The sequence below is a fragment of the Streptomyces sp. NBRC 110611 genome (assembly GCF_001590865.1).
GTDB lineage: Bacteria > Actinomycetota > Actinomycetes > Streptomycetales > Streptomycetaceae > Streptomyces.
Window position 1 is genome coordinate 1 of the sequence record NZ_BBUY01000009.1, and the last position, 56,881, is coordinate 56,881.

Here is a 56,881-nt window from a genome sequence, read left to right on the forward strand (position 1 = left end):
CAAGGCTTCTTTGCGTTGAGGTCTACACACGACATACGGTGCGAGGATGCGCGTCCACAAGGAGAGGCTGCGTGGCTGGAGACGTAGGGTCGCCGCATGCGATATGACCTGATCATCTTCGACAACGACGGCGTGCTCGTCGACAGCGAGCGTATCTCCAACACCATCCTGGCCCGCTATCTCACGGAGCTTGGGCACCCCACGTCGTACGAGGACTCGATACGCGACTACATGGGGTCGGCGATGCACCGTATCCATGACCTCGTCCTGCAACGCACGGGCCGGCGCCTGCCGGAGGACTTCGATGAGACTTTCCACGGCCGGGTGTTCGCGGCGTTCGAGCGCGAACTGCAGCCGGTTTCCGGGGCGATGGAACTGGTGGAGAAGCTGGCCGCGGACGACGTCGCGTACTGTGTCGGATCCTCCGGAAGCCATGAGCGGATCAGGGTGGGGCACCGGAAGACGGGTCTGGACCGTTGGTTCACCGCGGAGCGTGTCTTCAGCTCGCAGGATGTGGGGCGCGGGAAGCCGGCGCCGGATCTCTTTCTGCACGCGGCACGGGAGATGGGCGTGGCTCCGGAGCGGTGCGCCGTGATCGAGGACAGCCCGCTGGGGGTGCAGGCGGCGGTGGCCGCGGGGATGGACGTATTCGGGTTCACGGCGATGACGCCGCGGGAGAAGCTGGCAGAGGCCGGGGCCACGGCGCTGTTCGGCCACATGACGGAATTGCCGGAGCTGTTGCGGTAGGACGCGAACTTCGGGGCCGTGCGCAGAAGGAGTTACGGTGCCGGGTGCCTGCCGCAGAGCTGCGCGGTGACGGAGTGAGGAGCGTAGGAGAACCCACGCGCATATACGGCCGCTCCTTCGGGGGCCGGAGTCCCTATACGGTGACGGGCATGAGCGGCCGCGCACAGTTGATGTGGGATGAGGCAGTAACGGGGTACGACTTCGGGGCCGGGCATCCGATGGACCCGGTCCGGCTCGCACTGACCATGCGTCTGGTGGAGGCGTTCGAACTCGACCGGGGGCCGCTGAAGGTCGTCGCGGCCAAGCCGGCCGGGGACTCGACACTGCGGCTGGTGCATCGCCAGGACTACGTCGAGGCGGTCCGGCGGGCCTCCGCCGACCCCGCGTCCGCGGATAGGTCGTACGGGCTGGGGACGGCGGACGATCCGGCGTTCGTGGGGATGCACGAGGCGGCCGCGCTGATTGCCGGGCAATCAGTCGGTGCGGCGGAGGCGGTGTGGCGCGGTGAGGTGACGCATGCGGTGAACTTCACCGGCGGGCTGCACCATGCGATGCCCGGCGGCGCGTCCGGCTTCTGTATCTACAACGACGCGGCGCTGGCGATTGCCCGGCTGCTGGAGCTGGGCGCCGAGCGGGTCGCGTATGTGGATGTGGACGTGCACCATGGCGACGGGGTGCAGGCGGCCTTCTGGGAGGACCCGCGAGTTCTGACGATTTCGCTGCACGAGCATCCGCGGACGCTCTTCCCGCAGACCGGGTGGCCTGAGGAGACGGGTGGGGAAGGCGCGGTGGGCACCGCGGCGAATGTGGCGCTGCCGGCCGGGACCGGGGACGAGGGCTGGCTGCGCGCGTTCCACGCGGTGGTGCCGGAACTGCTCGGCGCCTTCCGGCCACAGGTGATCGTCAGTCAGCACGGCGCGGACACCCACTTCGAGGACCCGCTGGCGCACCTCGCGGTCAGCCTGGACGCGCAGCGTGTGGTGGCCGAGGCCTGTCATTCGCTGGCGCATGAGCTGGCGGAGGGGCGGTGGGTGGCGCTTGGCGGTGGCGGCTATGCGGTGGTCGACGTGGTGCCGAGGAGCTGGACGCATCTGGCGGCGATCGCGGCGGGACGGCCGATCGACCCGGGCGCGATGGTACCGGAGTCCTGGCGGCGGGAAGTGTTTCGCCGTACGCGTCAGCTGGCGCCGCAGCGGATGACGGACGGCCGCACACCGCAGTGGCGGCAGTTCGTCGACCACGGCTACGACCCGGCCGACCGCCTGGACCAGGCGGTGCTGGTCACCCGCCGGGCGGTGTTTCCGGCGCATGGGCTGATGTCTTAGGGGCGGTGGCCCCTAGGGGGTGGTCGAACAGATCCCCTAGGGGATGTGAGCGCCCCCTCGGGGCCACAACAAGGCGGGGTGGGGGTGCTATTCCCGTGGCGTGGGAGTCGCATGAGCGGTGCGTGGTACGGCTGCGACGGCAGCTGCGGGGTTCTGCGGCGGCAACAGCGGGGTTCTGCGATGGCATACGTCGACCGGGACGCTCAGGCGGCAACCGGGGGCGCTCAGGCGGCAGCTGGGGCCTCGTGGGGGTGGGCGGGGCCGAGGCTGGGCTGTTCGGGAGTGGCGGGGCGTGGTGGGGATCTGTGGGGGTTCTGGTTCTGGTTCCAGTTGTTGTTCTGGTTCTGTTGTTGGGGGTGGTGGGGGTGTGATCCGGACGAGGTCTGCGGACGAGGTCTGGCGGCTCGTCGTGGGGTGTGGGGGGTGTGGGCGGGGGCTCAGGGGGGTCCGGTGGTGCGCGGGTCTCAGGCGGCGGGCGGACTGGGGAGCGAGCCGTTGAGCAGCGGCGATCAGGGGGCGGGAATTGATGATCAGTACGACTGATAGATCATCGGGGCGTGGTCAGTTAATTGCGGGCATTCCTTCGTCCGGGCGAATTTCGTTCGGCGTCGGCCTTTTGATCTTCCCGGCTACCGGCGAATTCCCTTTGACGCGCCCTGTTTTGATCAACGGCGGCTCCCTACAATCCCGTCCACATCTAGCTCAGGACGCCTGAGCGTGCTTCCGCGCGCCCATGTGCCAAACGTCAAGGAGGACGAATGGCGGGGCCTCACACCCCTCAGATGCTTGACACCCCCTCTTTTTTTCTGGCCGGGCCCTCGCTGACGGCGGGCAACCGCGGCATCGTGCTGGTGATCGCCGTGGTCGCCCTGGCAGCACTGGCTGTCGCGGCGGTGCTGGTCCGCCAAGTGCTCTCGGCCGGCGAGGGAACCGACAGTATGAAGAAGATCGCGGCGGCTGTGCAGGAAGGCGCGAATGCCTACCTGGCCCGGCAGTTGCGGACCCTCGGGGTATTCGCCGTCGTGGTGTTCTTCCTGCTCATGCTGCTGCCCGCGGAAAATTGGACGCAGCGCGCCGGACGCAGCGCCTTCTTCCTGGTCGGCGCCGGATTCTCGGCGGCCACCGGCTATATCGGCATGTGGCTCGCGGTGCGCAGCAATGTGCGGGTCGCGGCGGCCGCCCGGGAGGCCACACCGAGTGAGGGGGACAACCGGGAAAGGGATCTTACGGCGGTCGCGCACAAAGCGATGAAGATCGCATTCCGCACCGGCGGTGTGGTCGGCATGTTCACCGTCGGCCTCGGCCTGCTCGGCGCGTCGTGCGTGGTGCTGGTGTACGCGGTCGACGCCCCCAAGGTGCTGGAGGGCTTCGGGCTCGGCGCCGCGCTGATCGCGATGTTCATGAGGGTCGGCGGCGGCATCTTCACCAAGGCCGCGGACGTCGGCGCCGACCTCGTCGGCAAGGTCGAGCAGGGCATTCCCGAGGACGACCCGCGCAACGCCGCGACCATCGCGGACAACGTGGGCGACAACGTCGGCGACTGCGCCGGTATGGCGGCCGACCTGTTCGAGTCGTACGCGGTGACCCTGGTCGCCGCCCTCATCCTGGGCACCGCCGCGTTCGGCGACGCCGGGCTCGCCTTCCCGCTGCTGGTGCCGGCCATCGGCGTGCTCACCGCGATGATCGGCATCTTCGTCGTGGCACCCCGGCGCCGCGACCGCAGCGGCATGACGGCCATCAACCGCGGCTTCTTCATCTCCGCGGCCATCTCGCTGGCCCTGGTGGCCGCTGCCGTCTACGCCTACCTGCCGTCCAGCTACCGCGATCTGACCGGCGTCACCGACCCCGCCCTCCTGGGCCACAGCGGCGACCCGCGGATGCTGGCGCTGGTGGCGGTCGCGATCGGCATCGTGCTCGCCGCCCTGATCCAGCAGCTGACCGGCTACTTCACCGAGACCAACCGGCGGCCCGTACGGGACATCGGGAAGACCTCGCTGACCGGACCGGCCACCGTCGTCCTCTCCGGTATCTCGGTCGGCCTGGAGTCGGCCGTCTACTCGGCGGTGCTGATCGGCCTCGGGGTCTACGGGGCGTTCCTGCTGGGCGGCACCTCCATCACGCTGGCGCTGTTCGCGGTGGCACTGGCCGGCACCGGCCTGCTGACCACCGTCGGCGTGATCGTGGCGATGGACACGTTCGGTCCGGTCTCCGACAACGCGCAGGGCATCGCGGAGATGTCGGGTGACGTCACGGGTGACGGCGCGAAGGTGCTGACCGACCTGGACGCCGTCGGCAACACCACCAAGGCCATCACCAAGGGCATCGCCATCGCCACCGCCGTGCTGGCCGCGTCCGCGCTCTTCGGCTCGTACCGGGACGCGATCGCCACCGCCGTACGGGAAGTCGGCAGCGCCGCGAGCGGGATGGGGCTCAGCCTGGACATCTCGCAGCCGAACAACCTGGTCGGACTGGTCCTTGGCGCCTCGGTCGTCTTCCTGTTCTCCGGGCTGGCGATCAACGCGGTGTCGCGGTCGGCCGGTTCGGTGGTCTTCGAGGTGCGACGGCAGTTCCGCGACAGGCCCGGAATCATGGACTACACCGAGAAGCCGGAGTACGGGCGGGTCGTCGACATCTGCACCAAGGACGCGCTGCGCGAACTGGCCACCCCCGGGTTGCTGGCGGTGCTCACCCCGATCGCGGTGGGCTTCCTGCTCGGTGTGGGCGCGCTCGGCTCGTTCCTGGCCGGTGCGATCGGCACCGGCACGCTGATGGCCGTCTTCCTCGCCAACTCCGGTGGCGCCTGGGACAACGCCAAGAAGCTGGTCGAGGACGGTCACCACGGCGGCAAGGGCAGCGAGGCACACGCCGCGACCGTCATCGGTGACACCGTCGGCGACCCGTTCAAGGACACCGCGGGCCCCGCTATCAACCCGCTGCTGAAGGTCATGAACCTGGTGGCGCTGCTGATCGCCCCCGCTGTGGTCAAGTTCTCGTACGGCGAGGACAAGAGCCTCGGCGTACGGATCGGGGTCGCGGTGCTGGCTCTCGCCGTCATCGTCGGCGCGGTGTACGCGTCCAAGCGGCGCGGTATCGCCGTGGGTGACGAAGGCAACTCCGACGAGAAGGAGAACCTCGCCAAGTCGGCCGAGACCGCGGTGGCGTCCTGACCGGACCGGATGGCCGACGGGGGGCGCGGAACGCTCAACTGGGCGGGTGGACGGCGTCGTTCATGGCGGAACCATGGACGCCGGTCACCCGCCCTCCGTGTGCCCGCGGGGCCGTACGGCGCCGGGCCCGCCCTTGATGCAAATGGCTGCAATGAGGCGCGGAGGGGATGCCCGACCCCGGAGCCGGGCCCTTCGAACGTGTATGTTCCGGGGCCGAGAGCCATGGAAGGGACCAATCCGGTGAACAAGAAGCTTCCGGTGAACAAGAAGCTTGTGGCTGCACTGTCCGGCGGTGCCGCACTGTTGCTCGCGCTGACCGGCTGCGGCGAGGACGAGGGCAAGAAGCTCGACGACTGGGCGAAGTCGTTCTGCGACCCCGCGCAGACGCAGTTCAAGAAGATCCAGGACGCCAACGCCGCCATGCAGACGGCGGACAGCGGCAACACGGACTCCAAGAAGGTCCAGGAGACGGACTCGGCGGCCTTCCAGAAGATCTCCGACGCCTACGCCGCGCTCGCCAAGGACCTGGACAAGGCCGGGGGACCGCCCACCGAGAACGGCGAGCAGGCCCAGAAGGACGCGGTCAAGGAGCTCAACTCGCTGTCCAAGGGCTACGCGGACCTCAAGAAGCAGGTCAGCGGCCTTGACGTCAAGGACAAGCTCAAGTTCGCGGACGGCCTGCGGAATCTGTCCAAAGGCATCAACAAGCTCAACAAGCAGAGCGAGGCGGCCTTCAAGAAGCTGGAGGCCGGGGACGTCGGCGTGGCGATGGCCAAGCAGAAGGGCTGTCAGAGCCAGGGCGCCTCCGGTGCGCCGAAGGCCACGCCCAAGAAGTCGTAGCAGTCGTAGGAAGCGGTAGGACGCCGTAAGAAGTCGCAGGAAGTCGCAGGAAGTCGCAGGGAGTCTTGGGCGGCCCGAGGTCCGGGAGTACGCACCGGCGACGGTTGCTCGGGACGGCCCGGCGACGGCTGTTCAGGACGGCCCGGCGACGCGCCCGGGATGAGGCGTGGCGCCGGGCCGTCGCCGATTGTCAGTGGCAGGACCGACAATGGGGGATGTGAGTACGCACCTCCCCACCGCAGATGCCCAGGACCCCGAGAGCCACGACCGAACCGCCCGGCTGCGTGCGGCGTTGCTGGCCGCCGCCTTCACCGCCGACGGGCTGCTGGACCTGCTCGGCGCGTCGGCGTACGCCGCGCTGGCCCGCAGCGAGACCGTCCCCGCGCTGCGGGCGACCCGCGGCGACAGCCCGTTGGAGACACTGGTGCGGCTGTTCCTGCTGCAGCGTCCGGTGGAGCTGCGGCGGGCGCGGGCGGCCCTGCCGGTCGCGGAGTGCCTCGCCGACGGCTGGCTGGTGCAGGACGGGGACGAGGTCCGCGCCACGGTGGACGTACGCCCGTACGGCGGGCCCGAGGGGCAGGACTGGTGGATCGTCTCCGACCTGGGCTGCGCGGTCGGCGGCGCGGGCGGTATCCGGGGCGTCGGGGACGTGGACCGCTCGCAGCTGGTCCTCGGTGTCGGCGGCGCGTCCACGACGCTCGCCGGGATCACGGTGCGCCGGCCGGTCGCCAAGGCCCTCGACCTCGGTACGGGCTCCGGCATCCAGGCGCTGCACGCCGCCCAGCACGCGAGCCGGGTCACCGGCACGGACCTCAACCCCCGGGCGCTGCGGATCGCCGCGCTGACGCTGGCGCTCTCCGGGGCGGGCGCCGCGGATCTGCGGGAGGGCTCGCTGTTCGAGCCGGTCGCGGGCGAGACCTACGACCTCATCGTGTCCAACCCGCCGTTCGTGATCTCGCCCCGGCCGGCCGACGGGGCCCGGCTCACCTACCGCGACGGCGGCATGGGCGGTGACGACCTGTGCCGGACGCTGGTCCAGCAGTCGGCGGCGCATCTCAACGACGGCGGCTACTGCCAGCTGCTGGCCAACTGGCAGCACGTCGCGGGCGAGGAGTGGCACGAACGGCTGCGCTCCTGGGTGCCGCGCGGCTGCGACGCCTGGATCGTGCAGCGCGAGGTGCAGGACGTCGCCCAGTACGCCGAGCTGTGGCTGCGGGACGCCGGCGCCCACCGGGCCGGCCCGGAGACGTACGCCGCGCAGTACGACGCCTGGCTCGACGAGTTCGAGGCGCGGAAGACCAGGGCCGTCGGCTTCGGCTGGATCACCCTGCGCAAGTCCGGGTCCGCCAGCCCGTCCGTCACCGTCGAGGAGTGGCCGCATCCGGTCGAACAGCCGCTGGGGGAGGCGGTGGTGCGCCACTTCGAGCGGCAGGACTACCTGCGGGCCACGGACGATGCCGCGCTGCTGGCCGGTCACTTCCGGCTCGCCGACGAGGTGGTGCAGGAGCAGGTCGGGCTGCCCGGGGCGGAGGACCCCGAGCATGTGGTGCTGCGTCAGAACCGCGCTATGCGGCGGGCGACGAAGGTGGACACGGTCGGTGCGGGCTTCGCCGGGGTCTGCGACGGCTCGCTGTCGGCCGGCCGGATCCTGGACGCCATCGCCCAGCTCGTCGGCGAGGACCCGGTCCTGCTGCGGGACCGTACGCCGGCCTCGATCCGGACGCTGGTCGAGCAGGGGTTCCTGGAGCCGGTGGCGGCCGGTGGACCGGGGGTGCCCGGGGGCCCGGAGGCGGGGGTGGGGGCCTGATGGGGAGGCACTGACGGTGTGAGCCGCGCGTCGGTGTGCCCGGCCGGGCACGCCTGCGGGGCGTGCGGGAGCCTGCGGGGGCGTGCGGGAGTTCGTACGGGACGGGCGGAACGGCGGGACGGAAGGCGTTCATCCGGCGTTCGCCGGGGTGCCGTCCCGGGATGCCACGCTGCCCGGATGGAGAGAGGACCCGAGGTGTTCGCCGGGGTGGCGTTCGCGCTGTTCGGCGCCGTACTGCTGGTGTGGACGGGCGTCTGCGCACGGACCGGCGCACCGGTCGCCGACGGCGTCGCCCGGCCGGTCGCGACCGGGACGGCGCTGCTGGCCGGGGTGGTCTTCCTGGTCACGGGGTGCGCGCTGCTGGCGGAGCTGTAGCGCCTGCGAGAGCTCGCCTTCGGAAATCTCTGCGGGAGCCCGTTCGGGAACCTCTGCGGGAGTCACTTTCGGACGGTTCTGTAACAGCCGGCCGACAGTTGGCCGATATGCGGCGGTACGCGGAACGCGGGCGGGCTCCCGGCCATGTTCCTCGGTGAAGGTCACCAACGGCCCACACACCGTAAGTGAGGAACTCTCATGAACCGTGCACTTCGCTACGCCACCGTCGGCGTCATCGCCGTCTCCCTGCTCGCCGGTGGCTCGGCCGCCGCCTTCGCCGCACCGCAGGATCTCCACGCCGCCAAGCCGGCCGCGGCGGCTGCCAAGCCCGCCGCCGCCTCGCTGACCGCCAAGGCCAGCGCGACCACGGTCAAGGCCTGGCAGGAGTTCCGGATCTCCGGTGTGGCCAAGGGCATCAAGGCGGGCAGCAAGGTCGGCGTGCAGCAGAAGCAGGGCAAGAAGTGGGTGTCGCTGCCCGCGCAGGCGCCGGTCAACAAGAACGGTTCGTACTCGGTCCGCGTCAAGCTCGGCATCAAGGGCGTCAACGAGCTCCGGATAGCCTCCGGCAAGACGGTCTCGCCGGTGGTCAAGGTCACCGTCCGCTGATCATCGGCTGAGGCGGTCCGCGGCGGCGCCGACTGAACCGTCTGACCGCCCGACCGCCCGACCGTCTGCCCGCCTGGCCGTGTGATCCGCCGGCCGGTCGTCCACCCGACGGCCGGCCGGTCGTTCATCCGACGGCCGGCCGGTCGTCACCCGGCGAGATTGCGGGCGATCATCCATACCGCGGCGATGCCGAGCACCACGGCATTGCCGCGGGCCGTCAGGCCCGGCCGGTACCGGCGTCCACGGAGCCCGGAGACCAGCCAGCGCCCGGCGACGTACGCCACGGCCGGCACGCCCAGGGCGAGCAGCACGGCGTTGTCGTGGACGGCCGCCACGACATCGCCGTGCATCAGGTCGTACGCCATCCGCGTCCCGCCGCACACCGGACACAGCAGGCCGGTGGCCCATCTGAACGGACACGGGAGCAGCAGCTGACCGGGCTGGTGCGGATCGGTGTGCCACAGGTAGACGGCGGCGGCCGCGCCGATGCCGAGCGTGACCGACGCCTGGCGGATGGTGCGGTTCCGGACGGCCGTGCCGGCGGCGGTACCCGTGGCGGTGCTCATGGTGCGGTTCCCCCTCCGAGAGTCCGGCCGACGGCAGCGACGGACTGTTCCCCGTCTCCGCCGGCCGGAGACCATGATGCACAGGGAGGTACAAGGGATGCACAGCGCCCGCTCCCGGGCCGGTGGAAAGCGGCTGATGCGGTCCGGGCGGCATGAAGGCATGTAGTCGGGTTACCGTTCGAGTGGCGTTGCGGGGTTTTTCCGTTTGACACGGGGGCGGGAGGTACCGTCACACTCCGCAGCGTCAAGCGTCACCGCAGTGCCTCCCCGGCGTCCGGCCGGGGGCATTCCCAGCGTCGACCGGAGAGAAGAGCGAAGTTGTCCCCGACCAGCGAAGCCACAGAGGGCGGCGGCCGCCGACTCGTCATCGTCGAGTCGCCTGCCAAGGCGAAGACGATCAAGGGCTACCTCGGCCCCGGCTATGTGGTCGAGGCCAGCGTGGGGCACATCCGCGACCTCCCCAACGGCGCCGCGGAGGTCCCGGCGAAGTACAAGGGGGAGCCCTGGGCCCGGCTCGGGGTGAACGTCGACGCCGACTTCCAGCCGATCTACGTGGTCAACAGCGACAAGCGGGATCAGGTCAAGAAGCTCAAGGCGCTGCTGGCCGAGTCCGACGAGCTCTACCTCGCCACCGATGAGGACCGCGAGGGAGAGGCCATCGCCTGGCACCTCCAGGAGATCCTCAAGCCCAAGGTCCCGGTCAAGCGGATGGTCTTCCACGAGATCACCAAGGACGCGATCCGGGAGGCCGTCGCCCATCCGCGCAGCCTGAACCAGAAACTGGTCGACGCCCAGGAGACCCGCCGGATCCTCGACCGCCTCTATGGCTACGAGGTCTCCCCGGTCCTGTGGAAGAAGGTCATGCCCCGGCTGTCGGCCGGCCGGGTGCAGTCCGTCGCGACCCGTCTCGTCGTCGAGCGGGAGCGCGAGCGCATCGCCTTCCGCTCCGCCGAGTACTGGGACCTGACCGGCACCTTCTCCCCCACGCTCGGCTTCGCTCGCGCGGGGGGACCCCCATCCGGCCGCGCGGGCGACGCCAGTGACCCGTCGACGCTGACCGCCCGCCTGAACACCGTCGACGGCCGCCGCGTCGCCCAGGGCCGTGACTTCGGCCCGAACGGGCAGCTGAAGAGCGGCGCCGACATCCTCCACCTGGACGAGGCGAACGCCCGCGCACTCGCCGCCGCCCTGGAGAACACCGACTTCGCGGTCCGCTCGGTCGAGTCCAAGCCGTACCGCCGCTCGCCGTACGCCCCGTTCCGTACGACCACCCTCCAGCAGGAGGCCAGCCGTAAGCTCGGCTTCGGCGCCAAGGCGACCATGCAGGTGGCGCAGAAGCTGTACGAGAACGGCTTCATCACCTATATGCGTACGGACTCCACCACGCTCTCGGACACCGCGATCGCCGCGGCCCGGGCGCAGGTGACCCACCTGTACGGCGCGAACTACCTGCCGGACCGGCCGCGCACCTACGCCGGCAAGGTCAAGAACGCCCAGGAGGCGCACGAGGCGATCCGCCCCTCCGGCGACCGTTTCCGCACTCCGGCCGAGACCGGCCTGACCGGCGACCAGTTCCGGCTCTACGAGCTGATCTGGAAGCGGACCGTTGCCTCGCAGATGAAGGACGCGACCGGTAACTCCGTCACTGTCAAGATCGGCGGGCGGTCCGCCGACGGCCGGGACGCCGAGTTCACCGCGTCCGGCAAGACCATCACCTTCCACGGCTTCCTCAAGGCCTATGTGGAGGGCGCCGACGACCCCAACGCCGAGCTGGACGACCGCGAGCGCCGGCTGCCGCAGGTCGCCGAGGGCGACCCGCTGGCCGCGCGGGAGATCACCGCGGACGGGCACGCCACCAAGCCGCCCGCCCGCTACACCGAGGCCACACTGGTCAAGGAGCTGGAAGAGCGCGAGATCGGCCGCCCGTCGACGTACGCGTCGATCATCGGCACCATCCTCGACCGGGGCTATGTGTTCAAGAAGGGCACCGCCCTCGTCCCGTCGTTCCTCTCCTTCGCCGTGGTCAACCTCCTGGAGAAGCACTTCGGCCGGCTGGTCGACTACGGCTTCACCGCCAAGATGGAGGACGACCTCGACCGCATCGCCCGTGGTGAGGCGCAGGCCGTGCCGTGGCTGCGGCGCTTCTACTTCGGCGAGGGCGAGGGCTCCGGCGGCGCCGCGGAGGCCGGCAACGGCGACGGTGACCACCTCGGCGGGCTCAAGGAGCTGGTCGAGGACCTGGGCGCGATCGACGCCCGGGAGATCTCGTCCTTCCCGGTCGGCGACGACATCAAGCTGCGGGTCGGCCGCTACGGCCCGTACGTCGAGCGCGGCGAGAAGGGCGAGGAGGGCCACCAGCGGGCCGACGTGCCCCAGGACCTGGCGCCCGACGAGCTGACCGTGGAGTACGCGGAGGAACTGCTGGCCAAGCCCAGCGGCGACTTCGTGCTGGGCGTCGACCCGGACAGCGGCAACGAGATCGTCGCCAAGGACGGCCGCTACGGCCCGTACGTCACCGAGATCCTGCCCGAGGGCACCCCGAAGACCGGCAAGAACGCGGTGAAGCCGCGGACCGCCTCGCTCTTCAAGTCGATGTCCCTGGACACGGTGACCCTGGCGGACGCGCTCAAGCTGATGTCGCTGCCCCGGGTCGTGGGCGCGGACCCCGAGGGCGTGGAGATCACCGCGCAGAACGGGCGCTACGGCCCGTACCTCAAGAAGGGCACCGACTCGCGCTCCCTGGAGAGCGAGGAGCAGCTCTTCACCATCACGCTGGACGAGGCGCTGGCGATCTACGCACAGCCCAAGCAGCGCGGGCGGGCCGCCGCCAAGCCGCCGCTGAAGGAGCTGGGCACGGACCCGGTCAGCGGTAAGCCGGTGGTGGTCAAGGACGGCCGGTTCGGCCCGTACGTCACCGACGGCGAGACCAACGCGACGCTGCGCCGGGACGACGACGTCGAGACGATCACCGCCGAGCGCGGCTATGAGCTGCTGGCGGAGAAGCGCGCCAAGGGACCGGCGAAGAAGAAGACCGCCAAGAAGGCGCCGGCGAAGAAGACGGCGGCGAAGAAGACCGCCGCCAAGAAGACGACGACGGCCAAGAAGACCGCGGCGAAGAAGACGACTACGGCGAAGAAGACGACCGCCAAGAAGGCCACCGCCAAGAAGGCCACCGCGAAGACCGCGGCGGCCGAGAAGACGGCGTCTGCCGAGGACTAGGAGGACTGGGCGGTACGGCCTGGCCGATCAAGGCGGGCGGGCGCGGCGGACACGTTCCGTCGAGCCCGCCCGTTCGCCTGTGAACCCGCCTGTTTGTTCGGCCGGAGGCCCGGAGGCGCCCGACGTCCCGATAGGCTGGCGAGATGACGCGAGCCGAGCAGCCAACGGTCGTGACCCCCACATCAGGCGCCCTAGCGGCGGATTCCCGCGAGCGCGCGATGCGAGCTCTGCTGCGCTTCCCCCCACTGAAGCGACTGTGGAGCGCCCACGGTGTCGGGGCCATCGGCGATGCCCTGTCCATGCTCGTCCTGGTACTGCTCGCCCTCCAGGCGGCGCGGTACGTACCGCCGGGCGGCGAGGCCGTCCTCGGCGGTGGTTACCAGGGCGCGGCCTTCGCGGTCGCCGCGGTCTTCGCGGCCCGGATGCTGGCGACGCTGCTCTTCGGGGCGGTCCTGCTGGGCCCGGTGTCCGCGCTGATCTCTCCCGTCGTCCAGCGCGCGGGCGGAGCGGTGTCCTCCGGGCCGCTGGACCGGCGCTGGACGATGATCGGCGCCGATGTGCTGCGGCTCGCGCTGCTGGTCGTCGCCCCCCTCTGGATCGACTGGACGCCGGCCAACGCGCTGGTCTGGGTGCTGGTCACGGTCTTCGTCACCGGTGTCGCGGAGCGCTTCTGGACCGTCTGCCGGGACAGCGCGGCGCCCGCTCTGCTGCCCGCGCCTCCCCCCGAGGGCGCTGCCGTGCGGCCGCTGCCCGACAACCTGGACGCGCTGCGCCGCCTCTCCCTGCGCACCACCTTCGTGGCGCTGCCGGCCGCGGCCGCCGCCCTGGTGGTCGTCACGCTCGTCAGCAAGCTGCTGGGCACCGGCGTCGACTGGTTCGTCCGCCACGATGCCGCCCTGGGCTCCTATGTGGCCGCCGGTCTGTTCGCGGCCTCCGTGTCGCTCCTCTACTTCATCGAGTTCCCCGGTACCGCCACGCCGCGGCCGCGCTCTCCCCTGGAGGGACTGCGCCGGCCCAAGCCCCCGGCTGTGCCGACTGCCCCGGCCGCCGCCCCGGCCGCCGAGGGTTCTCACGGGTCTCAGGGGGCCCAGGGTTCTCAAGGCGCCCAGGGCTCCCGGGGAGGGCCCGGCAAGGGCCAGGGCCGTACGGGTGCGATCCCGCTGCTCGTGCTGGCCTGCGCGGCGGTCGCCGCCGGGGTCGCCACCGCCGTCGTCCTCGCCGTGCTGCGCGCCTCCGACCTGGGCGGCGGACCGGCCACCTTCGCCCTGCTGGTGCTTGCGCCGACCGGCGGCACCGTCGTCGGCATCCGCGGCGCCCGCCGGGTGCTGCCCGCGCTCTCCCGGCGCCGGCTGCTCGCCCTCGCGGTGGCCGCGACCGGTGTGTCGCTGCTGGCCATGGGCCTGGTCCCGGACACCACGACGGTCCTCCTGCTGGCCCTGCTGGCCGGTGTGAGCGCCGGTACCGCCGCCCATACGGGGCACGTCCTGCTGGACCAGGAGTCCGAGGAGTTCCGCACCGCCCGTACGACCGAGCATCTGCACGCCGTCGTACGGCTCACGGTTGCGCTGGCCGCCCTCGTCGCGCCGCTGCTGGCCGCCGTCATCGGCCCGCACCACCTCGGCGACGGGGCCTTCGCCGTCGCCTACGGGGGCGCGTCCTACACGCTGATGCTGGTCGGCGCGCTGCTGCTGCCGGTCGCCGCCTGGGTCCTGAGCAAGCTCGACGACCGGGCGGGCGTGCCGCTGCGGCGCGATCTGCGCGAGGCGCTGCACGGCGGCGGCGACCCGGACCAGGCGCCCGCCCCCACCGGCTTCTTCATCGCCCTGGAAGGCGGCGACGGGGCCGGCAAGTCCACCCAGGTCGAGGCGCTCGCCGAGTGGATCCGCGGCAAGGGGCACGAGGTCGTGGTGACCCGCGAACCGGGCGCCACCGCCATCGGCAAGCGGCTGCGCGCGATCATCCTGGACGTCGCGACGACCGGGCTCGCGGACCGTGCGGAGGCGCTGATGTTCGCCGCCGACCGTGCCGAGCACGTCAACAGCGTGATCCGGCCCGCCCTGGAGCGCGGCGCGGTCGTCATCACCGACCGCTACATCGACTCCTCGGTCGCCTACCAGGGCGCCGGCCGCGACCTCGCGCCCACGGAGATCGCCCGGATCAACCGCTGGGCGACGGGTGGCCTGGTCCCGCATCTGACCGTGCTGCTCGACATCTCGCCGGAGACCGCCCGCGAGCGTTTCACCGAGGCCCCCGACCGGATGGAGTCCGAGCCCGCCGAATTCCACCAGCGGGTACGGGCCGGGTTCCTGACCCTGGCCGCCGCCGACCCGGCGCGCTACCTCGTCGTCGACGCGGGGCAGGAGCCGGAGTCCGTCACCACCGTCGTACGGCACCGCCTCGACCAGGTGCTGCCGCTGTCCGAGGCCGAGCTCGAGGCGCAGGCCGAGGCCCGTAGGGCGGCCGAGGAAGAGGCCCGGCGCCGGGCCGAGGAGGAGGCCGCGCGCAAGGCCGAGGAGGAGCGCCTGGAGCGCGAGCGCCAGGAGCAGCTCGCCAAACTCCGCGCCGAGGAAGAGGAGCGCAAGCGGCAGGAGGCCGAGCAGGCCAAGGCGCTGGAGGCGGCCCGCCAGGCGGCCGAGGCCCGGCAGCGTGCCGAGGAGGCCCGGCAGGCGGCGGAGGCGGAGCGGCAGCGCCGTGAGGCCGAGGAACGCGCCCGCCAGGCCGAGCGGGAACGGCTGCGCAAGGAGCACGAGGAGCAGGCCCGGCTGCGCAAGGAGGCCGAGGAGCGCCGCCTGGAGAAGCAGCGCAAGGCGGAGGAGGCCCTGCTCCGTGCCGAACAGGCGCGGGTGGCGGCAGCCGAGGCGGCGGCCGCCCAGGAGGCCAGGGCGGCGGCTGAGGCGGAGGCCAGGGCGGCGGCAGAGGCGGCGAAGGCGGCTGAGGCCGCTGAGGCGCCGACGGCTGAGACGCCGGTGGCGGATCTGCGGAAGCGCTATGCGGGGGATGGCGGCGCGGAGACCGGCGGTGCGGCGGCCGACGGGCTGGAGGGCGACGGGCTGGAGGGCGGTGGCGCACCGGCCGGCGGTGTGGAGAACGGCGCCTCCGTGTCCGGTGCGGCGGACGAGACAGCTGTGCTGCCTCCGGTGCGGGATCCGCGCCAGGCCGCCCGGGGCTCCGACGCGGAGGAGACCGCGGTACTGCCGCCCGTACGGCCCGATGACCCCGCCGACCGGGTGCCGCCGTGGATGTTCCGTGAGGAGAACCCGAACGGCGCAGCGTCCGGGGCAGGGGCACCCTCCGCCGCCGATTCGGGCGTCGAGCGGACCCGCGAACTCCCGCAGATCGACCCGGCGACCGGCCGGCCCGTCGAGAGCCCGCAGCCGCCGCAGCGCGGCCGCCGCCGACCCGAATGGGCGGAGGAGACCCCGCTGGACGACCTGCCGACGCTCGCCGATGAGCTGCTCGGCCCGCATCCGGACGCGACGGCGGAGGACGGAGCCGGGGGGACCGGCGGCACCGCGGGTGGTGGCAGCGGTACCGGCGATGACGGCCGCCGCGACGGCCGCGGACGCCGCCGTTAGCTGTGAGCCGTCAGCGGACGGGCCGTCCCGTCCGGAGCCCCCTTCCCGCCCGCTTCCCGCCCCCGTCCGCCGTTTCCCCGACTCCGGATGGCCGCCCGCGAGTGGCCCGGGGCCCGGCTTCGGGATTCGTTTGTCAGTGGGTTGCACCACAATGGGGCAGGCGAGTCAGGACCAGTACGGAACAGACAGGAACGGCAGACGACGATGGCGGTATGGGACGACCTGGTCGGCCAGGACCGGGTGACGGCGCAGCTGGCCGCGGCCGCACGCGATGCGGACGCCATCGTCACCGCCGAGCACGCCGAGAGCGCTGGGAGTGCGGGGGCGGCGCAGGGCCCGTCGGCCGACCGCGTCAGCGCCTCCCAGATGACGCACGCCTGGCTGTTCACGGGCCCACCCGGTTCCGGCCGCTCCAGCGTGGCCCGCGCCTTCGCCGCCGCTCTCCAGTGCTCCCACCACGGCGCCGGCGTCCCTGGCTGCGGTTTCTGCGACGGATGCCATACGACCATGGTCGGCACCCATGCCGACGTCGAGATCGTCCGTACGGACCTGCTCTCCATCGGCGTCAAGGAGACCCGTGACCTGGTCCGCCGCTCCTCCCTCTCCCCGGCGGGCGGCCGCTGGCAGGTGATCGTCCTGGAGGACGCCGACCGTCTCACCGAGGGCGCCGGCAACGTTCTGCTCAAGGCGGTGGAGGAGCCTGCCCCCCGCACGGTCTGGCTCCTCTGCGCCCCCTCCATCGAGGATGTCCTCCCCACCATCCGCTCCCGCTGCCGCCACCTCAGCCTGCGCACCCCTCCCGTCGACGCGGTCGCCGATCTTCTCGTCCGCCGGGACGGCATCGAGCCGGAGGCCGCCGCCCGCGCCGCGCGCGCCAGCCAGGGCCACATCGGCCGGGCCCGTCGTCTCGCCACCGACGAGCGCGCCCGCGCCCGCCGCGCTGCGGTGCTGAAACTCCCGCTCCGTATCGACGACATCGGCGGCTGTCTCAAGGCCGCCCAAGAGCTCATCGACGCCGCCGGGGAGGACGCCAAGCAGGTCGCCGAGGAGGTCGACGCCAAGGAGACCGAGGAGCTGCGTGCTGCGCTCGGTGCCGCAGCCGGGACCGGCGGCCGGCTGCCCCGTGGCACGGCAGGCGTGATGAAGGAGCTCCAGGACAAGCAGAAGCGCCGCGCGACCCGTACCCAGCGCGACAGCCTCGACCTGGCCCTGGTCGACCTCACCGGCTTCTACCGGGATGTCCTCGCCCTCCAGATGGGCGCCCCGGTGCCCCTCGCCAACGACGAGGTCCGCGACAGCGTCCAGCGCGTCGCCGCGGGCTCGACTCCCGAGCGCACCCTGCGCCGCATAGAGGCCGTGATCGCCTGCCGCGAGGCCCTCGACCGCAACGTCGCCCCCCTCCTGGCGGTGGAGGCCATGACCGCATCCCTCCGCGCCGCCTGACCCCCGGCCCGCCACCGCCACCGCCGCCCCCCACTCACCTCCCGCCCCTACCCGCACGGCGCCACTCAAAGTCGCCGCCCCGCTACTCTCCGCCCAGACTTCGGCCTTGAACGACAGGATCAGATCACCGCACCAACAGGGATCGACACCAAGGGACCGCCCATGGCCACCAGCCGCCTGCTCCGCACCCCCGCCGCCGTCCTCGCGGCCACCGCTCTGCTGATCTCCGGCTGCTCCTCGGGACGGTCGACTCCCGACGCCGACGCGTCCCCGGGCCGTACGACCGAGGCCGGCGTCCAGCGCCCCGCCGAGGACGCCACCCTCCAGCCCCTTCCGGCCACCGTTCCGGCCAACCTCCGGCCGTACTACGACCAGAAGCTCAGCTGGCGTCCCTGCGGCGTCGCGGGTTTCGAGTGCACCACCATGAAGGCGCCCCTGGACTACGCCGAGCCCAGTGCGGGCACCGACCTCAAGCTCGCGGTGGCCCGCAAGAAGGCCACCGGCCCGGGTAGCCGGCTCGGCTCCCTCATGGTCAATCCGGGCGGCCCGGGCGGTTCGGCGATCGACTACCTCCAGCAGTACGCGCCCCAGCCCGCATCGGTCCGGGCCCGCTACGACATGGTGGCGATGGACCCACGCGGTGTGGCCCGTAGCGCACCGGTCAAGTGCCTCTCCGACCGGCAGATGGACCGCTACACCGAGACCGACCAGACCCCGGACACCCCGGCCGAGGTCGACAAGCTCACCGCCGCCTTCCGCTACTTCGCCGAGGGCTGCAAATCCCACTCCGGCAAGCTGCTCTCGCACGTTTCCACCATCGAGGCCGCCCGCGACATGGATGTCCTGCGCGCCGCCCTGGGCGACCAGAAGCTCACCTACGTAGGCGCCTCCTACGGCACCTTCCTCGGCGCCACCTATGCTGGTCTGTTCCCGACCCGGGTCGGCCGCCTGGTCCTCGACGGTGCCATGAACCCGGACCTCGACTCCCGCACGGTCAACCGGGACCAGACCGCCGGTTTCAACGTCGCCTTCACCGCGTTCGCCGAGGCCTGCGTCAAGCAGCGGAACTGCCCGCTCGGCCAGAAGAACGCCGAGGACGCCGGCCGGCAGCTCGCCGCCTTCTTCAAGAAACTGGACGCCCGGCCGGTCGCGACGGGCGAGGAGCGCAAGCTCACCGAATCCCTCGCCATGACGGGCGTGATCGCCGCGATGTACGACCAGCGTGCCTGGCCCATGCTGCGTGAGTACCTCGCCCAGGCCAAGGCCGGCAACGGCCGCGGGCTGCTCGCCCTCTCGGACAGCTACTACGAGCGCGAACCGGACGGCCACTACGCCAACCAGATGTACGCGAACCCCGCCGTCAACTGCCTCGACCTCGCGCCCGCCTTCGCCACTCCCGATCAGGTCCGTGCCGCCCTGCCCGGCTTCCGCGAGGCCTCACCGGTCTTCGGCGAAAACTTCGCCTGGGCCGCTCTGAACTGCGCGTACTGGCCGGTCAAGGCCTCCGGAACGGCCCATCGCATCGAGGCCAAGGGCGCCGACCCGATCGTCGTCGTCGGCACCACCCGCGACCCGGCCACCCCGTACACCTGGGCCAAGGCCCTCGCCCAGCAGCTCTCCCGGGCCACCCTCCTCACCTACGAGGGCGACGGTCACACCGCCTACGGCCGCGGCAGCGACTGCATCGACACCGAGATCAACACCTACCTCCTCGAAGGCACCGCCCCACCCAAGAACAAACGCTGCACGTGACCTGTCCCACATCCGCCCCGCCCTCGCACCCCCAGCGCCCCGCGCCCCCGAGGCCGGTGCACCATGGTCGACAAATGGTCAACAAAACGAAGAAACCCCAGGTCATGTACCTGACCTGGGGTTTCCTCTCGGAGCCGCCTTCGGGATTCGAACCCGAGACCTACGCATTACGAGTGCGTTGCTCTGGCCAACTGAGCTAAGGCGGCGTGGTGCGCGGCCCAGTCTACACACCGTTGAGGGGTGCTCCGTACTCGGTCGAGGGGCTGGTCAGAGGGGGCGGCCGGGGAGTGCCGCCGGCTCGGTGAGTGCCGCCCGCCTGGTTTCGGCTCGGTCGGCCGCTGGGTGTCGATCTTCGTCGTCGGTTGTGCCGGGAAGTGTTGGCTGCGGTGGGAATGCCGTGGGGCTGCCGTGGGAATGCCGTGGGGCCGCTGTGGGGCTGTCGTGGGGTTGTCGGGTGTGGGGCAACGGCCGCTTTAGAGTGAGTTGTTGGGTGGGCGGGAGTGGGAAGGAGCTGGGAGGGGTTGCAGATGAGGGTGGAACTTCCGCCGGAGCCGGTGCACTTCGTCAATCGGCACGACGAACGGCAGCGGGCTCTTCGGGCGGTGGAGGGGTGGCGGGGCCGTTCCCGGCCGCTGGTGCTGTCGCTGAGCGGGCCGGCCGGGCTGGGCAAGACGGAGTTGGCCCGGCTGATCGCCCGGACCGTGCTCGATCGTTTCCCGGATGGTGTGCTCTCGGTCGACCTCGACGATTTTCGGCTGGACGGCGTTCTGGACCCCGGCGACGTGGTGGCGCAGCTGCTGGGGTCCCTCGGGGTGGAGCCGCATCTCGTGGAGGCCCAGTTCAAGGCGCGGTGTCGGCAGTATTGGCGGAAGACCTCCGGTGCCGGGCTGGCCGTCATCGTGGACAACGCGAGGTACGCGTCGGAAGTGGTTCCGCTGCTTCCGGCGTCGGGCGGGAGCGTGGTGATCGTCGCGAGCCACGGTCCGCTCTACGGCCTGGAGGACGGGGCGGCCGTCGACCTGTCGCTTCCGCCGCTGGGGGAACTGGCGGCGACGGAACTGCTGGGGCTGATCGTCCGCGACCACCGGCTGGCCGCCGATCCGGAGGCGGTGCGGGCGTTGGTGCGGCTGTGCGACGGCCTGCCGGCGGCTCTGCACGTAGCCGGCCGCTGGGTGCGTGCGCACCGGCTGCGGCCGCTGTCCCGCCTGATCCCGGCGCTCCAGGGCGAGTGGGAGGAGAAGGGGTTGCCCGGTGTCGAGCGGATCTGGGACACGGTGTACGGCGGTCTGCCCCGCCCCGCGGGCCTGCTCTACCGGCTGCTGCCCCACCATCCAGGGGCGACGTTCACGCCGGATTCCGCCGCCGCGCTGCTGGGGCTGGGGCAGGAGGCCGGCGAGGAGGCCCTTGAGGAGCTGCACAAGGCCGGATTATTGGACCTGCGCGACGTGCTCGACGCGTCAGGTCCAGGACCAGGGGAGGGGCCCGGCCTGCCAGGGACGGAGGCCGGTCTACCAGGGGCGGAGGCTAGCCTTCCAGGGGCGGAAGCCGGCCGGATGAGGCTGCCGGGGCCGCTGCGGGCGCACGCCCTGCGTCGGTCCCGCCGCGATGCCGAGGACGGTGAGGTGGCCGCGGCGCAGACGCGGGTTCTGCGCTGGTACGTCCGTCAGGCTCAACGGGCGGACCGGTTCTCCGCCGGTCGGCGGCTCATCGTCGCGGATGTCTTCGACCCCGTTTCCGGTACACCGGACGTTCCGCTGGAAGATCCGCAGGAGGCCGCGGACGAGGGGGTCCGGGCCGAGCGCGCCGAACGCGCCTCCCGCTGGCTCCATCAGGAACGCCATGCGTTGTTCGCGTGCGTACGCCTGGCCTACGGCCGCGGGCTGGACGCGGAGGTCGTGGCCCTGTCCGAGCCGGTGTGGACGTACGCGTTGGACCATCCCCACCAGTCCGACGTCGTGCAGGTCTTCCGGCTCGCCGTGGCTGCCGCGGTCCGGCACGGGCGGAACGCGGCGTGGCTGGTGCGTACGCGCTGCCAACTCGCCCGCCCGCTCTGGGAGTCGGGAGAGCTGGACGACGCGGAGCGCGAGCTCGCCGCCGCCGATGCCGCCGTGCGGCTGCTGGGGGACGGCGCGCGCGACGGCAAGCTCCGCGCCTCGGTGGTCGAGTCCTGGGGCATGCTCGACGGCGCACGTGGCGAGTGGGACGCCGCCGCAGACGCCTTCGCCCGGTCGCGCGAGCTGCACGCCGCGATCGCCAACCCCTACGGCGTCATGCTCCAGACCTACCGGATGGGAGAAGCCAGGGCGGAACTGGGCGAGCTGGAGACGGCGCACCGACTGCTGTCCGAAGCGCACACGGCCGCCATGGCACTGAAACGCGAGCGGATGACCGGACGTACGGCCTTCGCGCTCGCCGGAGTCCTGTGCCGCCTCGGCCGTCCGGACGAGGCCCGCCGACTGTACGAGCAGTCGTTGCAGGGCGCGCGCAATCGGCGTTCCGGATTTGATCAGGCCCGTATCCACGACGCGATGGCCCAGCTGGAGGAGGCGGACGGGCGCGGTCCGGAGGCCGGGGAACACCGTGCGGCCGCACACGACATCCGGCGGCGCAACGGCCTGGCCTGACCCGGGCCGGGGGCCGGGACCGGGACTGGAGCCGGGGCCGGGGCCGGGGCCGGGGAGACGGGTGCTAGAGCGCCTGCCCGGCTTCGTCGGCCGTGGCCGGGCGGAGCCGGACGCGGATGGCCCGTTGGCCGATGAGGCAGGTCAGCCGGGTCGGTGCGGCGGGCTTCGTGCGGTGGGTGATCAGCCAGGCGTACACGGCCGAGACGGCGGCGGCCGGGTCGATACGGGCGATGCGGCCGTCTTCGTGCCGTGGCTCGACCTGGACGGTGTAGGGCTGTGCGTGGCCGCGGACGTCGAGCAGGCACAGACCGGAGGGCCGTACCACCGCGGCCGCGCGGCAGCCGGGGTACTCGGACAGGACGTGCTGCGCCCAGCCGTCGGCAGACCAGGTCAGGTCTGCCGGGGCGGAGGGCGCCGACGGCGGGCGTCGGTACAGCAGCCCGGCGGAACGGGTGAGTTGCTCGGTCGCGGCGCCGTGTTCCACGGCCAGGTGGTGGCCGGGCGGGCCCAGACCGGCCGGGCGGCGTACGATCCCGGCTCCCTCCGCGGTGACCTCGGCGTGTACGTCGAATGCCGTGGCCATGCGGGCAGCGGCGGCGGGTCCGGGGGCGGGGTCGGGCAGGAGCCGTACCGGAGAGCCGAGGGCCGGCGGGGTGAGGCCGAGCAGGCCGTACAGTTCGGTGCGCAGCCTGCCCAGGGCGCTGCCCTGGTGCGCGAAGGCGGCCTGGGCGGCGGCGAGTCCGGGGCCCGGGCGGTACGCCGCCAGGGCTTTCTCCAGCGCTTCGGCGGGCCCCAGCGCCGGTACCCGGCGGAGGAGTACGTCCATCGGGCTGCCCGGTATCAGTTCCGCGCAGTCCCGGCTCACGCCGACGAGGGGACGGTCCTGAGCGGCGGCGTAGTACAGCGCCGCCGATCCATGGTCGGTGACCAGGGCGTCGGCGGCGATCAGGACGGCGGCCCACTCCTCGTGCGGGTTCGCGAGGATCATTCCCGCGTCGAGCGCCGGCGCCAGCCGTTCGGTCAGCTCATACGTACCGAGCAGGCTCCGCTCGTTGGGGTGGATGATGAGCGCCAACTGGTATTCGTCGTGCGGGAGATGGGCGGCGAGCCGGGCGGGAAGTTCGGGTCGTCGCCGCAGGAGGGACTCGGGTCCCCATGTCGAGGCGAGGACGAGGAGCTTCCGGGGGCCGGTGCCCAGCGCGGCTCGGTAGCGGTCGCGGAGGGGGTACGAGGCGAGGACGCGCTCCAGAGTGGGGTCCCCGATGACCTTTGTCCTCCGGGCGGCCTCCGGGGCGACGGCGGCGAGGCGGGCCACATGATCGGGGTGGGCCACCGCGTGCAGGGCGAGGGGTGCGGTACCGTCCGCCCGGAGCAGATACACGGGGTCGAGGCCGGACGCCGAGTCGGCCGAACCTTCCATGGGGATCGACTTGTTGAAGCCCGCGCCGTGCGGCAGCAGTACGTGTGTGCCGCGGAGCAGGCGCACGTCGCCCTTGGGGCTTGCGGCGACCACCAGGTCGTACGTGCGGCCGCGGGCTTCGCTCCAGGGCACCGTCCGGCCTCCGACGGCGTCGACGGCGGACAGGACGTCAACGCCGAAGTCGGAGCCCGGTACCAACGTGAAGAGACGGGTGATCCGGTCGTCGCCGGAGAAGACCGGGGATACGTCGAGGAGGCGATACAGCGCGACCGCCGACCGCGCGGCGAAAAGCACGGCCCGTCGCCCGTCGCCCGTCGCCCGTCGCCCGTCGCCCGTCGCCCGTCGCCCGTCGCCCGTCGCCCGTCGCCCGTCGCCCGTCGCCCGATTGTTCATCGTAGTGCGGAACGGCTGGCGGTATGTGCTGTTTTCGCAGGTAGGCGTGGGTATCTCGGCATCCTCCGGCGACATGAGCCGATCGTACCGCTCGGTGGATACCGTAACCGGGAGTGATATGCACCCCATGAGGGAAGGGGGAATTGATGAGCGAATGGGGAATCGCGCTGATCGCCGCAGGATCAGCGATCGCGGGCAGCGTCGTCACCGGTTGGTACAGCCGCAGCTCCGGTATCCGCCAGGCCGAAGCGGCACGTCATGCGGGCGATCGCCAAGCGGACGCGCTTGTCGAGTCCGTCCGGCTCACGATCCGGGCCGAGGCGCGCCAGCGCTCACTCGCCCTGCGCCGCCAGACCTACGCGGAGTTCCTCGGCGCCGCGGAAGCCGGCATCCTCACCGAGCGCACCGGGAGGGGAGCGTCCGGCGACCAGGCTGGTCTCCAACGGGCCTTGGGCGGGGTGGTCCTGGAAGGCTCGCCCGAGGTCGCCGCCGCAGCGCACCACCTCGTCGACTGCCTGCGACGCCATGAGGCGCCGGACGATCTGCACCGCGCGAAGCTGGCTTTCGTCTCGGCGGCCCAGGAGTGCCTGAACGCCCCGCCGGCGACCTGATGACCTGATGACGTCGGGTCGCAGCCGGGACGTCCGGGCACCGCGCGCTCAGGAATCTCCGCGTCGCCTCACCGGTCGTCGGATCCGTCGGCGCCGAGGTAGGTGAGGACCGCCCGGACCCGGCGGTTGGTGTCGTTGTCGGTGACGATGCCGAGCTTGGCGAAGATCGTGGTTGTGTACTTGCTGATGGCGCCCTCGCTCAGGAACAGCCGGGCCGCGATCGCCGTGTTGGACAGGCCCTCGGCCATCAGCGCGAGCACCGAGCGCTCCCGTTCGGTGAGCGTGGCGAGCGGATCGGCGCGCATCGGCCGGCCCAGCAGTTTGGCGACGACCGTCGGGTCCAGTGCCGTACCGCCGTCGGCGACGCGGTGGAGCGCGTCCATGAACTGGCGGGCGTCCAGGACGCGGTCCTTGAGCTGGTAGCCGACGCCGCCGTGCCCGTCGGCGAGGAGTTCGCGCGCGTACAGCTGCTCCACGTGCTGCGAGAGGATGAGCACGGGCAGGCCCGGCACCTCCCGGCGGGCGGCGAGCGCAGCCTGCAGTCCCTCGTCGGAGAACGTCGGCGGCAACCGGACGTCCACGATCGCCACGTCCGGCCGCAGGGTGAGCAGCGCGTCGAGCGTGCCGGGTCCCGTGTCGACCGCCGCGACGACGGTATGCCCGTGCGCCTCGACGATGCGGACCATCCCGTCGCGGAGCAGGAAGAGGTCTTCGGCTACGACAACGCGCACGGCACCGCCACGGTGATGTGAGTGGGTCCCCCGGTGGGGCTGTCGATCTCCAGCCGGCCGTGGAAGGCCGCCATCCGGCGCTCGATCCCGCGCAGCCCGGAGCCCGCCGAGGCGGCGGCTCCGCCGGCCCCGTCGTCGGTCACCGTCGCGCTGAGCGTCCGCTGTTCATAGGCGAATGCGACGGACACCCGGGAGGCCCCGGCATGCTTGGCGGCATTCGCCATCAGTTCCGCGACGGCGAAGTAGACCGCCGACTCGACGGGGCGCTCGACCCGGGAGGGCACCGTGCTGTGCACGGTGATCCCGACCGGAGAGTCGAGCGCCAGGGCCCGGACGGCGTCCACCAGGCCGCGCTCGGCGAGTACGGGCGGGTTGATGCCGTGGACCAGCGAGCGCAGCTCGGCGAGCGCGGCCGCGGACGCGGTGCGGGCCTCGGCGAGAATCGCCTTCGCCGCGGCGGGATCGGTGTCGACGAGTTGCTCGGCGGCCCCCACCGACATCCCCAGCGCGAGCAGCCGGGCCTGCGTCCCGTCGTGCAGGTCCCGCTCGATGCGTTCCAGTTCGGCGGCCTGGGTCAGGGTCAGGTCCGCCCGGATGGCCTCCAGCTCCTCGACCCGCCGGCCGGGCCACGAGCGCGGGACCGGCCCGAGGAACCGCAGCGCCAGGGGCCCGAAGATCCGCCATGCGAACGGGGCGCCGGCCATACCGGCCACACCGGCGACACCGGCGACGATCAGGGCGACGCCGTATGCGCTGTGTGCGCCGTATGCGTCGTGTGCTCCGGATCCGCCGTAACTGCTGGATCCGAGGAGGCCCGGCGTCAAGGCCGTGTACACACCGCCGGCGAGGCAGAGCAACGGCAGGGCCGCGACCGGCAGCACCGTTACACCGGCGACCACGGACCACAGCCCGTCCCAGTGCAACTGCGGATCATGGAATCTGGCGTGCACCTTGGCCCGGCGGCGCGCTTCTCGCTCGGATCGGTGGTACTCGTGGCCGTCCCACCAGTAACCCGTCGACATGCGGCTGACCTGCGGCACCGCGCGGTAGGTCACCTCGAGTCGCACCCCCAGCCAGCGTTCCGCGCAGCGGCGCGCGGCCCTGGCGAGGGGCCGGCTGGTCAGCGCGTGCACGATCCAGAGGGCTACGGCGATCCACAGCACCACCAGCGCTACCTGCCCGAGGGCCACCAGCGCCCGGACGGCCAGGGGCCCGCTCACCCCCTCGGACCAGGACCGGACCACGGAGAAACCGCCCAGCCCGACGCCCAGGGACACGGCCGGCATCGGCCAGGTCAGCCCGGTCAGTACCGCGGACCGGTACAGCCCGCGCACGATGTCACGCCACCAGCGCAGCGGACCGCCTCCCGCAGGCCGTCCCATCCTCTGATCCTTTCGCCACGGCGCCATTCTGCCAGCCGGGCACCGGCGGTACCCGGCCGCTGAGCGGTACCCGACGGTGAGCGGTACCCGACCGCTGAGCGGTGGGCGCTCGCTCACGCGGACTTGGGGAAGACGGTGCGCAGCTGGGCGCCCCTGGTGACGGTCGCGGCAAGGACGAGGGCCAGCGCGGAAACCCCCTGCATCACGGCGAACCACGACGGGCAGAGGCCGGGGATCAGGTCCACACCGATGATCGCGATCGGCAGGATGACGGTGAGGGTGCGCACGCGCTCGTATGCCCGTCGCGACCCTTGCGCAGCGCTGACGACCATCCGGTGGATCAGCACGGAGACGGCGAGCAGGATGGCCGACCGGACCCACATGAACGAGGTCACCGACTGGCCGCCGAACGCCAGCACGGCAACCGTGCCGAGGACGATGGCGCTGATGACGCCGTAGAGCACGACGCTCGTCCGCAGCCTGCCGAAGGCCTCCTGGACCTGCGGGCTGCTGAGCTGCGCTTCCTCGACCAGGGTGCCGGTGGCCTGTCCCATGGCTTTCCTCCTCCGTCTCGCTTCCGCCGTCCGGCTTCCGCCGTCTGATGTGATGTCGACGCTAGGGAAGCCATGGGTGGCGCGGTATGGGCCTGGGCGTACGGGTGGGTGGGTCCAGGCCCACCCGCTCCGGCCCCGGGGCGCTTCCGCTCGTTCCTGCCCACCCCCTCCTCTTCCTGCCTGTTCCTGCTTATTCCGGCGAATCGGTGGTGGAAAGGTGGCGGTGGGCCGGGCCGGGGCCGAGGGCGCCGATGGCGAGGGAGCCGATCGTGAGTGCGGTGGCGCTCCAGAGAAGTGGGGCGATGCCGGCCGATTCCACGAGGGTGCCGCCGAGGAAGGCGCCCAGGGCGATGGCAGCGGTGAAGACGCCTACGTAGAGGCCGGTGATGTGCTCGGTGCGGTGGGGCGCGGCCTGGGTCATCCAGAGCTGGCCGGCCACGGACAGCCCGCCGTAGGCCAGGCCCCACAGGGCGATGCCGAAGACGGCGAAGCCGGTGCGGGTGCCGAAGAGCGCGAGCAGTGCGATCGCCGCGCCGATGCCGACGGCCAGGCCCAGGACCGTGATTCGGGCGCGCCGCGCCGCCAGGGCGCCGGCGGCGAAGTTGCCGACCAGCCCGAAGACGCCGTAGGCCAGCAGGAGCAGGGCGATGGTGCCGGGTGCCAATCCGGTGCGCTCTTCGAGGACGGGCCGTACGTAGGTGTAGGCGGCGAAGTGTGCGGTGACGAGGAACAGGATCAGTATCAGGCCGACGGTCACCGGGGCGGTGCGCAGGAGTGGTTGGTGGGTGGTGCGGATGTTCGCGCCGGTGGCTGGTGTGGCCGGTGTCGTCGAGGTGGCTGAGGTGGGCGAGGTGGCCAGGGCGGTCGGGGCGGTCGGGCGGGGGAGGGGCGGCAGTGTCAGCAGCAGGCCGACGGTGAGGAGTACCGCGGCGGCGGACAGGGAGGCGAAGGCGGCGCGCCACCCGAAGGCGTTGCCGACGAGCGTGCCCAGGGGCACGCCGATGACCGAGGCAGCCGCGACGCCACCGATGGTGAGGGATACCGCCAGCGGGGCGTTGCGGGGCGCCACGAGCCGCGGCGCGACCGCGGACGCCAAGCCCCACACCGCTCCCATCCCGATCCCGATGACGACGCGGGAGGCGACGAGCAGGCCGAAGCTGCTCGCCACGGTGGTCAGCGCGTTGCCGACGGCCAGCACCACCGTCGCTGCGGCCAGCACCAGGCGCCGGTCGAGCGTACCGACGACGCGGGGGACCACCGGGGCGGTGACGGCGGTCACCAGGCCGGTGATCGACAGGCTGAATCCGGCAAGGCCCGGGGATATCCGCAAGCCGTCGGCCATCGGGGTCAGGACGCCCACCGGCAGCATTTCCGATGTCACGACCACAAATGTGCTCAGCGACAACACGACAACCGCTATCCATTGCCGTGGTGTGGTGCGAGGTGCGGGCACGGATGCCGTCGCATCGAAGCCGGTGTTCCGCACCGGTGTATGGGGACTCATGACGGCAGCCAAACAGCGCGCCAGGGCGTGATCAACGGCGATTTTCTCAAGGATCGATCAGTTAGATTGATTGATCGATCGATGGGTTGTCGGGGAGGGGGAGTTGGGGTGCGTGGGGTGTGGCGGGGATGACGCGGTGAACCAGGTTCATGTGCAAGAGGTCGAGTGTCTGCTCGCGCTGGCCGAGGAATTGCATTTCGGCCGGACGGCCGTGCGCCTGGGCTGTTCCCAGAGCCGTGTCAGCCAGCTTGTCGCGGCTCTTGAACGACGGGTCGGTGTGCGACTCGTGGAGCGCACCAGCCGGCGGGTGGAACTCACCCGGCTCGGTGCACAGTTCGTCGACGAGGTGCGCCCGGCCTACGAGTCATTGATCGCTGTGTTCGCACAAGCCCGTGAGCGCGCCGGCCGCGGAGCCCTGTGCCAGTTGCGCATAGGTTTCCACGGCAGCGTCTACGAAGAGGTCACCGAGGCGTTCCGCCGGCTTCGCACCCATCACGAGGTCACGATGGCGCTGAGCGAGATCCCCCTGGGCTCGCCCTTCTCGGCTGTGCTCGACAGCCGACTCGACGCCGCGGTGGTCGAGCTTCCGGTCCGGGAGGCCGCGCTGACCGTCGGTTGTCGCTTCCCGCCACAGGACCGGCTGCTCGCCGTCGCCTCGTCCCATCCGCTGGCCGGTGCCGACCAGGTGCATGTCGAGGCACTGGCCGGTCTGGACCTCCTCCACCCGACCGGGGACGCCCCTGACTACTGGATGGTCGCCCGCGTGCCGCGCGCCACACCCGCGGGCGCACCCATCCGCTCCACCAGGGGGATCAGCAGTGTCCAGGAGGGCCTCGCGCTGGTGGCCGCGGACGACCACCACGCGATGCTGGTGTGCCGTCCGCTGGCCGAGCGCGTCATCCGCAGCGATGTGCGCTACCTCTTGGTCGAGGGGCTCGACGCGCCCTCGCAGATGGGCCTGATCTGGCGCACCGACCGCACCACCCCACAACTGGCCATGCTCGCCCGGCTCCTCCACGAGGAGGTCGGCCGAGCACAGCTCGCCAGATGAGGTGCGTGGGGCGGGGGGCGGAGCCGGCTGACTGCGTCAGCTGAGGGCGCCCGATGAAGTGCGCCCGATGAGTGCGTCAGCGGCAGTCCCGGGCGGGGACGTCATGTGTCAGGACGCACGCGGCGCGCCTGCCTCGCTCAGTGCCGTACCGATCGGTCAGGGCCTGACGGAAATCCCGCCATTGGCGGCGGGTTTCGGTGACGGCTGCTTCGACCGCGCGCTGGAAGTTGCCGGCCGTTCGGCCGCGCGGGGTCTTCGGGGCGGTGGCTGCTCCGGTCATCGGGTGGATCAGCCCGTTGTCCTTGTTGAGATCGCCGTGGCGGATGCGCTTCCGGCAGCCGGGGAACATGGCGAAACAGCCTGTGGAGAGATCTTGTGGAATTGCCGAGGGGTGCAGAGGGCCGGTGCTGATGAGGTTCAACACCGTTGCGGGAGCCTGGAGGTCGAGACCTGGAGGATTGTCCGTACCGACAGCCCGTGCCGTATCGGTACGGTCCGTCCAATTGCTGTGGGAGTAGAAGTCCTGTGCACCGTGCAGGGCCCGGCCGAAGCCCTCCAGGGCGTTGCACTTGGCCCGCCCGGATATGCCGAGGGTGAAGGTGCAGTCCTTGGAGAGCGTGGTCTCCTTTTCGCTGACCGCGCCGTCGCCGCCGAATGCGGCGCCCACCGCGCCGACTCCCTCTGCGAAGCGGGATTGCAACCTGCTGATGCAGGAGGCCAGTGCGGAATTCGCCTGCTCCCTGCTGTGCGGATAGCCGCTGAGGGAAAGGTAGTCCGCGTTGTCGCAGTGGGCGGCGGGGCTGAGGATCTCATCGGTGTCCGGGGCCCCGACGGCGCCGAAAGTCCCGGATTTTCCTGCTAATTGATCCAGGGAGTGCGGCTCGAAACAGGTCCCGTCGGAAGGCGTGCCGGCGGGACAGGCCAGTGCCGCGCGGGTGATCCGTTCGTGCTCGCTCTGCTGCCCGAACCTGTTGATCGTGCCGAATGCCTGGGCCGGCTGCTCCAGGGGGACCAGCAGCGCCACCGTCATGGCGGCCAGCGCCGCCGGGGCCGGGCGACGGCGCAGGGTCCGTGGTCGGAAGGTCGTCATCTTCGTTTGTGCGTGTGCTTTCGTGTGCTCCGGGGCGCATCGCGGCATGGGGTGTGACGCTGCCGCCCCCGGTTCGGGCTGCGACCTCGATCGTGCTCCGAACGCGTGCTGAACCGCGGTCGGTTGAGATCTTGATCTTGATCGGGTGACTGTAACCCGGATCGGCGTGCAGCCCGACCGCCACTGGCACCGTCATACCTGAGAGCTACCCCGCAAGATGGCTCCTGAGTGTGATGCCGTTCCCGGCTGCGATTTCTAGCGTTGCAGTCAGCCAGCACGAGTCGAGCGGTGGGGGAAGGGGACGGGGATGGAAGCGATAGCCGTCGAGCAGATCGGCAGCCTGTACCAGAAGTACCAGGACGACCTGCGGGTGGTACGGGATGCCCAGCGGCGGTTCCTCCGCGACCGGGGGAAGTCGATGCGGGCTCAGCTCGACGACTTCGAGGCGGAGATGACGTATCTGCTGCTGCGTGATCTGCGCCCCGAGGTCGTGGTGGAGGTCGGTACCTTCTACGGCTGGTCGACCATGTGGATCCTGAGTGCGCTCCGGGACAACGGCGTCGGCCACCTGTACTCGTTCGACATCGTCGACAACGTGGTGCGCAATGTCCCGAAGGAACTCTCCGCGGACCGCTGGACGTTCACCAAGGGCGACATCCGGGAGCACCCTGACAAGATCCCCGCCGGTACGGATTACCTCTTCATCGATGCCGACCACGGCGCCCGCTTCGCCCACTGGTACATCGAGCACCTCTTCCCCGCCGTCCCCGCGGGGACGCCCACCAGCGTCCACGACGTGTTCCACGGCCGCCGGCCCAGGCCGTTCAGTGAAGGATCGGTCATCGTGAAGTGGCTGGCCGAGCGGAACATCGAGTTCCTCACGCCGTCCACCGCGAAGGCCCCGCAGGTGACGGAGTACCTGGCCGCGGTCAAGAAGGAGCTGGGGCTCGACGAGCCGGTCAGGGACAGCGACCACAACCCCATGATCTTCTTCAACCTCCCCTGACCAGGCCCGTCTGACCAGGGCCGGAACTGGCCGCTTCCGGCTGACCAGGCCCGTCCGGCCGGAGCGTCAGTCGGAGAGCACGTCTCCCCGCAGCAGCCCGGAGCCGGCGGGTACCTCGGCCGGGTCGCTGCCGTGGCTGACGACCTGGTTCTGGCCGTCGACGAACACCACCCGCGGCTTCAGCTCGCGCGCTTCGGCGTCGTCCACCATCGCGTAGGCGATGATGATCACCAAGTCGCCCGGGCTGATCAGCCGGGCGGCGGCGCCGTTGATGCCGATGACCCCGGACCCGCGCGGGCCTTCTATGACGTACGTGGAGAGGCGTGCGCCGTTGTCGATGTCCACGATGTCCACCCGCTCCCCGGGGAGCAGATCGGCGGCTTCCATCAGGTCCGCGCTCACGGTGAGGGAACCCACGTAGTGCAGATCGGCCTGCGTCACGGTGGCGCGGTGGATCTTGGACTTCATCATGGTCCGGTACATGCTTCGGTTCTCGTTCCTTGGTCGTGCTGTCGACGAGGGGGGAATCCCGGTCAGCGCAGGGCGGCGAGCCGCCCGCTGATGTCCTGGACCACCGCGGCCTCGTGCCGGACGAGGTAGAAGTGGCCTCCGGAGAAGGGGCGGGCGTCGAAGGAGGCCGTGGTGAGGGAGGCCCAGGCCCGGACGTCGTCGGGGGACGGCCCGGGATCGTCCTCGCCGTAGTAGGCCACGACGGGGACTTCCACGGCCGGAGCCTTGGGCCCGGCCGCATAGGCGTCCACCAGCCGGTAGTCCGCCCGGATCGGTGGCAGGAACAGGTCCCGGATATCGGGGTCCCGCAGCAGCTCCGCTCCCGGGCCGCCGAGCTTGGCCACGTGTGCGACGAGTCCGTCGTCGGTGAGATCGCCGGTGCCGGTCCGCCGCAGACGGTGGGGCGCGGCGCGGGCGGAGAGGAAGAGCTGCGCCGGGCCGCCCGCGCCCCGCCCGGCGAGCCGGGCGGCGACCTCATGCGCCACGGAGGCTCCCATGCTGTGCCCGAAGAAGACGGTAGGGGTGTCCATGCCGGGCGCCAGTGCGTCCGCCAGCTGCCCGGCGAGGTCCGCCATGGTCGTCAGGCAGGGCTGGGCGCTGCGCGCCTCACGGCCCGGGTAGCAGACCGCCGCCACTTCCCAGTCCGCGGGCGCCCACTGGTGCCAGGCGCGGAAGAAGTTCGCCGATCCGCCGGCGTGCGGGAAGCAGATGAGTCGCCCCAGGGGTGCGGCCACGGGCTGGAATGTGCGTATCCACGGCGTCTGGGGCGAGGCGGAAGTGCCTCTCCGCGACGCCCCGGGCGAGGCAGAAGAAAGGGCCATACGCGCATCCTAGGAGCCGGGGCCGTCGGCACTGTATTGCCCGCGTCACTGCTCCCGGGGCCCGTGCAGGGAGGGGCACTCCGCGGGCTCGGCGGAACTGGCCGGCATGGGGAGCCGTACTGGCCGGTCATCGGGAGCCGTACTGGCCGCTCGTGGATAGCCGCGTAGCCGCTGCCGCTGTTACCCGCGGGCAGGGATCGTATGACCGGAATAAAGGCTGAATAAAATGAGATATTCGCCCGGCTGCGCCCTGAATGGGAGTGGGTGAGCGGGCTGAATGGGGTGAATGCGGATAGTTGTTCGCGTTTCCCGTTAATTCTGTATGAGCTATTTCCTCTGCGGTGCGCGGCGATCCGTGCGGCGTTGCCGCGTGCGTGGCCCCGGGCAAATGGGTGACCGCGTATCGGTTCCCGTGACTCGGGGAGGGGGACGCCTCGTTCCTTCCGGCAGAGAAGCGGGGAATGGCGAATGGATGGAAGGGGCGCGCGACGGCTGAGTGAGATGTCGTCGCGGGGTGTGCGGGAGGTTATCTCTGTGATCCGACACGTGGCGCGTAATGGGGCGAAATCCCCCTATAGCTACTTTTAGTGTGCATATACTTACGATTAGTAGTCAAGTCCAGGCTCCTCCATCCACATGCACTGAAGGATCAAGAGTTCCATGCGCAAACTTCAGAAAGTCGCGATCGTCGTCGCAGCGGTTGGCTGCCTGTCCACTGTCGGGGCCGGTATCAGCCTCGCCGACGGATACAGCGGCGGCCCGCAGGCCACCGCATGGTCCACGTCGGCGTCCGCAGCCGGGGCCTCGGCGCTGGGCGGCGATCAGTACGGGGGCCAGCACCAGCACCAGGCCCCGCAGACGGTCACGCCGGTTCAGCACGCCCCGGCGCCGCAGGCCGTGACTCCGCAGGCTCCCACTCAGCAGGCCCCGGCCTGTGGGTACTGCGCGGCGCAGGCCCCGGTCCAGCATGCCCCGGCCCCGCAGGCGATCGCCCCGCAGGCTCCGGCTCCGCAGGCGGTCGCCCCGCAGGCTCCGGCGCCGCAGGCCCCCGCCCCGCAGGCTCCCGTCCGTCCGGCTCCGGCCCCGCAGGCCGAGGCCCCCCGGGAGCCCCTCCACGACGCCCCCGCTCCCCAGTCCAACTACGCGAAGAAGGACGACAAGAGCAGCGAGGTCGCCATCAAGCAGAACACCTCGTGCCGGTCGCATGACATGAACATCGACATCCTCGGCCAGGTCGGGATCCTCAACGGCCTGCTGGGCAACGCGCTCAACGGCGAGGGTCACTCGGGCGGCCAGCACACCAAGCAGGGCTCCAGCATGGGCTGCAACAACGCCGCCCACGCCAAGTAACGGACCGGGGTCCCGGCGCCGGGCCTGAAGGCGCCGCGCCGGGCCCCCGTCCACGACTCTCAGAGCCCGGGCGCAGGCCATCCGCGGTGCGTGGCGCCCGGGCATCGATCGCAAAGGAACGCAGCAGATGTTCAGTAGCAAGAAGATCGCGGTTGTCTCGGGGATCCTGAGCGGCCTCGTCGTGACCTGTGCCGGCGTCACCCAGGCGTACGCCGGAGAGCACCCGGGTCACTGCGCACGCACCCCTCAGGGCAACCACACCTGCGTCCAGAAGCACGGTTCCGACTACACCGCCAAGAACGGCACGCACGTCGTCAGGCAGCACAAGTCCTGCTCGACGACCTCCCGGCACCACGCGGTGTGGCCGGAGAACGGCCTGCTGGACACCGGTTCCACGAACCTCGGGGGTTCCGTGGACTGCTCCAACAGGCTGATGCTGCCCAAGCATTAGGCGCTCCGCCTCGGGCGGTGGCCGTCGGACACCGCGAAGGGCCGGGCCGGGTCGATCCCGGGCCCGGTCCTTGGCGTATGCCGCCGTGCGACCGGCGGGTGGCGGTCCTCGCGTATGCCGCCGGTGTCCGGGTGACGGTTCGTCGCATGTGCGGCCGCATGTGCGGCTGATCGCCGGGCGACGGCTCCGCGCCGCCGGCCCGACGGCGCCTCACCCTGGCGGCCTTCACCGGGTGCGCCTGGCGGGAGCTCTGCTGATGATGTCGGCATGGGGCTTCATGAAGAGCACACCGAACCCGAGCCGGCGGGCGCGAGCAGGGACGTCGACGTCATCACCCCTGAGTCCCCTGAGGCGCCGCAGGGAATCACGCCGGGCTCGGAGCACGCCGTGGGCCCCTCCCGTCCGGCGACCGCGGTCGGCACGGTCTTCGTCAGCGGGATGCACAGTGGGCCCAACCCGTCGCCGGGCCTGAGTGTCGCCCGCTCCCTGCGGCTCGCCCAGCCGGATCTCCGGATCGTCGGCCTGGACTATTCGCGGGAGAGTTCCGGACTGCACTCGGCGCTCCTCGACGACCTGGTCTGTCTCCCCGCGTGGCGCGAGGCGCACCTGGCCACGTGGATCAAGCAGATGGACCGCCTCCTGGAGCCCGAGGACGCGGTCCTGATCCCCTGTCTGGACCTGGAAGTCCGGCTGCTGGCAAGGGAGCTGGGGGCGCACAGCCGAATTCTGGGGCCCCCGAAGCCGGCGCTGGAGCTGGTGGGCAAACCTCCGGTCGAAGCGGCGGAACGGCTCGGGCTGCGCACTCCGGAGTACGAGACCGACACCAGCTGGCAGGCCGTCGACACGTTCATCCGCCGCTCCCCGTACGGGGTGTGGGTCAAGGGCCAGCACTACGACGCGCACCGGGCCCACACGGCCGGGGCCGCGCTGTCCCTGGGCGATGTGGTCCAGCGGACCTGGGGCGGCAACTGGCATCTGGAGGCGCACGTCGCCGGCCAGGAGTGCAGCATCGCGTTCTGCGCCCTGGACGGCCGGCTGCTGGACGCGGTCTTCATCACGAAGGCGATGGTCACGACCGAGGGCAAGACCTGGGCCGGCGAGGTCGCCGAGCTGGACGCGGCCATGCGCGACCGGCTGGCCGGACTGCTCGCCGACGCCCGGTGGACCGGCGGCGGCGAGCTGGAGCTCATCCGCAGCTGGAGCGGCGAACTGACGCTCATGGAGATCAACCCGCGGCTGCCCGCCTGGATCCACGGTGCCTCCGTGTGCGGCGCCAACCTGCCCGCCGCCCTGGTCACGGGGGAGCCCGCCGACCCCGGCAGACGCCTCACCCCGGGCTTCACCCGCGTGGTGGAGGAGATCCCGGTGCACCCGGCCCTGGGCATCACCCCCATCGCCTGGGTCGCCGGCGGGATCTCCCGGCCGGGCGACAAGCGGCATTCGGGAATGCCGTCGCTGGGCCAGCGGCGCCTGCTCCCGCACGAGGGCGCCGAGTTGACCGAGGAGCAGCTGGAGAGCCCCCCGAACCCGAGCCTGACCCCGAACCTGAGCTCGAGCCTGGCGGCCGCCGCCCATGTGGACGGCACGGTGGCCAGCGAGGCGGAGGCCGTCGCACGTGAGGCGGAAGCCGTCGTACGCGGGGCCGAAACGGTCGTGAGCGAGGCCGAGGCCGTGGTGCGCGAGGCGGAGTCGGCCGGCCGCGCGGGGGGATCCGTGGCGGGTGCGCCGGCCCGGGGACGGTCTGACGGCCCGGACGTGCCGGCCGTACCCGCGGCGGACGCGTCGGCCGTACCGCGGGGCGCGTCGGACATTCCCGCGGATGAGCCGCCCGTACCCGCGGACGCGGCGGCCGTGCGCACCGGAGGCTTCGAGAAGCTGCTCGGGCCCCCGGGGAACGCGGCCACTCCGTACCGGCAGATGCTCCTTCCGCTGTTCACCGAGCGGGTCCGGGCCCTGCGGCAGGAGGTCGACGGAGTCGGCCGGGTGCTCCTCGCGCACAGCGTGAAGACCTGTCCCCAGCCCGCGGTGCTGCGGGAGGCCGCCCGGCTCGGTCTGGCCGCCGAGGCGATCAGCCTGGCCGAGCTCGAAGCGGCCGACCGCTACGGCCTGGCGGCGGAACGGGCGATCCTCAACGGGCCCGCGAAGTGGTGGCCCGCCACCGACCGGGTCCGTTGCTTCGCCTTCTTCGCCGACTCGACGGCCGAACTGACCGCCGTCCACGCCCTGTTGGACAGCGGCTTCCAGCTGGAGGCCGAGGTCGTCGGCGTCCGGGTCGCGCCGGCCGGACTCGTCAGCCGCTTCGGCGTGCCATTGCACGAGCGCGACAGCATGGCGGAGACCGCCCGGCTGCTGCGTACCCTCGCCGACCGGCTCGGGGCCCGCTGGGGGCTGCACTTCCACTACGCCCAGAGCGTCCTGGGCGCGCCGCGCTGGCAGCGCGAATGCGCGACGGCGCTCAGCGCGGCCGATCCGCTGGCGGACCAGCTGGGCGGGCCGCCGGCCGTCCTGGACATCGGCGGCGGGTGGCACGTCGACGATCTGCCGTGCCTGCGCGCCTCGCTGGAGTATGTGCTCGCGCACGGTCCGGACGCCGCACGGGACGGGGACCCCCTGCTGGTGATGGAGCCGGGCAAGCTCCTCACCCAGCCGTCGGCCGCGGTCGTGACGCAGGTGCTGGCGCACCGGGGTTCCCACCGCGGTGAGGACATCGTCGTCGACGCGGCCGAAGGCGATATGCCCGAGGCGCCTTTCCATCCGCACCCCGTGGCCCGCTTCGACGGCTCCCGCTGGGTGCCGCTGCGGCCCGGCGGGAGCTGGATCTTCGGCAGGTCCTGCATGGAGCACGACGTGCTCTCGGTCCGGCTCGACCTCGGCGACGTCCGGGACGGCGACTACCTCGCCTTCGGTATGTGCGGCGGATACGACACCTCGATGGCCTACGACTTCGGGCGCGGGACCGCTCCGCGGGAATTGGGGCAGTAGCCATGAGCGAGCGTAGCGAGCGAATCATCAGGAGGTGCGCGCCCTGCGAATGCGGGGCCGAGCGAAGCGAGGCTTCGGCATGAGCAGTCTGATCGCGGATCTGAAGCGGTTCGACCGGATCGGCCTGTCCCAGGTGGGCAGCCACCCGAAGGCGTGCTGCCGGACGGTCAGACACAGTGTCTTCGCCCAGGTGACGCACTTCGGGGACACCGGCACCGCGCTCGCCGCCGTCCCCGGGCTCTTCCGGTGGGGGCCCGTGCAGTGGCCGGCCCACTGGTGCGATCTGGTGGAGGACGGTGACCTCGTCGGCGACTGCGGCGTCCACGCCGATGTGGCGTCGGTGCTCCTCACCCGCAAGTCCGTACCGCACGCGCGCGCCCGCGCCGCCGTGCTGACCCCGCCGATGGCCCCCGCGCACTGGCGGGCCGTGTGGAACGAGGCGCGGGTCAGCGATGCGTGGATCGGGCGGACCGCCGTCTACCACGAGGTGCTCCGGGTCGGGAACCGCTGGTGGGACCCGAGCGATGCCCGCTGGTTCTCCGGGCCGGGGGGACACACGGGGAGCGGGCACGTCCTCGCCATCCGCGAGGACGGCGGGCAGTGGCAGCTCGCCCCGGACGCTCCCGACGCCTCGGCACCGCCGCGCGCCCCGGCGCCACCGCAGGGCACGACGCCCGACCAGGGCCTGCCGCAAGGCGTCCGCCCGTAGGGCGTCCTGCCGCAGGGCGTCTCCCACGGGGCGTCCTGCCGCAGGGCACGAGCGCACCCGACCCCCAGGAGACAGCGTGATCAGCCCCGAGACAGTGCAGCCGGCCGCACCCGACACCGAGAAGGGCACCGGGCTCCGCGGCCCGGTCCGTCTCGCGGCGCAGCTGGTCCGCAGCTTCGGCCAGTTGAGCCTGCTGCCGAACGTCTGGACCGGAGTCCTGTTCACGATCGCGGTCTTCGTGGGCAGTTGGCAGGCGGGCGTCTTCGGTCTGCTGGGCGCCGTGGTCTCCACCGCGACCGCGTACGCCATGGGTGTCGACCGGGGCGCCATCGACCTGGGCACGCAGGGCTTCAGCGGCTGTCTGACCGGCATCGCCCTGTACGTGTTCCTCGGCCACCACCCCGCGACGTACCTGCTGACCATCGGGGGCGCCGTCGTCTGCGTACTGGCCTACGCCGCGCTGACCGCGATCCTGGCGCCGTGGCGGCTGCCGGTGCTGACCGCGCCGTTCTGTGTGGTCGTCGGCGCGGCGCTGGCGGCGGCCCCCGCCTTCACCCGGCTCTGGCCCTGGCCCGGCGGCCCGGCGGCGCTGCCCACCGCGGCCGTCCCCGGCGGCAGGTACAGCTGGTCCGATCTGTGGCACGCGTTCTTTGCCAACATCGCCCAGGTCGGCCTCTCGGCGCACTGGTACGTCGGCCTGCTGATGCTGGCGGGGCTCTTCGTCGGCGGGATCCGGCACGGGCTGGCCGCGGTCGCCGGCAGCGCCGTGGCGGTCCTCCTGGCCTGGGGCCTGGGCGCCCCGCCGGCCGGGCTCGCCGCGGGGGTGTACGGGTACAACGCGGTTCTGGTGGCCGTCGCCATGGGCGGGATGTTCCTGACCAGGACCGTGCCCAACGCGCTCTACACGCTGGTGGCCGTGGCGGTGGTGACGGTGCTGACGGCCGCGATGAACGCCTACTTCACCCCGTTCGGCGGGCGCACCCTGAGCTGGCCCTTCATCGTCACCAGCTGGCTGTTCCTCGCCGCGGCCCCCTCCTTCCCCCGGATCCGGCGCTCCGACTGACGGGCCGGGGCACAAAAGAGTCCCGGCGTCGGCCGGTGGCTCGACGCCGGGACCTGTCCCCGTTTCCGTTACGTGCCGGAGTTCTCGGTTACCTGCTGAAGTTCTCGGTTACTTGCCGAACTCGAACCCGTTGTTGCAGCCCATGGACGAGCCCAGGGTGCTGGACTGAGCGCCCGCCGGGCCCTCGCCGCCGAGCAGGTTGCCGGCCAGGCCGTTCGCGATTCCGACCTCGCCGAGGATGTCGACGTTGGTGTCGTGCGAGCGGCAGGAGCTGCCCTGCATGAGCTTGAAGTCCATGCCCATGCTGTTCTTGCCGCCGCCGTCCTTGCTGCCGTGGTTGGCGTCGGCGTAGGAGGTGCCGGCGCCGAGGATGCCGAGGGTGCCCAGGGCGGCGGCTACCACTGCCGCCGTGCGAAGCTTGCGCATTTCTTCTCCGGTGGATTGCCCGATGCGATCGGTGATGGATCGACTTCGTACGGTTAGGGAGGCTAATCCGGAATATCCTGAAATCGCGCAACGACGCGCCGGATTGTATGATCGAGGGCTTTTGGCAACAGCCCCCGTGACCTGCGCAGTTCAGGGGCCCGGCCGGACCGGAACGGGCTCGGAACGGCCGCGGGGGCTCCGTGGCGAACGGGGGACGCGCCACCTGTCCGGCCGTACCGCGCTTGACTTCTCGCTCCGAGCGCGGCGCCGACTGGCGCGATCAGGTGATGATCTGGGCGTGGGCGCCGGAGCCTGCGCGGTGCCGGTGGAAGGGTGGCAGTGCACACAGCACGCCAATCACGCGACATGAAGCAGGAGCTGCTATGCGCCGCGCACTCACCCTCCTTGTGGGAGCCCTCGCCGCCACCGGGGCCCTCGCCGCGACCGCCCACGCCGACAACCGCGGCCCGGGCGTCGCCGGCATCATCGGTGAACCCGTCCGGGCCGCGTCCAACATCGCCGGACTGGAGGTCGGCGGCCTGCCCCTGGGCCTGCTCAACCCCCCGGCGCCGCAGGCCCCGGGCATGACGAGCAACCCGCAGCAGGGCGGTCTGCTCAATCCGAACAACGGGCAGGGCGGGCTGCTCTCCCCGAACAACGCGCAGCAAGGCGGTCTGCTCGCCCCGAAGAACAACAACAACGCGCAGCAGCAGCAGCGCACGCTGCTCTCCCCGACGAATTGACCATCCATGTGATGAACGCCGGGAAACCCTCTCCATAAAATCGGAACAGGTGTCACTCCTCGGCCGGATAAGTACGGGTCAAGCTGAATGCGTGATCGAAATGCCTGATTCGTAGCCTTCCCTCTCCGGCCTCGTTGAGCTTTGTGCGGTCCGATGCGGTGACCGCATTGCCAAGGAGGAGTCACATGATCAAAAAGGTCATCGCCGCTTCGGCTGCCACCGGCGGCCTGCTGCTCGCGGGCGCGGGCACGACCGTCGCGGACACCGGCGCCAAGGGGGGCACCGTCGGCTCGTCCGGGCTGGGGTCCGGCAACCTGCTCCAGGTACCGCTGAACCTCCCGCTCAACGTCTGCGGAAACACGATCGACGTCATCGGGCTGCTCAACCCGGTCTTCGGCAACGACTGCGCCAACGGCGAGTCGGGGAACCTGCGGCACCACCACAAGCCGCAGGCGAAGCACGAGCCGCAGGAGCGCCACCACGCGCCGTCGCACCACCGCGCGGCGACCCCCATCGTCGCCCACAGCCACCACCAGGCCGCCGTGCACCCGCAGTTGGCGGCGACCGGTTCGGAGCGGGTCAACCTCGCGATTCCGGCCGGCGCCAGCGCCGGGCTGATCCTCGGTGGCGTCCTGCTCTACCGCCGGGGCCGCCGGGCCTCCGCCCGCGTCTGACCGCGGGGAGCGCGCGGAGCGGTGGCCGTATCAAGCCGGCGCTCCGTCACGTACGAGTGTCACGTACGAGTGAGTGGGGCCCGGAAAGGCGCCGGGCCCCCTACGCATACGCGGTCGGCTGGCAAATGGGTGACGGCCCATGGGTTCCCGTGACCGGACCGGGGGAATCCCCGTTGGCCCTGGGAGAGAGCAGCGAAGGGGCTCGTGGTCCGTCACCGGGAAATGCTGCTCCCTGTTATCGGGGGCGGTCGCGGGCCTGTGGGGGCCTCCGCCGTGGCCCGAGTCGGGGTGCGCAGGGTGTGAAGCCCCAGGAATTCCACTGCCGGCGCACACAAGACAGCAATACGTAATTCAGATTTCCATGCACAGGCAATGAAGGGCCGAGGGTTCCATGCGCAAGCTTCACCAGGTCGCGCTCGTCTTCGCAGCGGCCGGCGGTCTGTCCGCCATCGGCACCGGCGCCAGCCAGGCCGACCCCGTCGGATACAACGGCTACGCCGGCCCGCCCGTTCCACAGCAGGACCCCCAGGCCGCTTCCTGGAGCGCTTCGCAGGCCACTTCGCACGCTTCCGGTCCCCACCAGTACGCCCCCCAGGGCGCTGCCCCGGACGCCGCCCCGCAGTCGCCCCCGCAGGTGAACCCGCAGTTCAACCCGGACATCACGCCCGATCTCTCCCCGACGATCGGCGGCCTGGCCCAGCAGGCCGGCGGCGGCCCCCACGACCAGAACAACCGCTTCGGCCCGACCCAGGAGTGCAGCCCGCAGACGCTGCTCAACGCCGCCGCGCCGGTCGGCATCCTCGGTGCCGCGCAGGACTGGGGCACCGTCTGCACCCAGCACAACGCCCAGGCCAACGCCTCCTCCGGCGCCGGCTCCGCCGCCCACGCCAGGTAAGGCCGCACCGGGCGGGCCACCTGGGTGGCGCCGCACGCGAGGCCCGCCGCGGGCCCTTCGGGAGCTGCTCCCGAAGGGCCCGTTCGTGTCCGGTACGGCCGGACAGGTGATCTGTCACGGTGTGTCGGCACCGGTCGCGGCCCGCTCGCCACCCGTCCCCGGCCGGTGTCGGCCGACCGGGCCCTGAACTGCGCTGAAGGCGGCCGAAGTTCTGATCACTCGATCGTATAATTCGGCGCGTCGCAGGTCATACCAGAATATTTCGTATTAGCCTCCCGTGACTGTAAGGAGTCGATCCGTTACGGATCGCATCCGATCAACCACCGGAGAAGACATGCGCAAGCTTCACAAGGCCGCCGTCGTGGCCGCCGTCCTCGGCAGCGTCGGCTTCCTGGGCGGCGGCACCGCCCACGCCGACGGCAAAGGCGGGTTCATGATGCACCAGGGCAGCTCGTGTAAATCGCACGACTTGAACGTCGACGTCCTCGGCGAGGTCGGAATCGCGAACGGCCTGCTGGGCAACGCCCTCAACGGTGAGGGCCCGGCGGGCGCTCAGTCCACCAAGATGGGTTCGTCCATGGGCTGCAACAACATGGCGGGCTGAACACCGGAGAGTCACACAGGTACGTAAGGACACGTACGTGGGAACGCGTACGTAGGACCAGGTACGGAAGAACGGAAGAATGGTCCCGGTATCCGGCCGCAAGGCCGGTGCCGGGGCCCTTTTCGGTTTTCGTCGCTCCGTGTCCGCGTCGCGGCCCGGTGCGGAACGGATCGCGCGGAACCGTCCACCCGAGGCGGCAAATGGGTGACGGCGCGAGGGTTCCCGTGACCGGGCCAGGGGAAATCCCGTTGCGCCCTGGGAGAGAACAGCGAATGGGTCTGTGGCCGTCGGCGGGCGGCGCGGTGAGTGCCGTTGCGGGTCTGGAAGCTTCCGGCGTGGTCCGACTCGAGTGCGCGGGGTGTGAAGTCCCAGGAATTCCACTGCCGGCGCACACAAGACAGTAATACGTAATTCAGATTTCCATGCACAGGTAATGAAGGGCCGAGGGTTCCATGCGCAAGCTTCACCAGGCGATGCTCGTCGTCGCAGCGGCCGGCGGTCTGTCTGCCATCGGCGCCGGCGTCAGCCATGCCGACGCTCCCGTCGGGTACGGGTACGGCGCCGCCCCGCCCCCTGCTCCGCAGCAGGCAGCCCCGGCGCCGCAGTACGCGCCTCCGCCGCCCCCGCAGCCGCAGTACGCTCCGCCGCCTCCCCCGCCGCAGCCGCAGTACGCGCCCCCGCCGCCGCCCCCGCAGCCGCAGTACGCACCCCCGCCGCCCCCGCCGGCTCCCGCTCCGCAGCAGGTCGCCCCGCCTCCGGCTCCGGCCCCCGCGCCGCCCGCGCCCGTGCACCACGAAGTCCACCACGCCACCGCATCGGCCTCGTCGGGCGGCGCCGCGGAGGCTTCCTCGCACCCCGCCGCCCAGCACTCCGCTCCGCAGGCCGCCGAGCCGGCTCCCGCCCCGCACTCGTCCGCCCCGCAGGTGATGCCCGAGACGGCCCCGAAGGTGACCCCGCACGTCGCCCCGGAGGTGGTCGCCCCGCAGTCGGTCACCCAGCACCTCCCGCACTCCGGCCCGCAGGTCAACCCGCAGTTCAACCCGTCGCTCGGTCCGACGGTCAACCCGCTGATCAACCCGGGCGTCCCGCAGGTCTCCCCGTTCGGGCTCGGCCGGGCGGCGGTGGCTCCGGTGGGACGGCTCGACATGCCCAGTCTGCCCCGGATCTCCTGACCGCCGAAGGGCCACCGAACGGCCGTCGAAGGCCGGTTGGCGGCCCGTCAGGACTGGCCCCGCCCCTGGGATGAGGCAACACCAGCGGCGGGGCCTCCGCGGGCTTGCCCCCGTGGGCCACCGCCACAGTAAGAAGTCGATCTGCTCCAGATCGCATCCGCTCAATCACCGGAGAAGACATGCGCAAGCTTCACAAGGCCGCCGTCGTGGGTGCCGTCCTCGGCAGCGTCGGAGCCCTCAGCGCCGGTTCCGCCTACGCCCACGGCGAGCCGGGGCACGACATCAAGCAGGGCACCTCGTGCCGCTCGCACGACATGAACATCAGCGTCCTCGGCGCGCTCGGGGCGTTCAACGGCCTGGCGGGCAACGCGCTCAACGGCGAGGGCTCGCCCGGTGCCCAGCCGGCCAACCTGGGCTCCAAGATGAGCTGCGACAACCACGCGTTCTGACCGGCTCTCCGGCCGCCCGGCAGTCGCGCGGGTGGCCGGAGCGACCGAAAAGGGGTCCCGACGCCGAGCCGCAGGCCGGCGTCGGGACCCCTTCGTGTCCGCCCGGGCCGGTCAGCCCATGGCGTTGGGGGCCGCGCCCTGCTGCGGCCCCACGTGGTTGGAACAGCTCGTCGAGGGCCCGATCGCCGTGCTCCCCGTGTTCAGCAGGCCGTCCACCGTCTCCGGCAGAGGCCGCGTCACGGCGCAGTCCTGCGACTGCTGGACGGTGTACTTGCCATGCTCGGAGGCGACGTTGGAGTTCCTCTGAAAGCAGGTGTAGCTGCCCGTGAGGTCGTGGACGCAGTTGGTCGCCGGGGATCCGGCGGACGCCTGGGCGTGGCCGGCGAAGGTGACGACGAGTCCGCCGACGATTCCCGTGACGACTGCGAGGTGCTTCCGAGTGAGCATGTGAACCGCGTTCCTTTGCGATCGATGCCCGGGCGCCACGACCGCGAAGCGGCCTGCGCCCGGGCTCTGAAGAGAGTCGAGTCGGGGTCCCGGTGCCGGGCCGGTGGCTAGGTCACCGGGACCCCTGTTTTCTGTCAGTGGCCTCCGCCGCCACCGCCGCCTTCGTGGCCGCCACCCTCGCCGCCACCGCCGTGGCCGCTGAGCTTGATGCTGTCGTTGCAGCCCATGGACGAGCCGATCGGGGTGGACTGGGCACCCGCCGGGCCTTCGCCGTTGAGCGCGTTGCCCAGCACGCCGTTGAGGATGCCGACCTCACCGAGGACGTCGACGTTCAGGTCGTGCGATCTGCAGGAGCTGCCCTGGCCGATCTTCCAGGACTCCGACGCCTTGTCCTTGCCGCCGCCTTGGTGCCCGCCGTCGGCGGCGAAGGCGGTGCCGCCGGCGAGGAGCCCGATGCTGCCGAGGGCGGCCACCATGACGGCAGCCTTGTGAAGCTTGCGCATTTCTTCTCCGGTGGATTGAGCCGATGCGATCTGTGAGTGATCGACTTCGTACAGTTACGGAAAGCTAATACGAAATGCCTCACAGTTGCTCAACGACGCGCCGGATGTTATGACCGCAGCGCCTCGGCATCACCCCTGGAGTGGCGCCGCTCCCCTGGAAGATCGGGCCCCCGGCAGGCGGGAACGGGGGTGGGCGCCCAGTGGCGAACCACCCGTTCGGCCGTACGGCACGCGACTCGTTCGGCCACGTCGGCCGCGCGGCGGCACGTACCCACGCGAACGGGCCCCTCGGGGAGTCTCCTCCCGAAGGGCCCGTGACGGGTGTTGCGTACGGCCACTCCCGGCGACCTTAGCCGGTGAAGGCGTGGTTGAACTGGCCGCAGGTGGTGCCCCAGGTCTGGGGGACGGCGAGTGCGCCGATCGGGACGTTGGCCTCGGCGAACGTCTGTGGGCTGCACTCCTGGTACGGACGGAAGTTGTCGACCACCTTCGGTCCGCCGCCGCCGTGGGCATAGGCGACGCCGGCACCGGCACCGATGGCGGACAGACCGCCGGCTGCTGCGGCGACGATCGCGACCTGCTGAAGCTTGCGCATGGAACCCTCGGCCCTTCATTACCTGTGCATAGAGGCCTGATTGCCTACTGTGACCGTCCGCACACTAGCAGTAGTCGTCTTGAGGGTTCCACTTCGCTGCGCGCCCTGTGTCGAACCGTACGAAAGGTCTCCGCGGGCCCGCGCCGACGCCCGTCCCTACCACCCCAGAACCCTTATAGGACAAGGCGGTTGGGCAACACCCGGGAACCCGTTCATCGGACTGTCGCCTCAATCGGCCGGCCACCCCGGCCGGTGTCAGAGAGTGACGAGCGGGCGCTTGCCGCGCAGGTCCTCGGACTCGTACCCGCCGGGCCCGTCGGCCAGTTCGAGCGTGAACGTGGTGAAGACCTTCCTGCCGTCCACGATCTTGGGGTCGGCGAGCGTGACCGTCGCCTTCAGCGGCCGGCCGAGGCAGGTGTCCAGGCACCAGGTGCCGGTGACCTCGCCTGTGCCGACCGCCCGTTTCGCGCTCCACTCCCGCCAGTTGGCGTGGTGGAGGGAGGTGAACTCGGACAGCACCAGGTTCGCGGGGTTCCGCTCGGCGCGGCCGCGGTCCGCGTGCTCCTCGCCGTAGTGGTTGATGACGTACGGGGTGCCGGTCGTGCGGGCGGCCGAGCTCCCGCTGTGCGCCGGCGCCGGGTGAACGGGGTGATGTGCGGCGGGCGTTGCTCCGGCCGCCTGTGCGGGGACGGACATGCCGAGGACGGCGGCACCGGCCAGGGCGGCCCCCATGGCCGTCCTCGTGCGACGGGTGTTCGTGGTGGTGCGGATGCGGCTCATGGCTCTCGCTCCGGTACGTCGTGAGGATGGGGTCGGGTCGGGTCGGATCGTGCGGGGCTGTCACGTGATCAGGTCAGCGGTCCACGAATGGCGCTGCCCGCGTGGCGGGTGCCGGGTGTGCCGGGCATGGTGATCAGGACACTGCCCGGCAGGCCCGCGGACAGGGGACCAGGAGGCTCCCGCATGCTTCGGAGAACGTTGCGGATCCCTGCCGCGGGAGTCGCGTACCTGGTGACCGCGGCGGTGTCGTCGTCCGCCGTGGCGGCGGGTCCGGACGATTTCGCGGCGTACGCGGAGTACTTGAATGTAGCGGTGGCCCGCAAGGGCGGTACCGGGACCGGCGCCGGGGCGGCGCTGGCGATCGCGCACCGCGGTGCCTCCCAGGACGCGCCGGAGAACACCCTGGCCGCCGTGGACGCCGCACACCGCCGGGGGTTCGTGTGGGTCGAGAACGATGTGCAGCGCACCAAGGACGGCCGGCTGGTGGTCATCCACGACGCCACGCTGAAGCGGACCACCAACGCCGCGAAGGTGTTCCCCGGACGGGCGCCGTGGCGGGTACGGGACTTCACCGCCGCCGAGATCGCCCGGCTGGACGCCGGGAGCTGGTTCGGCAAGCGGTTCGCGGGGGAGCGGGTGCCGACGCTCACCGACTATCTGCGCCGACTGGACCGTAACGGGCAGCGGCTCCTGCTGGAGATCAAGGCCCCCGGGCGCTATCCGGGGATCGAGGCGGCGGTGGTCCGTGAACTGCGGGCGCGGGGCTGGCTGGACCGCGCCCATGTCCAGGGCCGGCTGGTGGTGCAGAGCTTCTCGGTGTCCTGCGTGAAGACCGTGCACCACCTGGCGCCGCAGTTGCGTACGGGCATCCTGGGAGCGCCTGATGTGGCGGACCTGGCGCGGTATGCGCGGTTCGCCGATCAGATCAACCCCCGGATGTCCGAGGTGAGTTCGCGCTGGCTGGCAGCCGTGCACCGGCTGCGTGGCCCGCACGGGCGACGGCTGGAGGTCTACGTGTGGGACGTGGCGAAGAACGTGAAGGCGCGGTCGGTGCGGGCGTGGGGGGTTGACGGCGTCATCGAGTAGCCGCCCGTGCGGGTGCGACGTACGGGTGCGACGTACGGGTGTGATGCGCGGGTGTGATGCGCGGGTGTGACGGGGAGGGCGTGTGAGGGGGCGCGGAGCGGGAACGGCCGTGGTCGGCGGCGGGCCGTGAAGGAGCTGTGGAGGCCGGATGTCCGGCGGGTGACCGCGGTGGGTGGCGATTTACGGGATTCCCGCCGCGTGGATATGGTGCCCGGGATGTTCCGGAAGGCTCCATTGGCTCTGTTCCGGGAGGCCCCTTGAGCAACGACTTCCCGGTGTACGGCGAACGACGGGTCCCGCTTCCCGCGCCGCGACGAATGCCGCGGCAGCAGACACCGGTCCAGGCACCTGTCCTGTCGGCTCCGGCGGGACCGGCAGCGCCCGGGCCGGTGGCTCCCGGGCCGGCAGTGCCCGGAGCGGAAGCGCCCGGACCCGCGGCTCCCGGGCCGACAGGGCGCGGTGCCACGTCGGCCCACACCCACCGTGCCCGGCGCCGGAGCCACGCCAAGGGCCATGCCAAGGGGCATGCGAAGGGCCGCGGCAGAGGGCGGTCCGGGAGCCACGCCAAGGCCGACGCCCGGGCGAAGCCGCGCGACGCGTTCTTCGACAACGCGAAGTACCTCGCCATCGTGCTGGTGGCGATGGGGCATGCGTGGGAGCCGCTGCGCGAGAGCAGCCGGTCCGCGGCGGCGCTCTATATGACCGTCTACGCCTTCCACATGCCGGCGTTCATCATCATCTCCGGCTTTTTCTCGCGAAGTTTCGATATGCGCAAGGACCGGCTGCAGCGGCTGGTCACCGGAGTCGCGGTTCCGTACATCCTCTTCGAATACGCCTATACGCTCTTCAAGAGATGGGCGGACGGCGACCCGCACTATCCGGTCAGCCTGATGGACCCGTGGTATCTGACGTGGTTCCTGGCCGCGCTCTTCGTCTGGCGGCTGACCACCCCGCTGTGGAAGATGGTGCGCTGGCCGGTGCCGCTCGCGCTGACCGTCGCCGTCCTGGCGTCCGTCTCGCCGGATATCGGCGACGACCTGGACATGCAGCGCATGTTGCAGTTCCTGCCCTTCTTCGTGGTCGGGCTGTCGCTGCGGCCCGAGCACTTCAAGCGCGTACGCCGTAAGCAGGCGCGCGTCCTGGCCGTACCGGTCTTCGCGAGCGCTCTGGTCTTCGCGTACTGGGCGGCGCCACGGATGAACGCCGCGTGGTTCTACCACCGCGACGCCGCACAGGAACTCGCCGCCCCGTGGTGGAGCGGCGCGGTGATGACACTGGCCATGTTCGGCTGCTCGCTGGTGCTGGTGGCCTGCTTCTTCGCGTGGATCCCGGGCCGGACGATGTGGTGCACGGCGCTGGGCGCGGGCACCCTCTACGGCTATCTGCTGCACGGCTTCCTCGCCAAGGGCTCCCGCTTCTGGGACTGGTACGACCTGGCCTGGGTGCACACCCCGTGGGGCATGGTGCTGATCACACTGTTCGCCGGTGCCGTCATCACCCTGCTGTGCACACCGCCGGTTCAGCGGGCGTTCCGGTGGGCGATGGAACCCAAGATGGCCTGGGCCTTCACCAGGGAGCCGGCGGGAGTGGCCCCAGGCCGCAGCTAGGCTCACCACGGAGTCACCCGCACGAAGTGACGGATACAAGTCGCGTACGGGCGACCAGACGACCAGGCAAATAGCCAAACAGGCGCACACGCACACAGGCGCACACGGGGAGGACGCAGCGTGACGAACGGTTCCGAGTGGGGCGGCGAGCAGCTGGACCTGGACGCCTATCTCGCGCGTATCGGCTACGACGGAGACCGCCGGCCGACCCTGGAAACGCTGCGCAGGCTGCACGCCGCGCATTCGGCGGCGTTCGCCTTCGAGAACCTCGACGTCGTGCTGGGCCGCCCGATCCTCCTGGACCTGGAGTCGCTGCAGGCCAAGATGGTCCGGCAGCGCCGCGGCGGCTACTGCTACGAGCAGAATCTCCTCTACGCCGCCGCCCTGGAACGCCTCGGCTTCCGGGTCTCCGGCCTCTGCGCGCGGACCCGTATGGGAGACCACCGTCTGCGCCCCGCCACCCATGCGCTGCTCAGGGTCGACCTGGACGGCGAGGACTGGATCACCGATGTCGGATTCGGGGGCGAGGCGCTGCTCGCACCGCTGCCGCTGCGTGACGGCGTGGAGGCGCGGCAGGGTGCCTGGACCTTCGGCCTGGTGCGCGAGGAGCACCAGGGATTCGGGGAGGGGGACGAGCCCTGGGTACTGCGCACCCGCCACGAGGACGGCTGGTTCGATCTCTATGCCTTCGGGACCGAGCGCCGCTTCCCCGCGGACTACGCCGTCTTCAACCACTACATATCGACCCACCCTCGCTCGCCGTTCACCGGCCGGATCGTGGTGCAGCGCCCGCTTCCCGAGCTCCGCAGCACGCTGGTCGGCCGGGAATTCACCCGCACCCGTCCGGACTGGTCGCGGGAGGTGCGCGAGGTGACCCCGGAGGAGCTCCCGGCCCTGCTGGAAACGGAGTTCGGCCTCACCCTGCCCGCCGCCGACGCCGAGGCGTTGGCGGCGTACCAGGAGGAGTGACCGGGACGCGGACGCCGCGAGGCCCGCCCTCCGTGCGGACGACGGGAGTTTGGCGACAGGGCCTAGCGGACGACCGCGATGCCCTCGATCTCGACCAGCGCCGCCTCATCCCACAGCCGGGTGGTGCCGATCACCGCCATCGCCGGAAAGTCGCCGCCGACCAGCCGCTTCCACACCTGGCCGAGCTCCCGGGCGTGCCGCCGGTAGTCGGCGACATCGACCGCGAAGACGGTGAGCTTGGCGAGGTCGGACGGCCCGGCCCCGGAGGCTGCCGCGACCTCGAGGAGGTTCGTCAGGGCGCGCTCGAACTGCTCGACGATGCCGTCCCCGACGATCCGGCCCGATCCGTCCAGCGCGGTCTGCCCCGCGAGGAAGACCAGGGTGCCGGGGGCGGAACGGACGGCATGACTGAAGCCGGTCGGCGGTGCGAGATGCGGCGGATTGACGCGCTCCAGCCCGCCGTCCGCTCCGCCCCCGTCCGCTCGGCTCCCGGCCGCTCGGCTCTCGTCGCCCCTCGCCGTCTCCTCAGCCGTCCCCTCCGTCGTCCCCATCTCCGCGCTCATCCCCGCCGGCTCCCCTCCGTCGCCAACTCGTACCGCACGCCCAGTGATTGAAGCGCGTCCCGCTCCTCCTCGGGAAGCTGTTCATCGGAGATGACGAGATCGAAGTCGGCCAGCGGTGCGAGTTCGTAGAGCGCCTGGCGGCCGAACTTGGAGTGGTCCACCAGCAGCACCTTGCGCCGGGCCGCGGCCATCAGAGCCCGCTTGACCAGGACGTTCTCCTGCGCCTGGTGGTAGCAGTGGCCGTTGTCGACCGCGGAGGTGGACAGGAACGCGATGTCCGCGCGGAAGCTGCGGGCGATATCGGCCGTGGACATGCCCAGGAAGGCGTTGAATGCCGGGTGGTACTCGCCACCCAGCGCGATCACGCGGATGTCGGGCTCCTCGGCCAGCTCGTTGATGACCTGCAGGGAGTTGGTGATCACGGTGTAGGCGCCGCGCCCGGAGAGCGCGCGGGCCAGCGGCAGCGCCGTACTGGAGTCGTCGATGATCACGGCCTGTCCGGGCTCCGCCAGGGCCAGCGCGGTGGCGCAGATGGCCTCCTTCGCCGTCACCTGCTCATGCCCGCGCCAGCGCGCGTTGGATTCGAAGATGGCGTTGGGCGCGGCGGTGGCGCCCCCACGCACCTTCCGCAGCGTGCCCTGATGCTCCAGGGTGTCCAGATCGCGGTGCACCGTCATCTGGCTGACACCGAGCTCCTGGACCAGCTCCTCGATGGTCACCTGACCCTCGGCCAGCACGCGGTCCGCGATCCGCTTCCGGCGGTCCCTGGGGCTCAGCTTGGTGACCGGCGCATCGGTCGCCACCGGGACGTCCGCGGCCCCTTCGGTGTCGGTCAACGCTGGTCCCTTCCCGGTTCGCTGCTCGGCCGTCCGTCCACCCGCCGTCGGCTCCTACCGGGGAGTTTAGGGCCTTTCCGGCGCCGATCCGGCGGCCCCTCGCCTGCCGCCACTGACCTGCGGCTACTCACCCCGCGGCTCCTGCGGCTGCTCACCCCGCGGCTACTTCGCGTCCGCGTAGCACTCCACCACCGCCGTGGTGAACGGGAAACGTACCGGTGTGTCCCCGAACGCGATCCGGCCCGCCGCGGCGGCCGCCGACGAGATCGCCTCGGACACCGCCGGTGCCTCCTCCGCCGGGCAGTGCACGATGACCTCGTCGTGCTGGAAGAAGACCAGCTCCGCCCGGAGCCCGGCGGTCCACAGCGAACGGCGCAGCGCGGCCAGCATCAGCAACGCCCAGTCGGCGGCGCTGCCCTGCACGACGAAGTTACGGGTGAACCGGCCGCGGGCACGGGCGGCGGCCGCCGAGCCCCCGCCGTACCCTGCCGGCCGCTCCTCCTCCTGCGGCAGGCCCGCCTCGTCGGGCTGTGCCATGGACGAGGGCGGGCAGGTGCGGCCCATCCATGTGCGCACCAGCCGGCCCTCCTCACCGGCCCGGGCCGCCTCGTCCACATACGCCACGGCCGCCGGATAGCGGCGGCGCAGGTCGGCCATGTGCTTGAGGGCGTCACCGGATGTCTGGCCGTAAATGGCCCCGAGCAGACCGAGCTTGGCCTGGTCGCGGTCGCCGCCGAACGCCCGGGCCGCCAGATCCGCGTACAGGTCCTCGCCGCTGCCGGCCACCTCCATCAGACCGCGGTCGCGGGAGACGGCGGCCAGCACCCGCGGCTCCATCTGGTCGGCGTCGGCGACCACCAGCCGCCACCCGGGGTCGGCGCGCACGGCCCGCCGGACCACCTTGGGGATCTGCAGTGCGCCGCCGCCAGTGGCCGTCCAGCGACCGGAGACCGTGCCACCGGGCAGGTACTCGGGGCGGAACCGGCCGTCGTGCACCCACTGCTGGAGCCACGACCAGCCATGGGCGGTGTGGACACGGTAGAGCCGCTTGTACTCCAGCAGCGGTGCCACCGCGGGGTGATCGATCTGCTGGAGCTCCCATTTGCGGGTCGAGGTGAGGGAGACGCCGGCACCGGCGAAGGCCCTGATGATGTCCTGCGGCAGATCGGGGCGCACCCGCGCACCCGGACCGAAGGCCCGGGACACCTCGTCCGCCAGCTCCGCCAGCCGGCGGGTCTCCTGCCCGCCCGGATACCGCTCGCCCAGCAGGCCGTCGAGCAGCGCGCGGTGCACATCCGCCCGCCAGGGCACCCCCGCCCGGCCCATTTCCACGGCCACCAGCATGCCCGCGGACTCGGAGGCCAGCAGCAGCCGCATCCGCTCCGGGTGCTCGGCCCGCTCCGTACGCGCCACCTGGCCGGCGTAGACCTCCAGCAGCGCGGCCAGCTCGTCGGTGCCGGGCGGCAGCGGCACCGGGCCCGGCTCGAAGAGCGACGGCTGGGTCTCGGCCGTACGGGGCGGAGCATCCGCCGGCACCGGCAGATGATGCAGCCGCGCCCAGGCCGCGGCCAGCGAACGCGGCTGGCCCGACTGGCCCTCCTCGTGGCCGATCAGCAGCGCCTCCGCGGCCTCCACGTCGTAACACCGCTCGACCCGCACCCCCGCCGCCAGCAGCCGCCGGTAGACGTCCGCCGTGGAGCGCCAGACCCACCGCTCGGCGTCCGGGCGCGAGCGCACCGCCTCGGCGAGCGAGGCCTCCTCCAGCACCGGCCCCGCCGGCCGTCCGTCCTGGGCGAGCGGGCAGAGACGAGCACCCCCGTCGCCCGTCTCCGCCACCGCCCATCTCATGCCCCGAGTCTTGCACCAGGGTCTGACAATCGCCCTGACCAGCACATACACCGTGCCGGCCGACCCACGCCCACGCCCACGCGCTGCCCGCCCCCCCCAGGCCTTGCGGCCATGCCCTCGGGCGGACGACACGCCCTCCGCACCCCATCCACGCCCTCCGCAGCACACCTACCCCCGACGCACCACCAGCCCGCGCTCGCGACCCGTGCAGCGGGCCAGGTACGCGGCCTCCGCCTCCAGCCCCGCCCTGGGCACCTCGCCGTGCTCCGCGAACAGTGTCACCGCGACCGTCTCCTCGGTGAACTCCCACACACCGGCCACCCGGCCCTGGTGGACCACCACGGGGGAGATCCAGCCCCCGGACCGGCTGACCGCCGTGCGTCGCCCGGGGGCGACCAGCCGGCTGTCGGCCGTGCCGGGTGCCAGGACGTACTGGTCGAAGCCGGGCAGCAGCCGCACCTCCTGTGATGGCTTCGTACGGGCCAGTGCCTCGGCGTCCTCGGTTCGCAGGAACGCCCCTCCCACGCCGTCCACCTCGACCTCCGTCAGCCGGTCGCCGAGCGCCTCGAACCAGCTGCGCAGCACCGCCTTGCGGGTCGCGCCGCGCAGCAACCAGGCGTCGAACGCGGCGGGCGTCGCCGGGCCGTGGGCCGCCAGATAGGCGGAGATCACCGCGGGTGCCGCCTCCTCCGGGGCCGGTATCCCGTGCCATCCGGGCACCCAGGACCGCGGCGAGATGAAGGTCACGTTCTGGCCCCGGGGCGGCCCCTGGCACAGTCGTCCCGTCCAGGCCAGCGGTTTGAGGACGGCGCTCCACCCGGAGGCCAGCTGCTCGCCCAGCCCCTCCAGACCGGCCCGCGCCACCACCTCGGCGGTCAGCTCCTGCCGGGTCAGCACCCGCCCGTCCAGGATGTCGTCGACGGCCTCCCCGAGAGCCGCCATTTGCTGCGGACTCACTCCGAAAGCCCGCTGCCAGGACGGCTTCTCCCAGGTCCGCGCCGCCCCCAGAAGCGCCAGATACGACGCCATGTCCTCGGCCGGCAGCAGATGCAGGGTGCCGCGCATCGCCCAGGTCCGGATGAGGGAGCGGTCCCCGAGCGCCTGCCGCACGGCATCGGCGCGCGGGCTCTTCTGCCGTACCGCGACGGCGAGTTCGGCGGCCGAGGCGACTTGCGCCTGCACGCCGGCCAGCCGCGCGACCAGCGTCACGGCGGAGGCGGTGGTCCGGGGCGCCAGGCTCTGCCGCCGCAGCCGCCAGGACAGGACCTGTGCATGCGTCACCTTCATACCGCCATTGCACACGACGCCACTGACAATCGGCCGTCCCCGGTGGCGCCCCGAGGGGACGAGGTCACCGGCTCACGGGGGGCCGGCCCAGTGGTTCCCGGGCTCACGGGTGCACGGCATCTGAGTGAATGGGCGAAACCGCGCTCACCGAGGCGAGTTGACCAGTGCACTCCGGATATCAGCACTCCGCTCCACGAAGGGTGAGAAGTGATCAAGAAGGTCCTGGCCACGACAGCGGTAGCCGCCTCTGTCGTCGGAATTTCGGCGACGGCCGCCCCCCAGGCGATGGCGGACGGCGGGCGTCACGGCACCACGACGTTCAACGGCAACGCCGGCAAGTCTGTGTACGGCAACTCCGCCACCCGCGGCAAGATGAGCCCCCAGCTGGAACTCGTCCAGGGTTCCCTGAACCAGCTCTGTGCCGCCCTGATCGGCGAAAAGCTCAATGTCGGTTCGGTGTTCGGGTACTTCGTCCCGGTCACGGTTCAGGACATCAATGTGCTGTCCAACCCCCAGGTCCAGCAGTGCGTCAGGAATTCGACGCAGACCAAGGGCGACGAGCCGCTGTCGCACGTCCTCAGCAACATCCCGATCAAGTCCGGCAACGGCGGCGGGGGCGGTAAGAAGCACTGGGGCGGGGGCCAAAAGCACTGACCCGTCACCGCCGCGCGCCCGGGCCGCAGGCTCTCACTCCTTGTGCGGTCCCGGGGTTGCGGCCCCCCGTCACGAATCGTGGGGACAGAATTCTCGCCCCCTTCTTCCGGTAGGAACTCTTCTGCGGCGGGTGCCTCGTCTGTTCGAACTCCGGTGTTTTCCGCGTTGTATGCGCGGCGGCGATCGCCCGAAGGGTTTGCATCCTTCGGGCGATTCCTCCGAAACTTCCCGGCCAGAGTTCCGTCCATGGCGAGAAATTGTTACCAATATCGGCAGCGGCGTAACGGGCGAGCAGGCCAGCGCCCGTGCAACACGACGATCGTGTTCGCTACGGACTCGCTGCAGGAAGGGCTGAAATGAAGTACGCAAAGGTCGCAGCAGTCGCTGCCAGTACGCTCATGATGATGGGCGCGGCGGCGCCGGCGTTCGCCGACGCGGGCACCAAGGGTGGCGTCAAGAAGGCCGGCGGGTTCGGCTCCGCCAACGTCGTGCAGATTCCGTTCAACATCCCGATCAACGCCTGTGGCAACACCATTCAGTTCATCGGACTGCTCAACCCGGCGTTCGGCAACCGCTGCAAGATCCACTGATTCGACGGAATTCGAGCCGCGTCCGTCCGGCCCGGCCCCGATGTGCCCCCTGCGCATCGGGGCCGGTCGCCGTACGGACCCCTTCGGACAGCGCCATCGCCGCTCCGGACTCTCCGGCGAGGCGGGCAAGAAGGCAGGGCTTTCAGAGTTTCTCCGGGCGGCAGCACTCGTTAGTCACCGTGAATGCGGTGGTCCGAGCAGCGAAGCGATTGCTCGCGCGGCAATAGTGCCGCAGGACCGTCAAGCACCGCCCGAGAAGGGACAGTTGAAAGTGAAGTACGCAAAGTCTGCTGCGATTGTCGCCGGTTCCGTCATGGCGCTGGGTGCCGCCGCGCCCGCTTTCGCCGCTCACCCCGCGGCCGCCGGAAACCCCGCAGCGGGCAAGCACCCCGTGGCCCCCGGTGTCGACGCCGAGGCCGGGGCTCCCAAGATGAGCCTCAACGGCGGGCTGTCGGACGCGCTGCAGAGCAGGCAGCTGG

The 56,881-nt window shown here is 71.3% G+C and carries 49 protein-coding genes, 1 tRNA gene and 1 pseudogene (1 of these 51 cut by a window edge); 32 read left to right on the forward strand and 19 right to left on the reverse strand.

Going from position 1 to position 56,881, the window contains the following annotated elements:
- Positions 1-96 precede the first annotated feature (96 nt).
- The 7 genes from AZE13_RS19865 to AZE13_RS19895 all read left to right on the forward strand — a co-directional run bounded on the left by AZE13_RS19865 (position 97) and on the right by AZE13_RS19895 (position 8,867).
- A complete protein-coding gene (locus AZE13_RS19865; protein WP_066933466.1) occupies positions 97-747 on the forward strand; it encodes an HAD family hydrolase in 651 nt (216 codons plus the stop codon).
- 149 nt (positions 748-896) lie between these two features.
- Complete coding sequence (locus AZE13_RS19870; protein ID WP_066933469.1) at positions 897-2,072, forward strand: acetoin utilization protein AcuC; 1,176 nt, start codon at positions 897-899, stop codon at positions 2,070-2,072.
- A 758-nt stretch (positions 2,073-2,830) separates the two neighbouring features.
- Positions 2,831-5,239 carry a sodium-translocating pyrophosphatase gene (locus tag AZE13_RS19875; RefSeq protein ID WP_066933472.1) on the forward strand — a complete coding sequence of 803 codons (2,409 nt, stop codon included), beginning with the start codon at positions 2,831-2,833 and terminating at the stop codon, positions 5,237-5,239.
- A 258-nt stretch (positions 5,240-5,497) separates the two neighbouring features.
- On the forward strand, positions 5,498-6,079 hold the full coding sequence (locus tag AZE13_RS19880; protein WP_066933957.1) for a small secreted protein: 582 nt from the start codon (positions 5,498-5,500) through the stop codon (positions 6,077-6,079).
- A gap of 208 nt (positions 6,080-6,287) precedes the next feature.
- Positions 6,288-7,886, forward strand: a complete 1,599-nt coding sequence (locus AZE13_RS19885) for a methyltransferase (RefSeq protein WP_398780182.1) — start codon at positions 6,288-6,290, stop codon at positions 7,884-7,886.
- A 177-nt stretch (positions 7,887-8,063) separates the two neighbouring features.
- Positions 8,064-8,261 (forward strand): hypothetical protein, encoded by a 198-nt coding sequence (locus AZE13_RS19890; RefSeq protein ID WP_066933474.1) that lies wholly within the window; start codon positions 8,064-8,066, stop codon positions 8,259-8,261.
- A gap of 198 nt (positions 8,262-8,459) precedes the next feature.
- On the forward strand, positions 8,460-8,867 hold the full coding sequence (locus AZE13_RS19895; protein WP_066933477.1) for a hypothetical protein: 408 nt from the start codon (positions 8,460-8,462) through the stop codon (positions 8,865-8,867).
- A gap of 146 nt (positions 8,868-9,013) precedes the next feature.
- Here AZE13_RS19895 and AZE13_RS19900 read toward each other — a convergent pair whose 3' ends face one another.
- Positions 9,014-9,433 (reverse strand): DUF2752 domain-containing protein, encoded by a 420-nt coding sequence (locus AZE13_RS19900; protein WP_066933479.1) that lies wholly within the window; start codon positions 9,431-9,433, stop codon positions 9,014-9,016.
- A gap of 318 nt (positions 9,434-9,751) precedes the next feature.
- Between AZE13_RS19900 and topA the strand changes: the two genes are divergently transcribed.
- The 4 genes from topA to AZE13_RS19920 all read left to right on the forward strand — a co-directional run bounded on the left by topA (position 9,752) and on the right by AZE13_RS19920 (position 19,422).
- Entirely contained in the window at positions 9,752-12,652 is a 2,901-nt protein-coding gene (topA, locus tag AZE13_RS19905; RefSeq protein WP_066933481.1) for a type I DNA topoisomerase, read from the forward strand.
- Between the two features lie 143 nt (positions 12,653-12,795).
- Positions 12,796-16,227: a dTMP kinase gene (gene tmk / locus AZE13_RS19910; RefSeq protein WP_079124177.1), complete on the forward strand. Its 3,432-nt coding sequence runs from the start codon at positions 12,796-12,798 to the stop codon at positions 16,225-16,227.
- A gap of 204 nt (positions 16,228-16,431) precedes the next feature.
- Complete coding sequence (locus AZE13_RS19915; protein ID WP_066933487.1) at positions 16,432-17,670, forward strand: DNA polymerase III subunit delta'; 1,239 nt, start codon at positions 16,432-16,434, stop codon at positions 17,668-17,670.
- A gap of 162 nt (positions 17,671-17,832) precedes the next feature.
- A complete protein-coding gene (locus tag AZE13_RS19920) occupies positions 17,833-19,422 on the forward strand; it encodes an alpha/beta hydrolase (protein WP_066933489.1) in 1,590 nt (529 codons plus the stop codon).
- Between the two features lie 132 nt (positions 19,423-19,554).
- On the opposite strand, the gene AZE13_RS19925 is transcribed toward AZE13_RS19920, so the two are convergent.
- A tRNA-Thr gene (locus AZE13_RS19925) sits at positions 19,555-19,628 on the reverse strand.
- A gap of 321 nt (positions 19,629-19,949) precedes the next feature.
- On the opposite strand from AZE13_RS19925, the gene AZE13_RS19930 reads away from it, so the two are divergent.
- Entirely contained in the window at positions 19,950-22,046 is a 2,097-nt protein-coding gene (locus AZE13_RS19930) for a tetratricopeptide repeat protein (RefSeq protein WP_066933492.1), read from the forward strand.
- A 64-nt stretch (positions 22,047-22,110) separates the two neighbouring features.
- Here AZE13_RS19930 and AZE13_RS19935 read toward each other — a convergent pair whose 3' ends face one another.
- Positions 22,111-23,760, reverse strand: a complete 1,650-nt coding sequence (locus AZE13_RS19935; protein ID WP_066933495.1) for a translation initiation factor 2 — start codon at positions 23,758-23,760, stop codon at positions 22,111-22,113.
- A 245-nt stretch (positions 23,761-24,005) separates the two neighbouring features.
- Between AZE13_RS19935 and AZE13_RS19940 the strand changes: the two genes are divergently transcribed.
- A complete protein-coding gene (locus AZE13_RS19940) occupies positions 24,006-24,470 on the forward strand; it encodes a hypothetical protein (RefSeq protein ID WP_066933498.1) in 465 nt (154 codons plus the stop codon).
- Between the two features lie 68 nt (positions 24,471-24,538).
- On the opposite strand, the gene AZE13_RS19945 is transcribed toward AZE13_RS19940, so the two are convergent.
- The 4 genes from AZE13_RS19945 to AZE13_RS19960 all read right to left on the reverse strand — a co-directional run bounded on the left by AZE13_RS19945 (position 24,539) and on the right by AZE13_RS19960 (position 28,518).
- A complete protein-coding gene (locus AZE13_RS19945) occupies positions 24,539-25,201 on the reverse strand; it encodes a response regulator transcription factor (RefSeq protein WP_066933501.1) in 663 nt (220 codons plus the stop codon).
- On the reverse strand, positions 25,186-26,583 hold the full coding sequence (locus tag AZE13_RS19950) for a sensor histidine kinase (protein WP_258527881.1): 1,398 nt from the start codon (positions 26,581-26,583) through the stop codon (positions 25,186-25,188). The genes AZE13_RS19945 and AZE13_RS19950 overlap by 16 nt, the downstream gene beginning before the upstream one ends.
- A gap of 113 nt (positions 26,584-26,696) precedes the next feature.
- A complete protein-coding gene (locus tag AZE13_RS19955) occupies positions 26,697-27,137 on the reverse strand; it encodes a hypothetical protein (RefSeq protein ID WP_181690391.1) in 441 nt (146 codons plus the stop codon).
- 190 nt (positions 27,138-27,327) lie between these two features.
- Positions 27,328-28,518 (reverse strand): MFS transporter, encoded by a 1,191-nt coding sequence (locus tag AZE13_RS19960; RefSeq protein ID WP_258527882.1) that lies wholly within the window; start codon positions 28,516-28,518, stop codon positions 27,328-27,330.
- Between the two features lie 259 nt (positions 28,519-28,777).
- Here AZE13_RS19960 and AZE13_RS19965 point away from each other — a divergent pair, with 259 nt between their 5' ends.
- Positions 28,778-29,692 carry a LysR family transcriptional regulator gene (locus AZE13_RS19965; RefSeq protein WP_066933508.1) on the forward strand — a complete coding sequence of 305 codons (915 nt, stop codon included), beginning with the start codon at positions 28,778-28,780 and terminating at the stop codon, positions 29,690-29,692.
- A 76-nt stretch (positions 29,693-29,768) separates the two neighbouring features.
- Here the strand turns inward: AZE13_RS19965 and AZE13_RS19970 are convergent, their stop codons facing one another.
- Positions 29,769-30,782, reverse strand: coding sequence for a CinY protein (locus AZE13_RS19970; protein WP_066933511.1), 1,014 nt, complete (start codon positions 30,780-30,782; stop codon positions 29,769-29,771).
- Between the two features lie 307 nt (positions 30,783-31,089).
- Between AZE13_RS19970 and AZE13_RS19975 the strand changes: the two genes are divergently transcribed.
- Entirely contained in the window at positions 31,090-31,788 is a 699-nt protein-coding gene (locus tag AZE13_RS19975; protein ID WP_066933514.1) for a class I SAM-dependent methyltransferase, read from the forward strand.
- A gap of 66 nt (positions 31,789-31,854) precedes the next feature.
- Here the strand turns inward: AZE13_RS19975 and panD are convergent, their stop codons facing one another.
- Positions 31,855-32,271: an aspartate 1-decarboxylase gene (gene panD, locus AZE13_RS19980; RefSeq protein WP_066933517.1), complete on the reverse strand. Its 417-nt coding sequence runs from the start codon at positions 32,269-32,271 to the stop codon at positions 31,855-31,857.
- A 50-nt stretch (positions 32,272-32,321) separates the two neighbouring features.
- On the reverse strand, positions 32,322-33,032 hold the full coding sequence (locus AZE13_RS19985; protein WP_258527884.1) for a thioesterase II family protein: 711 nt from the start codon (positions 33,030-33,032) through the stop codon (positions 32,322-32,324).
- A 747-nt stretch (positions 33,033-33,779) separates the two neighbouring features.
- Between AZE13_RS19985 and AZE13_RS19990 the strand changes: the two genes are divergently transcribed.
- The 5 genes from AZE13_RS19990 to AZE13_RS20010 all read left to right on the forward strand — a co-directional run bounded on the left by AZE13_RS19990 (position 33,780) and on the right by AZE13_RS20010 (position 39,674).
- Positions 33,780-34,469 (forward strand): hypothetical protein, encoded by a 690-nt coding sequence (locus AZE13_RS19990; protein ID WP_066933523.1) that lies wholly within the window; start codon positions 33,780-33,782, stop codon positions 34,467-34,469.
- A 127-nt stretch (positions 34,470-34,596) separates the two neighbouring features.
- Positions 34,597-34,920, forward strand: a complete 324-nt coding sequence (locus tag AZE13_RS36975; protein WP_066933527.1) for a hypothetical protein — start codon at positions 34,597-34,599, stop codon at positions 34,918-34,920.
- A gap of 267 nt (positions 34,921-35,187) precedes the next feature.
- Entirely contained in the window at positions 35,188-37,902 is a 2,715-nt protein-coding gene (locus AZE13_RS20000; protein WP_066933530.1) for a hypothetical protein, read from the forward strand.
- Positions 37,903-37,981: 79 nt separating this feature from the next.
- Complete coding sequence (locus AZE13_RS38240; protein ID WP_258527885.1) at positions 37,982-38,611, forward strand: hypothetical protein; 630 nt, start codon at positions 37,982-37,984, stop codon at positions 38,609-38,611.
- Positions 38,612-38,687: 76 nt separating this feature from the next.
- Positions 38,688-39,674: an urea transporter gene (locus AZE13_RS20010; protein WP_258527886.1), complete on the forward strand. Its 987-nt coding sequence runs from the start codon at positions 38,688-38,690 to the stop codon at positions 39,672-39,674.
- Positions 39,675-39,782: 108 nt separating this feature from the next.
- On the opposite strand, the gene AZE13_RS20015 is transcribed toward AZE13_RS20010, so the two are convergent.
- Complete coding sequence (locus AZE13_RS20015; protein WP_066933535.1) at positions 39,783-40,100, reverse strand: hypothetical protein; 318 nt, start codon at positions 40,098-40,100, stop codon at positions 39,783-39,785.
- A 383-nt stretch (positions 40,101-40,483) separates the two neighbouring features.
- On the opposite strand from AZE13_RS20015, the gene AZE13_RS20020 reads away from it, so the two are divergent.
- From AZE13_RS20020 to AZE13_RS20045, 6 genes and pseudogenes are all read left to right on the forward strand, one after another.
- On the forward strand, positions 40,484-40,843 hold the full coding sequence (locus AZE13_RS20020; RefSeq protein WP_066933537.1) for a hypothetical protein: 360 nt from the start codon (positions 40,484-40,486) through the stop codon (positions 40,841-40,843).
- A gap of 185 nt (positions 40,844-41,028) precedes the next feature.
- Positions 41,029-41,256, forward strand: a pseudogene (locus AZE13_RS38245) (chaplin); the annotation flags it as partial.
- A gap of 652 nt (positions 41,257-41,908) precedes the next feature.
- Positions 41,909-42,412 carry a hypothetical protein gene (locus tag AZE13_RS20030; RefSeq protein ID WP_066933540.1) on the forward strand — a complete coding sequence of 168 codons (504 nt, stop codon included), beginning with the start codon at positions 41,909-41,911 and terminating at the stop codon, positions 42,410-42,412.
- Positions 42,413-42,746: 334 nt separating this feature from the next.
- Positions 42,747-43,016 (forward strand): hypothetical protein, encoded by a 270-nt coding sequence (locus AZE13_RS20035; RefSeq protein WP_066933543.1) that lies wholly within the window; start codon positions 42,747-42,749, stop codon positions 43,014-43,016.
- 452 nt (positions 43,017-43,468) lie between these two features.
- Entirely contained in the window at positions 43,469-44,188 is a 720-nt protein-coding gene (locus AZE13_RS39065; protein ID WP_066933546.1) for a hypothetical protein, read from the forward strand.
- A 179-nt stretch (positions 44,189-44,367) separates the two neighbouring features.
- Entirely contained in the window at positions 44,368-44,637 is a 270-nt protein-coding gene (locus tag AZE13_RS20045; protein ID WP_066933549.1) for a hypothetical protein, read from the forward strand.
- Between the two features lie 111 nt (positions 44,638-44,748).
- On the opposite strand, the gene AZE13_RS20050 is transcribed toward AZE13_RS20045, so the two are convergent.
- The 4 genes from AZE13_RS20050 to AZE13_RS20065 all read right to left on the reverse strand — a co-directional run bounded on the left by AZE13_RS20050 (position 44,749) and on the right by AZE13_RS20065 (position 46,962).
- The gene (locus tag AZE13_RS20050) at positions 44,749-45,084 is read right to left on the reverse strand and encodes a hypothetical protein (protein WP_066933552.1); all 336 of its coding nucleotides are present in this window, start codon (positions 45,082-45,084) and stop codon (positions 44,749-44,751) included.
- Positions 45,085-45,218: 134 nt separating this feature from the next.
- The gene (locus AZE13_RS20055) at positions 45,219-45,587 is read right to left on the reverse strand and encodes a hypothetical protein (RefSeq protein ID WP_066933555.1); all 369 of its coding nucleotides are present in this window, start codon (positions 45,585-45,587) and stop codon (positions 45,219-45,221) included.
- Positions 45,588-45,936: 349 nt separating this feature from the next.
- Entirely contained in the window at positions 45,937-46,182 is a 246-nt protein-coding gene (locus AZE13_RS20060; RefSeq protein ID WP_066933558.1) for a hypothetical protein, read from the reverse strand.
- A gap of 255 nt (positions 46,183-46,437) precedes the next feature.
- A complete protein-coding gene (locus AZE13_RS20065) occupies positions 46,438-46,962 on the reverse strand; it encodes a hypothetical protein (protein WP_066933561.1) in 525 nt (174 codons plus the stop codon).
- A 183-nt stretch (positions 46,963-47,145) separates the two neighbouring features.
- Here AZE13_RS20065 and AZE13_RS20070 point away from each other — a divergent pair, with 183 nt between their 5' ends.
- The 3 genes from AZE13_RS20070 (at position 47,146) to AZE13_RS20080 (ending at position 50,624) form a co-directional block, all read left to right on the forward strand.
- Positions 47,146-48,048 carry a glycerophosphodiester phosphodiesterase gene (locus AZE13_RS20070; RefSeq protein ID WP_066933564.1) on the forward strand — a complete coding sequence of 301 codons (903 nt, stop codon included), beginning with the start codon at positions 47,146-47,148 and terminating at the stop codon, positions 48,046-48,048.
- Positions 48,049-48,455: 407 nt separating this feature from the next.
- Positions 48,456-49,655, forward strand: a complete 1,200-nt coding sequence (locus AZE13_RS20075) for an acyltransferase family protein (RefSeq protein ID WP_107288383.1) — start codon at positions 48,456-48,458, stop codon at positions 49,653-49,655.
- Between the two features lie 120 nt (positions 49,656-49,775).
- Entirely contained in the window at positions 49,776-50,624 is an 849-nt protein-coding gene (locus tag AZE13_RS20080) for an arylamine N-acetyltransferase family protein (RefSeq protein WP_066933571.1), read from the forward strand.
- Positions 50,625-50,686: 62 nt separating this feature from the next.
- Here the strand turns inward: AZE13_RS20080 and AZE13_RS20085 are convergent, their stop codons facing one another.
- The 4 genes from AZE13_RS20085 to AZE13_RS20100 form a co-directional block, all read right to left on the reverse strand.
- Complete coding sequence (locus AZE13_RS20085) at positions 50,687-51,079, reverse strand: RidA family protein (RefSeq protein ID WP_066933971.1); 393 nt, start codon at positions 51,077-51,079, stop codon at positions 50,687-50,689.
- A gap of 104 nt (positions 51,080-51,183) precedes the next feature.
- Positions 51,184-52,023 carry a DeoR/GlpR family DNA-binding transcription regulator gene (locus AZE13_RS20090; protein WP_079124180.1) on the reverse strand — a complete coding sequence of 280 codons (840 nt, stop codon included), beginning with the start codon at positions 52,021-52,023 and terminating at the stop codon, positions 51,184-51,186.
- A 162-nt stretch (positions 52,024-52,185) separates the two neighbouring features.
- Entirely contained in the window at positions 52,186-53,871 is a 1,686-nt protein-coding gene (locus AZE13_RS20095) for a bifunctional 3'-5' exonuclease/DNA polymerase (RefSeq protein WP_066933574.1), read from the reverse strand.
- 168 nt (positions 53,872-54,039) lie between these two features.
- Positions 54,040-55,158, reverse strand: coding sequence for a winged helix DNA-binding domain-containing protein (locus tag AZE13_RS20100; RefSeq protein ID WP_066933576.1), 1,119 nt, complete (start codon positions 55,156-55,158; stop codon positions 54,040-54,042).
- A gap of 207 nt (positions 55,159-55,365) precedes the next feature.
- Between AZE13_RS20100 and AZE13_RS20105 the strand changes: the two genes are divergently transcribed.
- The 3 genes from AZE13_RS20105 to AZE13_RS20115 form a co-directional block, all read left to right on the forward strand.
- Positions 55,366-55,812 (forward strand): rodlin, encoded by a 447-nt coding sequence (locus tag AZE13_RS20105; protein ID WP_066933580.1) that lies wholly within the window; start codon positions 55,366-55,368, stop codon positions 55,810-55,812.
- Positions 55,813-56,168: 356 nt separating this feature from the next.
- Positions 56,169-56,402: a chaplin gene (locus AZE13_RS20110; RefSeq protein ID WP_066933583.1), complete on the forward strand. Its 234-nt coding sequence runs from the start codon at positions 56,169-56,171 to the stop codon at positions 56,400-56,402.
- 271 nt (positions 56,403-56,673) lie between these two features.
- A protein-coding gene (locus AZE13_RS20115) for a hypothetical protein (RefSeq protein ID WP_066933585.1) crosses the window boundary here: on the forward strand, positions 56,674-56,881 show its 5' portion. The gene runs 149 nt beyond the window's last position; the window shows 208 of its 357 coding nt (coding positions 1-208); it begins with the start codon at positions 56,674-56,676; the stop codon falls past the right edge of the window.

What these genes read in the sequence shown, in the direction of transcription:
- AZE13_RS19865 (WP_066933466.1), top strand. Translation starts at nt 97, where the DNA reads ATGCGATATGACCTGATCATCTTCGACAACGACGGCGTGCTCGTCGAC.
- AZE13_RS19870 (WP_066933469.1), top strand. Translation starts at nt 897, where the DNA reads ATGAGCGGCCGCGCACAGTTGATGTGGGATGAGGCAGTAACGGGGTAC.
- AZE13_RS19875 (WP_066933472.1), top strand. Translation starts at nt 2,831, where the DNA reads ATGGCGGGGCCTCACACCCCTCAGATGCTTGACACCCCCTCTTTTTTT.
- AZE13_RS19885 (WP_398780182.1), top strand. Translation starts at nt 6,288, where the DNA reads ATGGGGGATGTGAGTACGCACCTCCCCACCGCAGATGCCCAGGACCCC.
- AZE13_RS19890 (WP_066933474.1), top strand. Translation starts at nt 8,064, where the DNA reads ATGGAGAGAGGACCCGAGGTGTTCGCCGGGGTGGCGTTCGCGCTGTTC.
- AZE13_RS19895 (WP_066933477.1), top strand. Translation starts at nt 8,460, where the DNA reads ATGAACCGTGCACTTCGCTACGCCACCGTCGGCGTCATCGCCGTCTCC.
- AZE13_RS19900 (WP_066933479.1), bottom strand. Translation starts at nt 9,433, where the DNA reads ATGAGCACCGCCACGGGTACCGCCGCCGGCACGGCCGTCCGGAACCGC.
- tmk (WP_079124177.1), top strand. Translation starts at nt 12,796, where the DNA reads ATGACGCGAGCCGAGCAGCCAACGGTCGTGACCCCCACATCAGGCGCC.
- AZE13_RS19915 (WP_066933487.1), top strand. Translation starts at nt 16,432, where the DNA reads ATGGCGGTATGGGACGACCTGGTCGGCCAGGACCGGGTGACGGCGCAG.
- AZE13_RS19920 (WP_066933489.1), top strand. Translation starts at nt 17,833, where the DNA reads ATGGCCACCAGCCGCCTGCTCCGCACCCCCGCCGCCGTCCTCGCGGCC.
- AZE13_RS19930 (WP_066933492.1), top strand. Translation starts at nt 19,950, where the DNA reads ATGAGGGTGGAACTTCCGCCGGAGCCGGTGCACTTCGTCAATCGGCAC.
- AZE13_RS19940 (WP_066933498.1), top strand. Translation starts at nt 24,006, where the DNA reads ATGAGCGAATGGGGAATCGCGCTGATCGCCGCAGGATCAGCGATCGCG.
- AZE13_RS19950 (WP_258527881.1), bottom strand. Translation starts at nt 26,583, where the DNA reads ATGGGACGGCCTGCGGGAGGCGGTCCGCTGCGCTGGTGGCGTGACATC.
- AZE13_RS19955 (WP_181690391.1), bottom strand. Translation starts at nt 27,137, where the DNA reads ATGGGACAGGCCACCGGCACCCTGGTCGAGGAAGCGCAGCTCAGCAGC.
- AZE13_RS19970 (WP_066933511.1), bottom strand. Translation starts at nt 30,782, where the DNA reads ATGACGACCTTCCGACCACGGACCCTGCGCCGTCGCCCGGCCCCGGCG.
- AZE13_RS19975 (WP_066933514.1), top strand. Translation starts at nt 31,090, where the DNA reads ATGGAAGCGATAGCCGTCGAGCAGATCGGCAGCCTGTACCAGAAGTAC.
- panD (WP_066933517.1), bottom strand. Translation starts at nt 32,271, where the DNA reads ATGTACCGGACCATGATGAAGTCCAAGATCCACCGCGCCACCGTGACG.
- AZE13_RS19990 (WP_066933523.1), top strand. Translation starts at nt 33,780, where the DNA reads ATGCGCAAACTTCAGAAAGTCGCGATCGTCGTCGCAGCGGTTGGCTGC.
- AZE13_RS36975 (WP_066933527.1), top strand. Translation starts at nt 34,597, where the DNA reads ATGTTCAGTAGCAAGAAGATCGCGGTTGTCTCGGGGATCCTGAGCGGC.
- AZE13_RS20000 (WP_066933530.1), top strand. Translation starts at nt 35,188, where the DNA reads ATGGGGCTTCATGAAGAGCACACCGAACCCGAGCCGGCGGGCGCGAGC.
- AZE13_RS38240 (WP_258527885.1), top strand. Translation starts at nt 37,982, where the DNA reads ATGAGCAGTCTGATCGCGGATCTGAAGCGGTTCGACCGGATCGGCCTG.
- AZE13_RS20015 (WP_066933535.1), bottom strand. Translation starts at nt 40,100, where the DNA reads ATGCGCAAGCTTCGCACGGCGGCAGTGGTAGCCGCCGCCCTGGGCACC.
- AZE13_RS20020 (WP_066933537.1), top strand. Translation starts at nt 40,484, where the DNA reads ATGCGCCGCGCACTCACCCTCCTTGTGGGAGCCCTCGCCGCCACCGGG.
- AZE13_RS20030 (WP_066933540.1), top strand. Translation starts at nt 41,909, where the DNA reads ATGCGCAAGCTTCACCAGGTCGCGCTCGTCTTCGCAGCGGCCGGCGGT.
- AZE13_RS20035 (WP_066933543.1), top strand. Translation starts at nt 42,747, where the DNA reads ATGCGCAAGCTTCACAAGGCCGCCGTCGTGGCCGCCGTCCTCGGCAGC.
- AZE13_RS39065 (WP_066933546.1), top strand. Translation starts at nt 43,469, where the DNA reads ATGCGCAAGCTTCACCAGGCGATGCTCGTCGTCGCAGCGGCCGGCGGT.
- AZE13_RS20045 (WP_066933549.1), top strand. Translation starts at nt 44,368, where the DNA reads ATGCGCAAGCTTCACAAGGCCGCCGTCGTGGGTGCCGTCCTCGGCAGC.
- AZE13_RS20050 (WP_066933552.1), bottom strand. Translation starts at nt 45,084, where the DNA reads ATGCTCACTCGGAAGCACCTCGCAGTCGTCACGGGAATCGTCGGCGGA.
- AZE13_RS20055 (WP_066933555.1), bottom strand. Translation starts at nt 45,587, where the DNA reads ATGCGCAAGCTTCACAAGGCTGCCGTCATGGTGGCCGCCCTCGGCAGC.
- AZE13_RS20060 (WP_066933558.1), bottom strand. Translation starts at nt 46,182, where the DNA reads ATGCGCAAGCTTCAGCAGGTCGCGATCGTCGCCGCAGCAGCCGGCGGT.
- AZE13_RS20065 (WP_066933561.1), bottom strand. Translation starts at nt 46,962, where the DNA reads ATGAGCCGCATCCGCACCACCACGAACACCCGTCGCACGAGGACGGCC.
- AZE13_RS20070 (WP_066933564.1), top strand. Translation starts at nt 47,146, where the DNA reads ATGCTTCGGAGAACGTTGCGGATCCCTGCCGCGGGAGTCGCGTACCTG.
- AZE13_RS20095 (WP_066933574.1), bottom strand. Translation starts at nt 53,871, where the DNA reads ATGAGATGGGCGGTGGCGGAGACGGGCGACGGGGGTGCTCGTCTCTGC.
- AZE13_RS20100 (WP_066933576.1), bottom strand. Translation starts at nt 55,158, where the DNA reads ATGAAGGTGACGCATGCACAGGTCCTGTCCTGGCGGCTGCGGCGGCAG.
- AZE13_RS20110 (WP_066933583.1), top strand. Translation starts at nt 56,169, where the DNA reads ATGAAGTACGCAAAGGTCGCAGCAGTCGCTGCCAGTACGCTCATGATG.